This is a genomic window from Ralstonia sp. VS2407 (genome assembly GCF_052950655.1).
On sequence record NZ_JBRFVG010000001.1, the window covers coordinates 624356 to 681672 of the forward strand.

The following is a 57317-nucleotide window of genomic DNA, read 5'->3' on the forward strand; positions in this document are numbered from 1 at the left end:
CGGCGACCTTCTTGTCCTCGGACATTTCCGATGGGGCAAAACGCGTCAATTAGGCTTAGTTCGCAACAGTAAAACGAAAACCTTGGTCCATATCAAAAGAGCGTCAGAAAGATGAGTGCCGCGGCGCTTCTGAGCGTTTTCCTGATTGCATTGCTCGGCGGTGTGCATTGTCTGGCGATGTGCAGCGGTATCGCACTCGCGGCCGAACGTGGCGCTGTGGCGGTGCGGATCGTGTCCCGTCGCCGGCTCTGGTTTGAACAGGTCGTCATGCATGCCGGCCGGCTGTCCACCTATGCGTTGCTGGGCGCAATCATGGGTGCGATGGGCGCGACCGTCTGGCGCCAGCAATGGCTGCCGATTCAACGCGGCTTGTTTGCTTTCGCTAGCGCATTGCTGGTCGCCTATGGGGTTTTACTGCTTGTGCGTTCCGCTGGAGATGCGTGGCGGAGTGTGTGGCTTGAGCGCTTGCTTGGCCGCGTGGCAGGTGGCCTGTCTCGAGGGGCTGCCACGCTGGGCGGTAGGCTGCAGCGTCAGCCGCCGCTGCTGCGCCGCTATCTCACGGGTATGGCCTGGGGGCTGGTGCCGTGTGGCATGGTCTACGGCGCATTGGCTGTGGCGTTGTTGGCAGGCAACGCCGCCTCCGGCGCCGTGGTCATGCTCGCCTTTGGTGCCGGTACGTTGCCCAACCTGCTGATGATGTCTGGTCTGGCTGGGTGGCTGCGCGGGCTGTCGCGCCAGCGATGGGCGCGGGGCGCGGCCGGCATCGCCATCGCCGGGTTTGGGGTCTGGGGGCTGTCTCACGCAATCTGGTTGCCAGAGATGCTTAACGCACACGGATTCTGTCTGGTGCTGTAGGCGCTCAGGCAGCCGAAAATTGCCAATCGTCCCATGATGGAAGGCTAGGACATCTTCCCGGTTGCGGCGCCGCTGGAAATTGCCCTACAATCAACCACAATTCGATTCGCCACCCGCGCAAATCAACAATCCTAAGCGCGGCGCCAAGCGATGCCATCCAGCGGTAGAGTCCCCTGGACAGTCGATTCGGGCGGGCTGCCGTTCTTCTTGGTAGTCGTCCGGTGCAGTATCCGTCCCCATGGCGGCGGAAGAAATTGCCCTTGTGGTGCCTGACCGGCACCGGATCAACTCGCTCCTCCGGCCCTACTTTGCGGGCATAGCCACTGCGTTTCGGTGCAGGATCCAATTGAATTAATTGGTCTTCGCGCGCCGGGCCCGGGCGGGCAAAAGCATTCAGAAATGCCGCGTGCTTCGCGGTGGGACGACAAACCTCAAGCGTGACGGCGACTGGCCGCGCGCGAGCAATGACGAGCCGCTCAACCCGATGAATACCCAAGAGGCGAAGATCGTCCTCGAAACCGCGCTGATCTGCGCGCAGGACCCGTTGCGAGTCAATGACTTGCGCAAGCTCTTCGACGAAGATGTGTCCGCAGACACCATCCGTGTGCTGCTCGAAGAGCTGCGCCAGGATTGGTTGAATCGAGGTGTCGAACTGGTCGCGCTGGCCTCCGGCTGGCGCTTGCAGAGTCGCCCGGAAATGCGCGTGTACCTCGATCGCCTGCACCCGGAAAAGCCGCCCAAGTACTCGCGCGCTGTGATGGAAACGCTGGCGATCATCGCTTATCGCCAGCCGGTCACTCGCGGTGATATCGAAGACATTCGCGGCGTGACGGTCAACACGCAGGTCATCAAGCAGATTGAAGATCGTGGCTGGATCGAGGTTATCGGTCATCGCGACGTGCCGGGCCGCCCCGCGCTGTATGCGACGACCAAGCAGTTTCTCGACGACCTTGGATTGCGCTCGCTGGACGAACTGCCGCCGCTTGAAGATGCCCGCGCCCAGGCGCAGGCGAGCTTGCTGGAGCAGGGCGCCATCGAATTTGAGGGCGGTGCAATTGCTGTGGAAGAGCTGACTGCGCTCGTCAACGACGCGCCGGAAGGCGCTGAGAGCGCCGAGGTTTCGGTGCAGGAATCGGCTCGGTCGCCGGTTGCCGAGGCTTCCGTTGAGGTCATCGTTGAAACGCCGGTGCCGCCTGCTGAGGTTGCGGCGGGTGACGAGCCAGCGCTGGAAACCGAGTCGCAGGCGCTGAGTGCGACCGAGGTTCCATCCGAAGATGAGTACAAAACACCGGTCGAGCCGCCTGCGGCTCCGGCCAATGAACATTCGTAATGCCATGGCAGCCGAGCAGTCGGCGCATGGTCTGAACCCTTAGATTTGAAAGACGTTGTGAGCACCCAGCCAGATTCCATGGATACACGTATGCCGGCCGACGCCGACGCTCAGCCGCCGCGACAAGACGGCGGTGATGGGACTGAGGCCGCGCCTCGTCGCAAGGGACTGCGCCGCGGCTTGCGCAACCTCGTGGCTTCGCGCCGCCAGCAGCAGGACGGCCGCCCTGAGGGTGAAGCCGCTGAGGCGGGTGGCGCGGACGCTGGCCAGCCTGCTCAGCCGCGCAAGAGCCGCGCGCCACGGGTGCGGAAGCCGAAAGAGGCGGCGGCTGAGCCGACGGTCGTTGCCGCAGAAAGTGCTGCATCGGCCGAACAGGCGCCAGCAGACAGCCAGGGCGAGCGACGTGGTCCGCGCGGCCGTTTTGGCAAGAACCGTCGCCGTCAAGGCGAAGGCCAGCCGGCGGAGCGCGCCGAGCGCAGCGAGCGTACGGAAGGCGCAGGGGGCAAGAATGCCGGCGGTCGTGGCAAGCAGCAGAGCCGCAACGGCAAACCGCAAGGCAAAGCCGGCGGCCCGACCCAGAATCGCGGGGGCAAGGGGCTGAAGGGTGGCAAGGGCTCCGAAGACGTCTTCCAATACGTGATTTCAGGCGCGTACGACTCGGAGGTTGACGCCGGCGGCGCCTCGCAGTCTCCCAAGACGCGCGAACTGACATCCGACGATGACGCGCCCAAGCTGCACAAGATCCTGGCTGATGCCGGACTTGGCTCGCGCCGCGACATGGAAGACCTGATCCTGCAGGGTCGCGTTTCTGTGAATGGCCTGCCGGCTCATATCGGCCAACGCATTCTCGCCACCGACCAGGTGCGCGTGAATGGCAAGCTGATCCAGCGCAAGCTTCCCAACAAGCCGCCGCGCGTGCTCCTGTATCACAAGCCGGCCGGTGAAATTGTCAGCCAGTCCGATCCGGAAGGTCGTCCGACCGTGTTCGATGCATTGCCGCGCATGAAGACCGGCAAGTGGGTCGCTGTCGGTCGCCTTGACTTCAACACCGAAGGCCTGCTGATCTTCACGACCTCCGGTGACATCGCCAACCGGTTCATGCACCCGCGCTATGGCGTTGAGCGTGAATATGCGGTGCGTACGCTTGGAGAGCTGGCTGAGACCGATCGCCAAAAGCTGTTGCACGGCATCCCGCTCCAGGACGGCGAAGCCAACTTCCTGCGCTGCGTCGATGGCGGCGGCGAAGGTGTCAACCACTGGTATCACGTCGCTCTGACCGAAGGCCGGAACCGCGAAGTCCGGCGCATGTTCGAAGCGGTCAACCTGACCGTGTCGCGCCTGATCCGTACGCGCTATGGCAGCTTCGTCCTCCCGCGTGGCCTCAAGCGCGGGCGCTGGCAGGAAGTGTCGGCCGAGGATGTGCGTACGCTGATGGGCACGCTGGGCATGAAGGTGCCGACGGCCAGTTCTGGCGGTGGGCAAGACCGCCAGGGCAATCGTCGCCGTGGGCCTGCGCCGGTGCTGATGGGGCCGATGTCGTCTGGCTTTGCCGGTGAAGCAAACTTCCAGTCGCGCGGCATGGGTGTTGAGAACGGTAATCGCGCGCAGCCCGCGCAGCGCCGTCCGTCCAACCTGCGTCAGCCCGATCCGATGCAAACGTCCATGGGCTACATCAATGTGGGCGGTCCGACCACGCTGACAGCGCGCACCCGCATGGGCGAGCGCACGAATGGCCGCGGCGGTGCGGCCGGTGGCGGTGGGGTGCGTGATGGGAATCGTTCGCCCGGCGGCAAGCGCCCTGGAAAGAGCGGCGGCGGCATGCCTAACGGCAACAAGGCGCCGCGCGGTGGTGGAAAACGCGGCGGTAAGCGCTAAAAAATTGGGGGCGTTGTGTGCGGCAGCCGTCGCAACGCCCACTTTTGTGGCGGCTTCGGGGCAATTTTTGCGTTTTGCCTGGAAGCGTATTACAATGTGAGTCTAATCAAAAGTCATCCTGTAGAAGATGGGCGAATGATATGGGCGTTGCGCCCATTTTTTTTTGCTTCCGCAGGTTGGCCATACCGGGAAATTCTTCAGGAAAAACGTGCATCTGACTGATCTGATTGAGAAAACCCTCACCGCCATGGGTTACGAGCTGGTGGAAGTGGAGCGCGCGCCCGCCGGGCTGCTGCGCGTGTATATCGATCAGGCAGAGAACGGCATCGTCATTGAAGATTGCGAAAAAGTGAGCCATCAGCTCACGCGCGTGTTCGAAGTTGAAAACGTCAACTATGAACGGCTGGAAGTGTCGTCGCCGGGGCTGGATCGCCCGCTGCGCACGCTGGCCGACTTCACGCGCTTCGCCGGCCTTGAGGCCAAGGTGACGCTGCGCTTGCCGGTTGGCGGGCAAAAGAATTTCACGGGAATCATTCAGGCCCCGACGGGCGAACCAGGCCAAGAAAGAATCGGCCTTGAGTTTGAGGGCAAGGAAGGCCCCGCGCTGCTGGAATTTACGCTGTCGGAACTCGACCGCGCCCGGCTGGTGCCCGTGCTGGACTTCAAAGGAAATCGAAACAAAGGGAACAAGCAATGAGCCGCGAAGTTCTGTTGCTCGTCGATGCGCTTGCGCGCGAAAAAAACGTCGACAAGGATGTGGTGTTCGGGGCGCTGGAGGCCGCATTGGCTTCCGCGACCAAGAAGCGCTTTGAAGAAGACGTGGATGTGCGCGTGGCGATCGACCGTGAGTCGGGCGAACACGAAACCTTCCGTCGCTGGCTCGTCGTTCCCGACGATGCAGGCCTGCAGGAACCGGACAAGCAGATCCTGCTGTTCGAAGCCAAGGAGCAGAATCCTGACCTCGATGTAGACGACTTCGTGGAAGAGCAGATCGAGTCGGTCGAGTTCGGTCGCATTGGCGCGCAGGCTGCAAAGCAGGTGATCCTGCAGCGCATCCGCGATGCCGAGCGCGAGCAGATCCTGAATGATTATCTGGATCGTGGCGAGAAGGTCATGACCGGTACGATCAAGCGTGCCGACAAGAAGGGCCTGATCGTTGAAACCGGTCGCGTCGAGGCGCTGCTGGCCCGCGACCAGATGATCCCGAAGGAAAATCTGCGTACGGGCGACCGTGTCCGGGCGTACATCCTGAATGTCGACCGCACCGCACGCGGCCCGCAGATCGAGCTTTCGCGCACTTGCCCTGAGTTCCTGATCAAGCTCTTCGAAAACGAAGTGCCGGAAATGGAACAGGGCCTGCTGGAGATCAAGGCAGCCGCGCGCGATCCTGGCGTGCGTGCGAAAATCGCGGTTGTTGCACACGACAAGCGTATCGATCCGATTGGCACCTGCGTCGGCGTGCGCGGCACCCGTGTGACGGCTGTGCGTAACGAAGTTGGCGGCGAGGCCGTGGACATCGTGCTGTGGTCGGAAGACCCGGCGCAGTTTGTGATTGGTGCGCTGGCGCCGGCGCAAGTGCAGTCCATCGTCGTGGACGAGGAAAAGCACAGCATGGACGTGGTGGTCGACGAGGAAAACCTCGCCGTGGCCATCGGCCGTAGCGGCCAGAACGTTCGCTTGGCGTCGGAATTGACCGGCTGGCAGATCAACATCATGACGCCGGCAGAGTCTGCGCAAAAGCAGGCAGAAGAAAGCTCCGTCGTTCGCCAGTTGTTCATGGCGAAGCTGGACGTGGACGAAGAGGTTGCCGACATCCTGATCGAAGAGGGCTTCAGCTCGCTCGAGGAAGTGGCCTACGTGCCGCTGCAGGAAATGCTGGAAATCGAAGCGTTCGACGAAGACACCGTCAACGAGCTGCGCAACCGCGCTCGCGACGTGTTGCTGACGATGGAGTTGGCGAAGGAAGAAAAGGTCGAGAAGGTGTCGCAAGACCTGCGCGACCTCGAGGGGCTGACCCCGGAGCTGATCGGCAAGCTGGCCGAGGGGAACATCCAGACGCGTGACGACTTGGCCGAGCTGGCCGTGGACGAATTGGTCGAGATGACCGGCGTCGACGAAGAACAAGCCAAGGCGCTGATCATGAAGGCGCGTGAACACTGGTTTTCGTGAGTCGCATAAGCGTTGATCGTTTATCGCAATCCTCACTGAAACCAAGCATCGAAAGGGTTTGAATGGCAAGCACAACAGTTGCCCAACTCGCTGGCGAATTGAACCGTAGCGCATCTGCGCTGCTGGAACAATTGCAGGCCGCGGGCGTGCAAAAGGCGACGCCGGAAGACGTCATCACCGAATCGGACAAGACCCGTCTGCTCGACTATCTCAAGCGAGCACACGGCAGCGCCGAGGATGGCGCGCGCAAGAAGATCACGATCACCAAACGCGAAACCAGCGAAATCCGCCAGGCGGATGCCACCGGCAAGACGCGTACCGTGCAAGTGGAAGTCAAGAAGAAGCGCGTGCTGGTCAAGCGTGATGAGCCGAACGCGGCACAGGCCGAATCGGAGGCTGTAGAGGCCGCACCGGTGGTCGATGCCGAGGAAGTCGCGCGTCGCGAGGAAGAACAGCGCCGCCAGGCCGAATTGCTGGCTCGCCAGGAAGCCGAGCTGAAGGCACGCCAGGAAGCGATGGAGCGCGAGGAGGCTGAGCGTCGCGCCCGTCAGGAAGCCGCCGAAGCCGAGCAGAAGCGTCAGGCTGAACTCGCTGCCAAGAAGGCGGAAGAGGAAGCCGTGGCTGCCCGCGCTGCCGCTGAAGCCTCGGACGAAGCCCCGCGCCGCAAGGCCGAGGAAGACGCCGCACGTCTGGCAACCGAGCGCGAAGCGGCCCAGAAGGCTGCTGACGAAGCGCGCGTTGCTGCCGACAAGATCAAGGCCGAGGAAGATGCCGCTCGCAAGCGTCGCGAAGCTGCTGAAGCCGAAGCCCGAGCCATCCGCGAGATGATGAGCGCTCCGGCTCGCGTGCTGAAGACGCCCGCTGAGCGTAAGGCTGAAGAGGTCAAGAAGGCCGAGCAATCGGGCACGCTGCACAAGCCGGTCAAGCCGGCTGGCGAAGCACGCCCGGCTGCGGCTGCCAAGAAGCCGGCTGCCCCCGCACCTGCCGCTGCTGCACCGGGCTCGCCTACGGGTGACAAGAAGGGCGGTCGTGGCAAGGCGGGTTGGCAAGACGACAACCGTGGTGGGAAGCGCGGCGGCTTGAAGACACGCGGCGACACCGGTGGCGGTGCCGACGGCTGGCGCTCGGGCTCCAAGGGTGGCCGCAACCGCCATGGCGACGACAACCGCAATGCCTTCCAGGCACCGACCGAGCCGGTCGTACGTGAAGTGCACGTGCCGGAAACCATCTCTGTGGCCGATCTGGCGCACAAGATGTCGGTCAAGGCTGCTGAAGTCATCAAGCAGATGATGAAGCTCGGCCAGATGGTGACGATCAACCAGGTGCTGGACCAGGAGACCGCGATGATCGTGGTCGAAGAGATGGGTCACCAGGCGGTCGCAGCCAAGCTGGACGATCCGGAAGCGCTGCTGATTGGCGGCGTGGAAGAGCCGACAAACGCCGAGGCCGAAACCCGTCCGCCTGTCGTGACCGTCATGGGTCACGTCGACCACGGCAAGACCTCGCTGCTGGACTACATTCGTCGTGCCAAGGTTGCGGCAGGCGAAGCCGGCGGCATCACGCAGCACATCGGTGCGTATCACGTTGAAACCGATCGCGGCGTCATCACCTTCCTCGACACCCCGGGTCACGAGGCCTTCACGGCCATGCGTGCACGTGGTGCCAAGGCAACCGACATCGTGATTCTGGTCGTGGCTGCCGACGACGGCGTCATGCCGCAGACGAAGGAAGCCATCGCCCACGCGAAGGCGGCCGAGGTGCCCATCGTGGTGGCGATCACCAAGGTCGACAAGCCCGAAGCCAACCCCGACCGGGTCAAGCAGGAGCTGGTGGCTGAGAGCGTGATTCCGGAAGAGTACGGCGGCGATGTGCCATTCGTGCCGGTATCCGCCAAGACTGGCGAAGGTATCGACAGCCTGCTGGAAAACGTGCTGCTGCAGGCTGAAGTGCTGGAACTGAAGGCGCCGGTCAATGCGCCGGCCAAGGGTCTGGTGGTGGAAGCGCAGTTGGACAAGGGCAAGGGCCCGATCGCTACGGTGCTCGTGCAGAGCGGTACGCTCAAGCGCGGCGACGTGGTGCTCGCAGGCACGGCCTATGGCCGCGTGCGCGCCATGCTGGACGAAAACGGCAAGTCGGCCAAGGAGGCTGGTCCGTCGATCCCGGTGGAAATTCAGGGTCTGTCGGAAGTGCCGGGCGCCGGTGAAGAAGTGCTGGTACTGCCGGACGAGCGCAAGGCGCGCGAAATCGCGCTGTTCCGCCAAGGCAAGTTCCGCGACGTGAAGCTGGCGCGCCAACAGGCTGCCAAGCTGGAGAACATGCTGGAGCAGATGAGCGAAGGCGACGTGAAGTCGCTGCCGCTGATCATCAAGGCAGACGTTCAGGGCTCGCAGGAAGCGCTGGTGCATTCGCTCAAGAAGCTGTCGACCGGCGAAGTGCGTGTGCAGATCGTGCACGCTGCTGTGGGCGGCATCACTGAGTCGGACGTCAACCTGGCAACCGCGTCGAAGGCCGTCATCATCGGCTTCAACACGCGGGCCGATGCCGGTGCGCGAAAGCTGGCGGAGAACCACGGCATCGACATCCGCTACTACAACATCATCTATGACGCTGTGGATGAGGTGAAGGCGGCGATGTCGGGCATGCTGTCGCCGGAAAAGCGCGAAGAGACGACGGGCCTTGTCGAGGTGCGCCAGGTCTTCCACGTACCGAAGGTGGGTGCCGTGGCCGGCTGTATGGTGCTGGACGGCTTCGTCAAGCGCAATTCGCTGGTGCGGGTGCTGCGTGCGAACGTGGTCATCTTCTCGGGCGAACTCGATTCGCTCAAGCGCTTCAAGGACGATGTGAAGGAAGTGAAGCAAGGCTTCGAATGCGGCCTGTCGATCAAGAACTTCAACGACGTTCAGGAGGGCGATCAACTCGAGGTCTACGAGATCACCGAGGTGGCGCGTACGCTGTAATACGTTGGCCGGACGCAGCGGTGTCCGGCTCGACTTTGCGACGGTGGCCCGGGCGCGTCCCGCGCCACCGTTTTGTCTTTTGGGCCGGGCTGGCGCGTGCCGGCGGCGCCCATGTGAGGAACACACTATGCCGAAGAAATCGGGATCGGCCGCTGGCCGCAACGTGCGCATCGCCGATCAGATCCAGCGTGATCTGGCCGAATTGATCCAGCGCGAAATCAAGAACCCGGCGATGGGCCTGGTGACGCTGCAATCCGTGACGCTCACGCCTGACTACGCGCACGCCAAGATCTACTTCACGGTGCTGGGCGCCGAGCCGGAAGTCGCCGGCGCCATCCTGAACGAGAAAGCCGGCTACCTGCATTCGCTATTGTTCAAGCGCCTGCACATCCACACGGTGCCGACACTGCATTTCCACTTCGACGGTTCGGTCGAGCGTGGTATCGAGATGTCGCGATTGATCGATGAGGCCAACGCCACGCGCGCCAAAGACGACTGAAGATGGCTGAGCAACATGCGCCCAGGCCGCAGAAGCCGCCGCGCCGCGATGTGCACGGAGTGCTGCTGCTGGACAAGCCGATCGGCTGGTCGAGCAACGATGCGCTGATCCGCGCCAAGCGCCTGCTGTGGGCTAAGAAGGCGGGGCATACCGGCACGCTCGATCCGCTGGCTACCGGCTTGCTACCCCTGTGTTTTGGCGAGGCGACCAAGTTTTCACAGGATTTGCTCGATGCGGATAAGACGTATGAGACCGTCGTGCGGCTTGGCATCAAGACGAGTACCGCAGATGCGGAAGGCGAGGTGCTGAGCGAGCGTCCGGTATCGGTCACGCTGGAGCAACTGCACGTAGCCATCGCGCGCTTTGTCGGCGAGATCGACCAGGTGCCGCCGATGCACTCTGCGCTGAAGAAGGACGGCAAGCCGTTGTACGAGTACGCGCGCGCGGGTCAGACCGTGGAACGTGCTGCACGTCGAGTAACGATCCACGCGATCGATGTGCTGGCGACGGATCTGGAGTCGGCAACGCCGACGATCACGTTGCGCGTGTCATGCAGCAAGGGAACGTACATCCGCACGTTGGGTGAAGACATTGGCGAGGCGCTGGGCTGCGGCGGGCATCTGGTTGCGCTGCGTCGCACGCAGGTCGGCAATCTGACACTGAACGGCGCCGTGACGCTCGAATCGCTGGACGCAGCCCCTGACGATGCGCGCGCCGCATTGCTGGCACCAGTCGACGCGCTGTTGCAGACGCTGCCGCGTGTGGAGTTGGATGCGGACGAGAGCCGCCGCTTCCTGCATGGTCAGCGCTTGCCGTTGCGATTGGCGTTACCGAATGCAGATCAGGTGCGTGTGTACGGCGTGCGTGACGCGATTGCAGCGGATGCCACGGCGTCGCTGCTCGGTGTGGCGGCTTGGCAAGGCGGTGTGCTGCGGCCCGAGCGGCTCGTGCATCTCTAAGCCGTCCGACGGCAACAAAAAAGCCACGCTGCTACGCGTGGCTTTTTTGTTTGCGCGATCTTGGATCAGTGCGCGCCGGCTGCCGCTTCTGCACCCGCCGCCGACTTCGCCGGCTTGGTCAGCCAGATGAAGACGATCAGTACGATAAACAGCACCGCCGAAATCCAGAAGATATCGTTGGCGCCCAACATTGCGGCTTGCTGCGAGATCACGCGTTCGATCACGCCATTGGCCTGCAGGTTGGGCATGCCAAGCTGCGTGTACTGGTTGATCGACGACGCATAGGCCGGGTTGTACGGATTCACGTGTTCAACCAGTTGCGCGTGGTGCAGGGCAGAGCGGTTGTCCCACACCGTAGTCGAGATCGATGCTCCGATGCCACCGAACATGATCCGCACGAAGTTCGATAAACCCGATGCTGCCGGAATCCGCTCGGGCGACAGGCCCGACAGGATGATCGACGTGAGCGGGATGAAGAACATTGCCATGGCGGCGCCCTGGATCAGCGTCGGAATCATCAGCGTCCACGTATCCACCTGCACGGTAAAGTGCGAGCGCATCCAGAACACAAGTGCGAAAGTCATGAACGCCGTGGTCGCGACCCAGCGTGCGTCCATCTTGGGCAGGTTCTTGCCGATGACGGGCGAGAGGATGATGGCGAAGATGCCCACTGGCGCCATGATCAGGCCCGCATCCGTGGCGGTGTAGCCGACGATGGTCTGCAGCCACAGCGGCAGGATCACTAGGTTGCCGAAGAACAACCCGTATGCCACCGAGATGGCCACGACCCCGGCGCTGAAGTTGCGGCCCTTGAACAGCGTCAGGTCCACGACGGGGTGATCTTCGGTCAGCTCCCACACCAGGAAGAACGCGAAGCCCACGATTGCAACGACCGTCAGCACCACGACCTCGGTCGAGTTGAACCAGTCGAGTTCCTTGCCGCGATCGAGCATCAGCTGAAGCGAGCCCACCCACAGGATCAATAGCGCCAGGCCGATCTTGTCGATCGGGAGCGCGCGTGTCGGCGATTCACGATCCTTGTAGATGACCCATGTCGCGTACGCTGCGAGGACGCCCACCGGGATATTGATGTAGAAAATCCACGGCCAGCTCATGTTGTCAGAGATCCAGCCGCCGAAGATCGGCCCCATGATTGGCGCGACCAGCGTTGTCATGCCCCATAGGGCCAACGCCATTGAGCTTTTGGCGGGCGGATATGTCGACAGCAGCAGCGATTGCGACAGCGGAATCATCGGACCTGCGACAGCGCCCTGGATGATCCGGGCCGCGATCAGCATGCCCATATTGGGCGCCAGCCCGCACGCCCACGACGACAGCACGAACAGCAGAATGGACGTGACGAACAGGCGCACCTGCCCGAAACGCTGCGTCAGCCACCCCGTGAGCGGCACCGAGATGGCGTTGGCTACCGCAAACGAGGTGATGACCCACGTGCCCTGGTTTGGGGCCACGCCCAGGTCGCCCGAAATTGCCGGGATCGACACGTTGGCGATGGACGAATCCAGCACGTTCATGAAGGTGGCCAGCGACAGCGCGACTGTGCCGATCGCCAGTTTGGCGCCGGTCAGTGGCTGTAGCGGCTTGGGCGCGGCGGTTGCCATGCGTCAGACCTTGGGTGCGGGTTGCGAAGTGCGCGGAGCCGTTGCAGCCGGCACGTTGGTGGCGGCCGGTGCCGTAGCGCCGCCGCGGCCGGCGTTGGCCGTGATGATGCTGGCAATGACCTGATCGGCGTCTTTTCCGGCCTGGTCGTACACCGTCGTTTGCAGCGGCGAGGCTGTCGGGGCGGTGGCCAGACTCTGGCCGCCTTCATCGTGGATGTCGACCTTGGCTTCCATCGACAGGCCCACGCGCAGCGGGTGGTCCTTCAGGTCCTTCGGGTCGAGCGACACGCGTACCGGCAGGCGTTGCACCACCTTGATCCAGTTGCCCGTGGCGTTCTGTGCCGGCAGCAGCGAGAACGCCGAGCCCGTGCCCGCCGAGAAACCGACCACCTTGCCGTGATACGTCACGCTGCTGCCATATACGTCGGCCACCAGTTCAACCGGCTGGCCCACGCGCATATGGCGCACCTGGACTTCCTTGAAGTTGGCGTCCACCCAGAGCTGGTCCAGCGGCACGATGGCCATCAGGGGCGTGCCCGGGGCGACGCGCTGGCCGACCTGCACCGAACGCTTGGCCACATAGCCCGTCACCGATGCCGGCAGGCTGGTACGCGCATAGGCCAGGTAAGCCTCACGCACCTTGGCAGCAGCCTGCAATACGTTCGGGTGACGCTCCAGCGTGGTCTGCTCGGTCAGCACACGGTTGCCTTGCAACTGTTCCTTGGCGGCTTCCAGTGCGGATTGCGCAGCCTGAACAGCGGTTTGTGCGTGCGAGATTTCTTCTTGCGACACGGCACCCGTGCCGGCGATCTGCTTGCGCCGTGCCAGGTCGTCCTTCGCTTTGGCGAGATCGCTTTCGCGCATGGCCAACGTGGCGGTGAACGCGCTGGTGTTCGAATACAGCGTGCGCACTTGGCGCACCGTCTGCGCGAGCGCCGCTTCGGCCTGCTCCAGAGCGACGCGTGCATCGGCACGGTCCAGTTCGATCAGAGGCTGGCCTGAGGTGACGAGCTGCGTGTCATCGGCGCGAATGGCGACCACAGTGCCCGCCACCTGCGGCGTCACCTGGACCACGTTGCCTTGCACGTATGCATCGTCGGTCGACTCGAACCAGCGGCCGTACAGGCCCCAGTAGAGGCCGTAGCCGACGCCGGCAACCACCAGTGCGGCGGCCAGCGTGGTCAGCATGCGCTTGCGCTTTCCGTTGGCATTGCCGTTGCCGGCGGGCGTTGCCGCGGGGGCTGAGGGTGCGGGGGCAGCGGACGGTGCGGCTTGGGGCTTGTTGTCACTCATGATGTTGGCTCGAAAGAATGCGGTGGAACGGTCGGTTCAGTTCAGTTCAATTCAGTACAGCTCAGCCATGCGAGGCGGTGGCCTCGGGCTTGGCGCCCGGCAGGTCTTCTGTTGTATAGCCACCGCCGAGGGCCTTGATGAGGGCCATCTGCGCGTCGAGCCGGCGTGCCTGCAGATCGGTCGCGAGCTTGCGTTGCTGCAGCACGGTCGTCTCGGCGTTCAGCACAACCAGTTGCGTGCCAAGGCCGGCGCTGTAGCGGGTGCGGGCGAGGCTGTAGGCGCGCTCAGCTTCGCTCAAGGCGGTGCGCTGGATGGCGATCTGCGAGTCAATGCTGTGGAGCGTGGTGATCTGGTCAGCGGTGTCGTGCAGGGCTTCGGTGAGCGTCTGGTTGTAGCTCGCGACAGCGGCGTCATAGTTGGCGTACTTGCCGCGCAGGTTGGCGCGCAGCTTGCCGCCCTGGAAGATCGGCAGCTTGAGCGCCGGCCCAATACCGAGCTGGCGCGAGGCGCCGAGCAGCAGGTTTTCCGGCGCAATCGAGGCCAGCCCCAGGAATGCAGTCAGGCTGATATCCGGCAGGAACTGCGCCTTGGCGACGTCGATATCCTTCGACGCGGCTTCTACGCGCCAGCGCGCAGCCACGAGATCCGGGCGACGGCCGATCAGGTCGATGGTCAGGTTGTTCGGCAGCTTGGGCGTGGTTTGCGCGAGCAGCGTCGGGCGTGTGATTGCGAGTCCGCGGTCGGGGCCCTTGCCCAGCAGCGCGGCCAACTGGTTGCGTGCCAGCGCGATCTGCTCGTCGACTTGTTCAAGTTCCGTTTGTGCAGCGGCCACATTGGCGCGGGCCTGCGTGGTTTCAACTTGCGTATCAAGACCCGCACGCACGCGTTGGCCTGCAAGGTTGGTCAGATCCTTGCGCTGCACGATCGCACGTTCGGCCACGTCGCGCTGCGCGTAGAGCGCCGCGAGCTTGGCGTAGGTGCGTGCCACCGTGGTCGACAGCATCAGACGCGAAGCCTGGCTTTCCGCTTCCATCGATTTGTCATCGGACAGCGCAGCTTCCAGCGCGGAGCGATTCTTGCCCCAGAAATCCAGGTCGTAACTCACGCCCAGCTGGATCTTCGATTCCGTGAACCACCGGCCAGCCAGCGGCGTGCCTTCAAACATGTCGTATTCCGACAGGCGCTGGCGCGTCATGTCGGCATCGAGCCCGACGCTCGGATACAGGTTGCCGCGCACCACATCGGCCATCGCACGCGACGCGCGCACGCGGGCAAAGGCGACTTGCAGGTTCGGGTTGTCCTTGATGGCTTCATCTACCAGTGCGCGCAGTTGCGGATCGTTGAACTGATCGACCCAGTTCTGCGACGGCCACTGGCCGCCTTGCGAGGGCAACGATTGCGTGCTCGCCAACTGGCTCGGCGTGGTCAGAGTCTGTGTGCTGTGCGAATTGCCGAGGTTCGCGCAACCGGCCAGCACGGCCAGCGTCACGGCGGAAAGCGCCACACCCAGGCGTGCCGGCCATTGCGCGCGCGTACTGCCGGCGCGGCTTAGGGGCGAAAGTGCCTGAGGGGCGGAGTTCAAGGCGTTCATGTTGTTTGATGGGTCAAGCGATCAAGGGGGCGGGAAGCGTCCGGTGCTGCGGGTGCAATTCGGGCAAAGCGGCGTCAGTGACCGGCGGGGCGCACGCGATGCGCCTCCGTTGCGGCGCCGTTGTCGAGAATGCGCTTGAGAAGTCCGCGCAGCGTATCGACGTCGCCCGGCGTGAAGCCAGCAAAGAAACGGTTCAGCACGTGCGTATAGATGGCCGGCATGCGGTCGGCCAAGTCGCGGCCGGCCCGGGTCACCTCCAGATGCACGACACGGCGGTCGGACTCGCTGCGCACGCGCTCGATCAGGCCACGCTTTTCCATGCGGCTGAGCATGCGCGTGAGTGAGCCGATGTCGGTATTCAGCTCGCGGCCGAGATCGGTAGCGGTTTGACATCGGCCGTTGGCTAGCAGCACCAGGCAGCTGGCCTGCGAGTGCGTCACATCCATCGCGGCAACCTCCTGCTCGATGGCCATGGACAGCGCCGTCTTGGCGCGCCCCACGAGGTAGCCCACGCTTTCGCACATGCGGTAGTCCTCCACCCGGAAGAGGGTTCCGGCGGCAACTTCGGTGGCGGGTCTTGTTTGTTCGGACATCTTATGTATGCACAATCATTGTCCGGACAAATATACGAATCCGCGCAGCAAACAGCAAGGTACTGAATGCGCGATTCCACTTTTAGAAATAATTGGTGATCTAGTGCGCACGCAATCTGTGCTCCTTCATCGATACGTCAAGGAGTGTCATGTCTTGCGCATCGCAGCATGCTAGAATGTCAGGTTATTCCGCGAGCTGAATTTGGGTACTGTCCCGGGCTCGTGTCACGTCTTTTCGAGTTCACATCCCATGCGCGCGCTTCGCAACATCGCCATCATTGCCCACGTTGACCACGGCAAAACCACGCTGGTCGACCAGCTCCTTCGCCAAGCCGGCACGTTCCGCGAGAACGAGCAGATCGCCGAGCGCGTGATGGATTCGAACGACATCGAAAAAGAACGCGGCATCACGATCCTGGCCAAGAACTGCGCGGTCGAATACAACGGCACGCACATCAACATCGTCGACACGCCGGGGCACGCCGACTTCGGCGGTGAAGTGGAGCGTGTGCTGTCGATGGTCGATGGCGTGCTGCTGCTGGTCGATGCCGTGGAAGGCCCGATGCCGCAAACGCGTTTTGTGACGCGCAAGGCGCTGGCCCTGGGTCTGAAGCCGATCGTCGTGATCAACAAGGTGGACCGTCCGGGCGCGCGTCCGGAGTGGGTGATCAACCAGACCTTCGATTTGTTCGACAAGCTGGGCGCCAACGACGACCAGCTCGACTTCCCGGTCGTGTACGCCTCGGGCCTGAACGGTTACGCCGGCCTGACTGACGACGTGCGCGAAGGCGACATGAAGCCGCTGTTCGAGACCATTCTCGACAAGGTGCCGCAGCGTAACGACGACCCGAACGGCCCGTTCCAGCTGCAGATCATCTCGCTGGACTACTCCAGCTACGTCGGCAAGATCGGTGTGGGCCGCATCACGCGTGGCCGCGTGCGTCCGCTGCAGGACGTGGTGGTCAAGTTCGGCCCGGAAGGCAACCCGATCAAGGGCCGTATCAACCAGGTGCTGAAGTTCCGCGGCCTGGAGCGCGAGCTGGTGCAGGAAGCCGAAGCCGGCGACATCGTGCTGATCAACGGTATTGAAGAACTGGGCATCGGCTGCACCGTGTGCGCCCCGGACGCTCAGGAAGCGCTGCCGATGCTGAAGGTGGACGAGCCGACGCTGACGATGAACTTCTGCGTCAACACCTCGCCCCTGGCTGGCCGCGAAGGCAAGTTCGTGACGAGTCGCCAACTGCGCGATCGTCTGGACCGCGAGCTGAAGTCCAACGTGGCCCTGCGCGTGAAGGACACCGGCGACGACACGATCTTCGAAGTGTCGGGCCGTGGCGAATTGCATCTGACGATTCTGGTGGAAAACATGCGCCGTGAAGGCTACGAGCTGGCCGTGTCGCGCCCGCGCGTGGTGTTCAAGGAAATCGACGGCGTGAAGTGCGAGCCGTTCGAGCGCCTGACCGTGGACGTGGAAGACGGCCACCAGGGCGGCGTGATGGAAGAGCTGGGCCGCCGTAAGGGCGAACTGCTCGACATGGCGTCGGACGGCAAGGGCCGTACGCGTCTGGAATACCGCATTCCGGCCCGTGGCCTGATCGGCTTCCAAGGTGAATTCCTGACGCTGACGCGCGGCACTGGCCTGATCAGCCACATCTTCGACGACTACTCGCCGGTCAAGGAAGGCGACCTGGGCGAGCGCCACAACGGCGTGCTGATCTCGCAGGACGACGGCGCCGCCGTGGCCTACGCGCTGTGGAAACTGCAGGATCGCGGCCGCATGTTCGTGTCGCCTGGCGATGCGCTGTACGAAGGCATGATCATCGGCATCCACAGCCGCGACAACGACTTGGTCGTCAACCCGATCAAGGGCAAGCAGCTGACCAACGTGCGTGCGTCGGGCACCGATGAAGCCGTTCGCCTGGTGCCGCCGATCCAGATGTCGCTCGAATACGCGGTCGAGTTCATCGCCGACGACGAGCTGGTGGAAGTCACGCCGAAGAGCATTCGCTTGCGCAAGCGTCACCTGAAGGAACATGAGCGCAAGCGCGCCTCGCGTGAAGAAGCGGTCTGATCGCCAGTCGATCTGCCAGAAAAAAGCCCCGAGATGTCGGGGCGTTTTTTTTGCTTAGCGCTCAGGACGGATAGCCGATATGGTCGGGCTCAGCCGTCAAGGTGGAGCGCGGGCTGCGCCACTCGGGTGGCTTCCACAGGTAGCGAATATCCCGATCGCGGAACGCGTCTGCCCACATGTCGCGCCATTCGTGGAAGGTGAGGGTGATCGGGTTGTGCGTGTGGACCTGCCGCGTGATGCCAAAGACGGGCGCGTCTTTCTCGGGCACGAAGCTGCCGAACATGCGATCCCAGATGGTCAGCACGCCGGCGTAGTTTCGGTCAATGTACTGGGGGTTCTTGGCATGGTGCACGCGATGCACCGACGGCGTATTCACGTATTGCCCGAGCCACCGCCAGAAGCCGGCGTAGCGCGAATCTAGTGCACCCAGCCGCGTATGCACGAAGAACTGGAACGCCAGGTTCAGACCCACAGCCAGGATCACCCAGTCCGGCGTAAAGCCGATCCACGCAAGCGGAATCCAGAACAGCCACATGCCAGAAATCGGATAGGTCAGGCTCTGGCGGAATGCCGTCGAAAAATTCATGCCTTCCGACGAGTGGTGCGTCACATGCGAGGCCCACATCCAGCGCACGCGATGGCTGGCGCGGTGGAAGAAGTAGTACAGAAAATCCTGCAACAGCAGGAGCAGCACGAATGACCACCACGTTTCAGGCACGGCGCGCAGGCCGTGGCTGTACGTCCATGCGTACACCGTCTTGATCATCAGCCACAGGAAGAACGCGTCCGACGCCTGGTGCATGAGCGCGAGGCACGCGTTTGAAACGGTGTCCTTGAGGCTGTAGACGGACGGATCGCGCTTGCGCCAGTACCACGCCTCCGCGCCGATGGTCAGCAGGAAGACCGGCGCAAAGGCCAGCAGAATCAGGCCTGGGTCGAAACTCGACGCGCCCGGGGTGGCGTTGGCAGGGGTCATTGAATTGTTGTGATGTGTGTCGTCTCCAACCGCCAGGTATACGCCCAACACCCGCGCCGCGAAAGGGGGCAGGCTAGAGCCATTCCTCGCTTCAATACGCTGTCGTGTACAGTGCGTGCCGTTATTCCCACAACAACATCCGAGACATGCAATCCACCGTTTCCATCGCGCCGCAGGCTGAAGTTCAACCCAACGTGATCGCCGAAGTACGCGGCGGCATCGGTTGGCTGACGCTGAACCGGCCGCAGGCGCTCAACGCGCTGTCGCTGGAGATGATCCGCGCGATGTCGCATGCGCTGTTGGCCTGGCAGCACGATCCGGAAGTCCACGCCGTCATCCTGCGCGGCGAAGGCGGCAAGGCCCTGTGCGCAGGCGGCGACATCCGCTTCTTCCACCGCGCCGCCACGGCCAACGACCCGCAACTCATCACCTTTTTCACCGAGGAATACCGCCTCAATCACCTGATTTTCAGCTATGCCAAGCCCTACATCGCGGTGATGGACGGTGTGGTCATGGGCGGTGGCATGGGCATCTCGCAAGGCGCATCGCTGCGCGTGGTGACCGAGCGCACCAAGATGGCCATGCCCGAAACCAATATCGGCTTGTTCCCAGACGTGGGCGGTGGCTGGTTCCTGGCGCGCGTGCCCGGCCATGTGGGCGAATATCTGGGCGTGACGGGGCAGATGATCGCAGCGGCGGACGCGTTGTCGGTGGGCCTTGCCGATTGCCACGTCACCACCGAGGCGCTGTCGGCCATCGTCCAGCGCCTGCACGACGGCAACTGGAGCAGCGCCGAGCAGATCGCCGCGTGTTTTACCGAAGCCGCTTCGGCGCCCGATGATGCCAAGGCCATCATCGCACCGCACCGCGAGGCCATCGATGACTGCTTCAGCCAGGGGAGCGTGCAAGGCATCTTCGCCGATCTGGCCGGCAGCACGGACGCCGAATGGGCAGCACAGACCGCCGCGCACATGGCCAAGCGCTCGCCGTTGATGATGGCGGTGACACTGGAGCTGATCCGCCGTGGCCGCCATACCACCTTGGCCGACGAGCTGCGCCGCGAACTCGACATGATGACGCACGTGTTTGCCGAAGGCGACGGTATCGAAGGCATTCGCGCGCTCGCGGTCGACAAGGACCATGCGCCCAAGTGGAAGCACACCAGCATCGACGCCGTGCGTGACGATGAAGTGACTGCGTTCTTTGTCTCGCCGTGGCGCCATGAGCAGCATCCGCTGCTGGGGCTGTCGGACTAGAACCGGTAAACTGCGCGCCTGGATTTTGAATCGTTGACTTGCTGTGACCGCTGAACGCCCCACGCCGAACCCCCGCCGCTTGTCGGTCGCGCCCATGATGGATTGGACGGACCGCCATTGCCGGTTCTTCCATCGCCAGATCTCGCGCCACACGTGGCTCTACACGGAAATGGTGACCACCGGCGCGCTGCTCCACGGCGACGTCCCGCGCCACCTCGATTTCGACGAGGTCGAGCATCCGGTGGCGCTCCAGCTGGGGGGCAGCGAACCTGATGATCTGGCACAGGCCGCGCGCCTCGGCCAGCAATGGGGCTACAAAGAGATCAACCTCAACTGCGGCTGCCCGTCTGAGCGCGTGCAACGTGGAGCATTCGGCGCATGTCTCATGGCCGAGCCCAAGCTGGTGGCGCAGGGCGTCAAGGCGATGCGCGATGCGGTGTCGATTCCGGTCACGGTCAAGCACCGCATCGGCATCGACGCCATCGAGACCTACGATTTCGTGCGGGATTTCGTCGGCACCATCGCCGAGGCGGGTTGCGAGACCTTCATCGTCCACGCGCGCAACGCCATCCTGAAAGGCCTGAGCCCCAAGGAAAACCGCGAGATTCCGCCGCTACGGTACGAAGTCGTCTACCAGCTCAAGCGCGATTTTCCGCATCTGGAAATCCTCCTTAACGGCGGGGTGCAGACGCTGGAGCAGGTCGACTCGCATCTCGCGCATGTGGATGGCGTCATGATCGGCCGCGAGGCGTATCACCATCCGCACCTGATGGCTGCGTTCGATGCGCGGTACTACTGCGCAGCTACGGAGGCCCCCACGCGCGCCGCGGTGGAAGAGGCGATGATCGGCTACGTCGGCCGCTGGGTGGAGCGCGGAGGCTACGCGGGGGCGGCGGTGCGGCACATGCTCGGACTGTATCGCGGTGTGGCGGGTGCCCGCGGCTGGCGGCGCGTGCTGTCGGATTCCAAGGCGCTGGGTCGCGTCAAGACGCTGGCCGACGCCCACGCGCTCTTCGACGAGGCGCGGGCGTACCTGCGGCGCGGCGAAGAATCAGGCGAGGAGGCGGTCGCCGTATAAATTGCGCGACCCCCCTAGGCACGCTGAAAGAATGTTTGTATAATTTCGTTTTTCGCCGAGCAGTTGTCAGTTTTGCTGTTCGCACGATGGTGGCTGTAGCTCAGTTGGTAGAGTCCCAGATTGTGATTCTGGTTGTCGTGGGTTCGAATCCCATCAGTCACCCCAAGGTTTCAATAAAAAAGCCCGCTTCTGCGGGCTTTTTTACGTCTGCGCGTCGGCTACCACCGTACCCTGGTGATACACCACCTTCCAGCCATCGGCCGTCCGCCGCCATAACGTCGCCCGGCGCGTCGTCCGGTTCGATTGCACCAAGGTGTACGTCAGCAAGTAGTTGTCGGGCGCGATCTCCTGGCAGCGGAAATCGCGCGTTTGCCAGAAATCCTCGCCGATATGGCCATGCCGGGCATCGAGAACGCCGAGCACATAGCTGCGGCTATAGCGTTGACCTGACGCACCGGTTTCCCAGAAATCTTCCGTGGTCATGCGCTCGAAGTCTTCGCGGCGCGTGCCCAATTCGGGGCGATGGAAGATGGGTTCGCGCCGGCGCAGTTCTTCCAGCACGCTCAGCAGAGCTGGGGCGGTATCCAGAGACGGTTCCATGCGGCAAGCCTCCTTGGAAAACTCCAAGCATACTGCTCAGCGTGCGTAGCTTAGCGTTTTTCGCGCCGCACAATGCGGGGCTTGCGCTTCGCCCCTATGATGGCGCCTTCGCCTTTTCCGGAAACCACTTCGATGCAACGCACTGCCCGTATTGGCCTGTCTTCGCTGACGATCGCACTGTCGCTGGCTTGCGGCACCGGCGCCTTTGCCGCCACGCTTCAGAAACCCCAGCTCGATGCGTTGCTCGCCGCTGAACAATCCTCGGCGTCGGCTGACCTGAACAGCTTTCTCGCGGCAGTCGCCAAGGCAGATCCGCAAGTTGCACGCAGTGTCGCCGCATACCAGAAGAAGGCCGTGCTCACTGGCGACGACCTCGTCAACATTGGGCGTCTGCTGGGTCTGTACAACCGCCTGCACAATCAGCAGGCCGTGATCGCCTCGATCGAGAGGATGGTCGCGCTGCCGACGGTGCGTGACGACAAAATTCCGCAATACGAGAACCCCGCCATCGTGGCGTTCGGCAAGCTGGTCGAGGGCATGGCGCGCGACTTCGGCCTGAAATACCGCAACGTCGACAACCGCGTCTTCGAAGTCACGCTGCCGGGCACAGGCTCTGACGAATTCGGCATCCTGACCCACGCCGACGTTGTGCCCGCCAAGGCGGAAGAATGGGTGCTCGGCGACGGCACCAAGCTCGATCCGTTCAAGGTCACGCGCGTCGGCAATCTGCTGTACGGCCGCGGCACGATTGACGACAAGGGGTCCATTGCTGCCGCGATGTACGCCATGAAAACGGTCAAGGACAGCGGCGTGCCGCTCGCGCGCACGATCCGCCTGATGATCGAAACCACCGAAGAAACCGGTGGCGATGGCATGAAGTACTACCGTGAACACACGCAATTGCCGGCGTACAACATCGTGCTCGACAGCAAGTACCCGGCCGTCGTTGCGGAGAAAGGCACCGGCGCATTGAAGGTGTTTTTCCCTGCGCAGGCCGGTGATGCGACGCACACGGCCATCGTTTCGATGACGGGCGCGGCGTCGGCCAGCTCCATCCCACAAACGGCCACGGCTACCCTCAAGGGCGGGGATCTGGGCGTGGCGGCCGCCGCGCTCGAAGCCAAACGCGATGCGTTTGTGAGTAGCTTGGCCGCACAGGGCAAGTTTGCAATTGACATCACGCACACCGCGGACAGCATCGTCGTGAAGGTGACCGGCACCTCCGCACACGGTTCGCGCCCGGAAGAGGGCGTGAACCCGCTGCCGCGCTTGGCGCTCTTCCTGCGTGCAGCTGATCTTGGCCTGGCAGACAACGCCTACGTCCACGCCGTGCGGTATCTGGCCGAAGTTTACGGCACCGATTACCTCGGCAACACCATGGGCGTGGCCTACAAGGATGACTTCATGGGCCCGCTCACCATCTCGCCTACGGTGATCGGCGACAAGAACGGCCGCGTGGAGGTGACCGCCAACGTGCGCATGCCGCGCGGCAAAACGCCCGATGCGCTGCGTGGCGAGATCGCCGGCAAGATCAACGCATGGGCCACCGCCAACCATGTCGCCCTGGAGATCAATCATGACCAGGGCAACTGGATGGCGCGCGATCCGAAGGGCGCGTGGTTGTCGACGCTGCTCAACATCTACGGCGACACGACTGGCCTCGACGCCAAGCCCGTCCCGACGGCCGGCAGCACGACCGCCAAGCTGATGCCGAATGCCATCAACTTCGGCCCGGCGATGCCCGGCAAGAAGTACACCGCGCACAACGCCAACGAGTACAAGGAAGTGCCGGACCTGGACCTCGATATGCAGATGTTCACCGAGATGCTGGTGCGCATTGGCAATCTGCCTTACATGCAGTAACCGCCGGGAACCGCCATGAACATCATCCGCGCCAAGTCGTTTACTGCTGAGCATGCCTGGGGCGCGCTCGACATTGCCAACATGAGCGGCATTACCACGCGCTTGCATTGGACCGACCAGCCTTATCGCTGGCATGTGAACGATGGCGAGGAGGTGTTCGTGGTGCTCGACGGCACGGTCGACATGCATTACCGCGAAGCCGGCGAAGAGAAGGTCGCGGTGCTGGAGCCCGGTGACATCTTCTTCGCCGGTGTCGGCTGCGAGCACGTGGCGCACCCGCGCGGCGAGGCAAGAATTCTCGTTGTCGAGAAAGCGGGGAGCGTGTAGCGGATCGCCAGCCGGTTGCGGCGAAAAAAAAGCCCGCAATGTGCGGGCTTCGAATTCAGCGATCTCATTGCCCCTGAGGGCATTGGCAATACTACTGTCACGTACGCCAAACAACATCGGGGTAAACGTCCGTTTTGCTGAGGGAACATCGTTGAATGTGCTGCTGCAGCAACTTGCGAACAAAAAAACAGCCCGCTCAAGCGGCGGGCCGAAAATCAGTTGAAGAAAGCCCTGTCCTCAGGGCAGGGCAAGTGTATGAAATCAGTTGCGGCGGCAGCATTGGGGTATGCCCTGATCGGCTGCGGTAGCGCCATGCAAAGCCCTTCATCGTCGTCTTCCCTTAGCAGCTTTCGGCGCCAGCAGCACGTGAACCCGCCGGAATCGCATCCAGCATGCGGCAGATGGCGGCCATGCTGCCGACCATCGTACGGCGCTGCTCCCCCTGATAAATGCGCACGCCCTGGGTTTGGCGGAAGGGCACCGGCTGTACCGGACGGCGGCGGGAAGACATCGATCCGAGTCGCATGGCAGACCTCGTGAGTTCGGGTGGAAAAGCGAGTGGCAAGACTCCGCCCTGGCGGGCCGATGGCTCACCTCCAGGTTGGATCAAACGGCCAAGGTTTGGCGCTGGGATGCGCCGGAGACTTACGGAGCAGCGGGCCGGATCAGACCGACGGCCAAGCCCTCCAGGTGAAACTCATCACGATCCAGATCAACGTGGATCGGTTCGAAATCCGGATTCTCGGCAATCAGTTCGACATGGCGGCCTTTGCGCTGGAAGCGCTTGACCGTGACGTCGTCGCCCAATCGAGCAACAACGATCTTGCCGTTGGTGGCTTCGGCAGCGCGCTGCACGGCCAGCAGATCACCGTCCAGAATGCCGGCGTCGCGCATGCTCATGCCACGCACCTTCAGCAGAAAATCGGGCTGCGCAGAAAACAGCGACGGATCGACCTGATACTGGCGATCAATGTGCTCTGCAGCCAGGATCGGACTGCCGGCAGCCACACGGCCCACCAACGGCAGCGTCAATTGCATCAACCCCATCGACGGCAGCGAGAACTGATGCTGCGCCGTGTCGCCGGCCGCCCGCAGCCGAATGCCGCGCGAGGCGCCAGGCGTCAGTTCGATCACGCCCTTGCGTGCCAGCGCGCGCAGGTGTTCCTCGGCCGCATTGGGCGATGAAAAACCGAACTCTGCGGCAATCTCGGCGCGTGTGGGCGGGAAGCCCGTGCGCTGGATCGTCTGACGGATCAAGTCGTAAATCTGCTGTTGGCGAGGGGTGAGGGCGGCCATTGGCGTACTGTATATTTGAACAGGTGCTGTGATTTTATACAGTGACGCGGGAAGCGCAAGTGATTTTGTTGTGATGTGTTGCGTGAGCACCCGGCCCTTATGACCGGCGTCAAAACCTATGCGACTGGTTAGAAGCTTATGCGCAATCCATGCAGGCGCGGCCGCGGCGAATCGCATAAAATCAAGGTCTTGACCGATTTTTTGCATCGCCACATAGCCCGATTGAGCCTCGTTGGGCTGGCCCGAACGTCACCATGTCCGCCTTCAATCAAGAGACCGTTCTGAGCGTCCATCACTGGAACGACTCGCTGTTCAGCTTCAAGACCACGCGCGATCAGGCGCTGCGCTTCCATAACGGCCACTTCGTCATGATTGGGCTGGAGGTCGAGGGCAAGCCGCTGATGCGCGCCTACAGCATCGCCAGCCCGAACTATGAAGAGCACCTCGAGTTCTTCAGCATCAAGGTGCAGAACGGCCCGCTGACGTCGCGCCTGCAGCATCTGAAGGTGGGCGACAAGCTGCTGGTGAGCAAGAAGCCGGTCGGCACGCTCGTGCTGGATGATCTGCTGCCCGGCAAGAACCTGTATCTGTTCGGCACTGGCACCGGCCTCGCGCCCTTCATGAGCATCATCCAAGACCCGGACACTTACGAGCGCTTCGAGAAGGTCGTGCTGCTGCACGGCGTGCGCCAAGTGAGCGAGCTGGCCTATGCCGACTTCATCACCCGCGAATTGCCGAATAACGAGTTCTTCGGCGATCAGGTGCGCGAGAAGCTGATCTACTACCCGACCGTCACGCGCGAGCCGTTCCGCAACATGGGCCGCCTGACCGACCTCGTCGATAACGGCAAGCTTTCTGCCGACATCGGCCTGCCCCCGATGGACCCGGCTGTCGACCGGGCGATGATTTGCGGCAGCCCGGCCATGCTGGAAGACACCTGCAAGCTGCTTGATGCCCGCGGTTTCAAGATTTCGCCGCGTATGGGCGAAGCCGGGGACTACGTGATCGAGCGCGCCTTCGTCGAGAAATAATCGACACGGCTCCCGCTGCAAACGCCGGCCTGTGTGCCGGCGTTTTGTTTTCTGGGCGCACAGGGCAATCCCGCGTCGGCAAAGGCGGGGCGGGCGGATACAATGCGCGCCTTGCCCACAACGCATGTCTGCAACGATGTCCTTGCCTACCATCGCCATCCTCGCCACCGGCGGCACAATCGCCGGCTCTGCTGACGACGCTGGCTCCGCCGCACGCTATCGCGCTGGCGCCGTCCCCATCGATCAACTGCTTGCGGCCAGCAAGCTCGGTTTGGAGCGCCTTGCCAACGTGCGCGCCGAGCAGGTCGCCCAGATCGACAGCAAGGACCTGACGTTCGACGTGTGGGAAAAACTGGTGGCGCGGATCCGTCACTGGATCGACGTCGAGCGTGTGGACGGCGTGGTCATCACGCACGGCACCGACACGCTGGAAGAAACCGCGATGCTGCTGCACCTGACGCAGCAGACCGATACGCCGATTGTTCTGACGGCGGCGATGCGGCCGTCGACGTCGCTGTCGGCGGATGGGCCGTTGAATCTGCTGAATGCGGTGCGGCTGGCAGCCAGTCCATCGGCGCGCGGGCGCGGCGTTCTGGTTGCGCTCAACCAGCGTGTGCATGCCGCTCGCGATGTGCAGAAGGGACACACTTACGCGGTCGAGGCGTTTGTCTCGCCGGACACGGGCCCGCTGGGTTTTGTGCTCGACGCGCAAGTACAGTTTCAGCGTGCAGCGCAGCGTGTAGCCGCAACCGACGTGCTGCCGATGCCGCCCGCAGGCCAGTGGCCGTGGGTTGAGGTTGTGGCGAGCTATGCGCAGCCCGATACGCGCTTGGTTGATGCCCTGGTCGCCGCTGGCGTGAAGGGGCTGGTCGTTGCCGCAACCGGCGCGGGCTCCATCCATGCGAATCTTGAGGCGGCGCTGAACCGAGCGAGTCAGCAGGGCGTTTTCGTGCTGCGTTCCACGCGTACCGGTGCCGGCGTGGTGCCCGCGCAGCCGGGCGGAGAGCGCTGGGCATCGAGCGGCTCGCTGAACCCCTATAAGGCGCGTGTGCTGCTGACGTTGCTTCTGGCCTCGGGCCGCGCCCAGGCAGAAGTTGCCTCCCTGCAGCAAGTCATTGATCGATATTGAAAAAATCGCCAAGGCCTGCGTATAATGGCAGGCTAACCAACCTTGCTGCACCGGAGTGTGACGCCCGGGCGGCTTAATCCACAAGGAGCGTCAATGCGTCATTACGAAATCGTATTCATCGTCCATCCGGACCAGAGCGAGCAAGTGCCCGCGATGATCGAGCGCTACAAGAGCACGGTCACCACGCAAGGCGGCCAAGTGCACCGCGTCGAGGACTGGGGCCGTCGTCAACTGGCCTACATGATCCAGAAGCTCGCGAAGGCTCACTACGTGTGCCTGAACATCGAGTGCGGCAAGGAAACCCTGGCTGAGCTCGAGCACGCGTTCAAGTTCAACGACGCCGTGCTGCGTCACCTCATCGTTCAGACCAAGAAGGCTGAAACGGCGCCGTCGCCGATGATGAAGGAAGTCGCACGCGAAGAGGCCAAGAAGGCCGCCGCTCAGACCGAACAGGCCGCCTGATGCCGCGTGGTGCTGCGCAAGCCTGATCGCGCATCGCCAGCATGAACGAAACCTACGGGGACAACGCCATCAACCGCCTGCAGCTCGTTGCCACTCTGGTCGAGCGCGAGGTGATGCGATACACCCCGGCCGGCGTGCCGATCGTCAACTGTCTGCTGGCATACAGCGGGCAGGCGGTCGAAGCGCAGACAGTGCGGCAGATCGAGTTTTCGATGGAAGCACTGGCAGCCGGCAAGATGGCTTCCGTTCTGGATCGCATCGCTCCGGGCACCGTCCTGGATTGCGTAGGATTCCTGGCTCGCAAGCACCGCAGCAGTAAGGCACTGGTCTTTCACATCTCCGGATGTAACGTATTCGTAAAGGATTGAATCATGGCATTCATGAACAAGAAGCAGCGCGACGCGAAGAACAAGAAGCGCTTCCAGCAGCAAAACCCGTTGTTCAAGCGCAAGAAGTTCTGCCGCTTCACCGTGGCCGGCGTTGAGCAGATCGACTACAAGGATCTGGACACGCTCAAGGACTTCATCGGCGAGAACGGTAAGATCACCCCGGCCCGCCTGACCGGCACGCGCGCGATCTATCAGCGCCAGCTGGACACGGCCATCAAGCGCGCACGTTTCCTCGCGCTGATGCCGTACACCGATCAGCACAAGCACTAATCAGCGGGATAAGGAGAACTCACAATGCAAATTATTCTGCTCGAGAAGGTCGTCAACCTGGGTAACCTGGGCGACGTGGTGCGTGTGAAGGACGGTTACGCTCGTAACTTCCTGATCCCGAACAAGCAAGCCCGCCGCGCCACGGATTCCGCCATCAAGGAATTCGAAGCCCGCCGCGCTGAGCTGGAAAAGCTGGCAGCTGAAAAGCTGGCTGCTGCGCAAGCCGAAGGCGAGAAGCTGAATGGCCTGACGCTGCAACTGTCGCAAAAGGCTGGTGTGGACGGCCGCCTGTTTGGCTCCGTCACCAACCACGACATCGCTGATGCACTGGTTGCTCAAGGGTTCAAGGTCGAGAAGGCGCAAGTGCGTCTGCCGAACGGCCCGCTGAAGACCGTGGGCGACCACCCGGTCGTCGTGTCGCTTCACACCGATGTGGCAGTTGACGTGAACGTGTCGGTGCTGGGCGAATCGGCCTAAGCGCGCATGCAGTACCTCGCGGCGCACGGGTCACCGAGCGACGCGAGTCAAGAAGGCAGGGACGAAAGTCTCTGCCTTTTTTTGTTGTCCTTTGTGTCAGGGGTTCAGATTGAAGACCGAGCAGCGCCGCTATAATCCCGCCATGAACGCGCCCTCCGATCCCCAGCTCGATTCCCTCAAGGTACCCCCGCATTCCATCGAGGCCGAACAGTCGGTGCTCGGCGGGTTGCTACTGGATAACGCCGCTTGGGATCGCATTGCCGATTTCATCAACGAGCACGATTTCTATCGCTACGACCACCGGCTGATCTTCCACAACATCGGCAAGCTGATCTCGCAGGCCAAGCCTGCTGACGTGATCACGGTGTACGAGCAGTTGCAGGCCGCCGGCAAGGCGGAAGAGGTGGGTGGCCTGGCCTACCTGAACGCGCTGGCGCAGAACACGCCGAGCGCTGCCAACATCCGTCGCTATGCGGAAATCGTGCGCGACCGCGGCGTGCTGCGCCAACTCGTGACGATCGCCGACGAGATTTCCGCCGGAGCCTTCAACCCGCAGGGCCGCGATGTGCGCCAACTGCTGGATGAGGCTGAATCCAAGGTGTTCGCGATTGCCGAAGAAGGCTCGCGCGGGCAGAAGGGCTTTCTGGAAATCCAGCCGCTGCTGACGCAGGTGGTCGAGCGCATCGACGAGCTGTACCACCGCGACAACCAGAGCGACATTACGGGCGTACCGACCGGCTTCGTCGATCTCGACCGCATGACGAGCGGTATGCAGGGCGGTGATCTGATCATCGTGGCCGGCCGCCCATCGATGGGTAAGACGGCATTCTCGCTGAACATCGGCGAACACGTAGCGGTGGAACAGGGCCTGCCGGTGGCCGTATTCTCGATGGAAATGGCGGGCACGCAGCTCGCCATGCGTATGCTGGGTTCGGTTGGGCGATTGGATCAGCACCGGCTGCGTACCGGCCGTCTGCTCGACGAGGACTGGCCGCGCCTGACGCACGCCATCCAGAAGATGAATGACGCGCAGCTCTTCATTGACGAAACGCCCGCGCTGAACCCGATGGAGCTGCGTGCGCGTTCGCGCCGGCTTGCACGGCAGTGCGGGCAGCTCGGTCTGATCGTCATCGATTACCTGCAGCTGATGTCGGGCTCGGGCGGCGGTGAGAACCGCGCGACCGAAATTTCGGAAATCTCGCGATCGCTGAAGGGCTTGGCGAAAGAACTCAACTGCCCGGTGATTGCGTTGTCGCAGTTGAACCGAAGCCTGGAACAGCGCCCGAACAAGCGTCCTGTGATGTCGGACTTGCGTGAATCCGGCGCTATCGAACAGGATGCCGACGTGATCCTGTTCATCTATCGCGATCAGGTCTACAACCCCGATTCTCCGGACAAGGGTACGGCCGAAATTATCATCGGTAAGCAGCGTAACGGCCCGATTGGTACGGTTCGTCTCACGTTCCTGGGTGAATACACGAAGTTCGACAACTTCACCGGAGGCAATGCCTTCTTCGACAACGACACGTAACGTGTAATTCGTGTCGGCCCGCCACAACGTGCCACGTATGTCGCGAGGCGGGTTCCGGTAAAATATTGCGTTTTAATGACAGCGCCGGCGGTGATCCCGTCCGGCGTTGTTTTTACGACTCCTGCTTTTTTCCGTTCCCAAGGATCATCATGTTCGGTCGCTTCATGCCCACCGAAGGCAAGTTTTTTGAGTACTTCAACCAGCACGCCGAGTGCGCCGTCAAGGCGGCCCATGCACTCAAGGAGCTGGTCAATGACTTGCCCAATGCCGAAATGCATGCACGCAACGTGCAGAACTTTGAAAAGAAGGCCGATCGCATCACGCATGACACGATCGAGCTGCTGCACAAGACCTTCATCACCCCGCTCGATCGCGACGAGATCCACAAGCTGATCACGACGATGGACGACATCCTCGACCTGATGGAAGACGTGTCGCTCACCATCTCGTTGTATGACGTGACCAACCTGACGGACGAATCGCGCCAGCTTGCGATGATCTGCGTGGCTTGCTGCGAGGAAGTCCGCAAGGCTGTAGCGCTGCTCAACGACATGAACAACGGCCGCCAGATCCTCACCATCGCCCAGGAAATCGACCGACTTGAGTCGGAAGCCGATCGCGTGATGCGCGCGGCCATGGCCAAGCTGTTCCGCACCGAGAACGATATCAAGCTGCTGATCAAGCTCAAGGCGATCTACGAGCAACTGGAGAGCGTCACCGACCGTTGCGAGGATGTTGCCAACATCATCGAAGGCATCGTGCTCGAAAACGCCTGACGAGACGACGCCTCATGCATACGCTTCAGATCAGTCTCTGGGTGGTCGTTCTGCTGGTGGCACTGGCCATCGTGTTCGACTTCATGAATGGCTTCCACGACGCGGCCAACTCCATTGCGACGGTGGTGTCGACGGGCGTGCTCAAGCCGCAGCAGGCAGTGGCGATGGCCGCAGCCTGCAACGTGATCGCCATTTTCATCTTCCACCTCAAGGTGGCGACCACGGTGGGACGGGACACGATCGATCCGTCCATCGTCGATCACTACGTCATCTTCGGGGCGTTGGTCGGCGCCATCGCGTGGAACATCATCACTTGGTACTACGGCATTCCGTCGAGCTCTTCGCATGCGCTGATCGGTGGTTTGGTGGGCGCAGCTGTGGCCAAGTCTGGCACGGGCTCGCTGGTGGCGAGTGGCTTGCTCAAGACCGTGGCGTTCATTCTGATTTCGCCGTTGCTTGGCTTTATCCTCGGCTCGCTGCTGATGGTGGCGGTGTCCTGGCTGTTCTTCCGAACGCCGCCATCCAAGGTGGACCGATGGTTCCGGCGCCTGCAGTTGCTATCGGCCTCGCTGTACAGTCTGGGCCACGGCGGCAACGATGCGCAGAAGACCATCGGCATCATCTGGATGCTGCTGATCGCGGGCGGCTACGCGTCGGCCACGTCAACTGAACCGCCGATCTGGGTCATCGTCTGCTGCTATGTGGCGATCGGTCTGGGTACGCTGCTGGGCGGCTGGCGGATCGTGCGGACGATGGGTCAGAAGATCACCAAGCTCAAGCCGGTTGGCGGTTTCTGCGCTGAAACCGGTGGGGCCATGACGCTGTTCTTGGCGTCGGCGTTGGGTGTGCCGGTCTCGACCACGCATACCATCACGGGCGCCATCGTCGGAGTGGGGTCTGCGCAGAAGGCTTCCGCAGTGCGTTGGGGTGTGGCTGGCAACATCGTTTGGGCGTGGGTTCTGACGATTCCCGCGTCGGCGTTCATGGCAGCGATTGCCTGGTGGATTGGCCGACACGTGCTGTAAGTCGACGGCAGGTCGACTCCGAAAAAACGAAACGCCCACCAAATCGGTGGGCGTTTCGCATTGGGGTGAGCGCCGCGTTAGTTATTGCGTGGCGAAGCGCGCGATGGGGTCATCGTCCGCAGGAGTCGTCGCAGCGGCAGGCCCGCGCGTCGACATCAGGCTGTCGGCTTGAGCGTCGCGTGAGCGGGCGAGGGTTCCCAGTGGATCATCGTCGATCGGATGGGCTGGGCTGGCGGGTGCCGGAGCCGTCGGTGCAATGGTCGGCGCTGGCGTATCGGGCAGATTGCTCACGGCCACCACGCGGCGCGCGCCCATGTAGCGGCTTGTCCAATAAGACTTGGTCATGTCTTCCAGGCGCACGGTGCCACCCGTGGCGGGTGCATGGACAAACCGGTTCTGGCCCACATAGATGCCGACGTGCGAATTCGGCTGGCCGGTCGTGTTGAAGAAGACGAGGTCGCCCGATGCAACGTCGCGGCGATCCAATGACGTGCCACGGCGGCCCATTTCGGCGGCGGTGCGTGGCAGGTTCACAGATGCAGCGCGCTGCACGACGTAGCGCACAAGCCCGCTGCAATCGAAGCCACTATCGGGAGTATTGCCGCCGTAGCGGTAGGGCGTGCCGACCAGCGCCATCGCCTCGATGGAGATTTCTTCCAGACCCGCGCTCGGATCGTGGATCGGGGCGCCGCGCGTGCGCAGGCCCGCGTCGCGCGAGGCGGTGGAGCGGGTGGGTGTCGACGAGCAGGCAGATAGCAAGCACACTAGCGCCAACAGGCCGGCGCCTGCCAGTCGCGTATTTCCGTGGAGGAAGCTGTGCTGCGCGAGCATGCGCCATTAGGAGAGTCCAGATAGCAAGCATGCTATGCGCGCCGCGTCAGAAAGCCAAACTGCGTGTTGGCGAGGCGCAACGCCAAGCGGGGCGCGGGTCTGCGGATTTTGCCCAGATGGCGTCGCGCTTTGCGGGCAGTTTTACCAGCGCAGTTGGACGCTGCGTGTGCTGCCGGTCTGCACCGTCGCGCGCTTGGTGGTGCCCTGGTACGTGGCGATGACGTTATAGCTTGCCGGCGGGGCTTTGATCAGACAGCGCGGGCCGTCAGCGCGAAAGCTTGCGACCTCCTTGCCGTGCCGTGTGAGTTGTACGTCGACGTCGGCCAGATATTCGCCACGTGCGCCTTGGGTGAATAGCAAAGACAGGTTGTAGTTGCGTGCCTCGCTGTTCAGCGCCTGCTGCTCGTCTTGTGCAACGCCGCCGCAGACGTAGCTGATTTGGCCGGCGGTCTTCGGCGTGAGGTTGTCGGCGAGCGCAATGGAGGCGCTGGCGGACAGCATCATCGCCAGCGCAGCCGACGTCAGGGTCAAGCGCGATCGGGTCTGCAGGTTCTGCTGCATGGGCATCATTGGCCTCCATCAAGGAAAAAGAGAGGTGCCCGACAAGCAGCAAAAAAAAGGCCACGCAACTGCGTGGCCTGATCGAACAACGGTTTGCGGCAGACAAATATGTTGCTGCGTGATTTCTACAGCACGTCTGACGCGTGATCTGCGAGCCGCGAGCGCTCGCCGCGCGCCAGCGTGATGTGCCCGCTGTGGCTCCATCCCTTGAATCGATCCACCACATAAGTCAGGCCCGACGAGCCTTCCGTCAGGTACGGCGTGTCGATCTGCGCGATGTTCCCCAGACAGACGATCTTGGTGCCCGGGCCCGCCCGCGTGACGAGCGTCTTCATCTGCTTGGGCGTCAGGTTCTGCGCCTCGTCGATGATCAGGAACTTGTTGACGAACGTGCGGCCGCGCATGAAGTTCATGCTCTTGACCTTGATGCGCGAACGGATCAGCTCCTGCGTGGCAGCGCGGCCCCATTCACCGGCATTGTCGTCGGACTTTTGCAGCACTTCGAGATTGTCGTCGAAGGCGCCCATCCACGGCTGCATCTTTTCTTCCTCCGTGCCGGGCAGGAAGCCGATGTCTTCACCCACGGGCACCGTGGCCCGCGTGATGATGATCTCGTTGTAGAGCTTCTGATCCAGCACTTGCTCCAGGCCTGCCGCCAGTGCCAGCAGCGTCTTGCCCGTGCCGGCCTGACCGAGCAGCGACACGAAATCGACTTCCGGATGCATCAGCAGGTTCAGCGCGAAGTTCTGCTCGCGGTTGCGCGCGGTCACGCCCCAGACGTTGTTCTTCTGGTGCGTGTAGTCCTTGAGCGTCTGCAGCACGGCAGTCTTGCCATTCAGCTCCTTGACCTGCGCATACAGCGGCAAGCTACCGTCATTCGGCTCCAGGAAGACAAACTGGTTGACGAGGAACGATGGCACCAGCGGGCCGGACAGGCGGTAGAACGTCGTGCCCGTCTTGGGGTCCTGCCAACTCTCGATGTTCTTGCCGTGCTTCTGCCAGAAGTCTGCCGGCAGGGCCATGATGCCGCTGTAGAGCAGGTCGGTGTCTTCCAGCACGCGATCGTTGAAGTAGTCCTCCGCCGGCAGGCCGAGGGCGCGCGCCTTGATCCGCATGTTGATGTCCTTGGACACCAGCACGACCGATCGGTCTGGACGCTGCTGCTGCAATGCGGCCACCACGCCAAGGATCTGATTGTCAGCCTTGCCCTGCGGCAGCCCATCAGGCAGCTTGATGTCGTTCAGACGCGTCTGGAAGAATAGGCGCCCCTGCGCATCGCGGTTGCCGAGCTTGGCAAGCGGCAGGCCGTCATCCATTGCTCCATCGGTGCCTGCCACAAGTTGGTCGAGCGTGCGGCTGACCGTGCGCGCATTGCGCGCGACTTCGCTCATGCCCTTCTTGTGGTTGTCCAGCTCTTCCAACGTCATCATCGGCAGATAGACGTCGTGTTCTTCAAAACGGAAGAGCGATGTCGGATCGTGCATCAGCACGTTGGTGTCGAGCACGAACAGCTTGGCGGGGCCTTCGTCGCGGCGGGTGCGGCGGCGGGCGGCAGTTTCGGTCGATTTGCCCGTCGCGCTTACTTTGTCGACGGCCTTGGCCAGAATGCCCGCATGTTCGCGCGAACTGTCTTTCGCCATGGGAGACGCTTCGCCCGAGCGGGCGCGGGCCGTGCTGGCTGCATTGCGTTTGGGTTGTGCACGGCCGGTTTCTGACAACGCCTCGCGCTCGAGCGCTGGCACCGGTTTTCGAGGTTCCTGACCCGCCTTCGGCTTTCCGGCTTTGCCGAAAGGCTTGAATTCAGCCGGGTCAAGCAATTGGGCTGGCTGGGTGGGCATGGTCGGCAGCGGCATGCTTCGATTACCTCTCTGGGTGGAACAACGACGAAACACCGTCCGCGCATATGGCGAGGCGGTGCTGGCGGGAAACGCTGGAAAACGGACGGGCGCGTCGCAGCAGTTGATGCATGGACGACGGCCACAAAAAAGCCGCCATGACCTGCGAGAGGTGGGGCGGCCTAGGTGAACGCCACGACAAGCTGCACGTTTCGGACGTTCTGCCCGGCCTGCTTGCCGGGAAAAACGCAGAAGCGGTATCAGGCCAACTTGGCCGCCGGTACCGTCGTGGGCTATCGGAATGGCATCCGGATTTCGTACTCATCGGTTCCGACTGTATCGGAAGCTTTTGTGATTTGCAATCGCTCACATGTGACCTGTGGTGCGTCGCAAACTGGGCACGACAGACGATGCGAAATCGACGGGAGAATCAGCCGCCAGGATGTCCTGCACGGCTCTTTCCCGACCGCTGGCTCCCCGTGCGGTTACAGCGCGCGTACCGCCGCGAGGACATCATCCACATGGTTGGGCACTTTCACGCCGCGCCATTCCTTGCGCAGCACGCCCTTGCTGTCGATCAGGAATGTGCTGCGCTCGATGCCACGCACGTCCTTGCCGTACATCTTCTTCATCTTGATCGTGTCAAAGATGTTGCACACGGCTTCGTCGGCGTCGGAAATCAGCTCGAACGGCATCTCCAGTTTCGCCTTGAAGTTTTCGTGCGATTTCAAGCTGTCGCGCGAGATGCCGAACACCACGGCGCCGGCGGCTTCAAAGGCCTCGTACTGGTCGCGGAAGTTCATCGCCTCCGTGGTGCAGCCAGGGGTGTTGTCCTTCGGATAGAAATACAGCACGACGATCTTGCCGCGCTGCGATGCCGGCGAGAACGTGATACCGCTGGTTGCCGGTGCGGAGAAATCGGGAAGAGGCTGGTCGATCGTGACGGGCATGGTGTGTTCCGGAAAACCGCGAGGAGAGAGATGGGGAAGCTCGTGGACGGGCAAATCTGAGATACCGCGCCCGACGCCAACCGGAGATCGGAAAGATCAGGCCGGCTGAACGATCAGGCTGCCGCTGCGGCCGGCAACTTCGCCCCATGTGACGGGCTGCACGGGCAGGGTACTGCGATCGAGCGTCGCGTAGTAATCGCCCATCGACCCTAGCCGATGGCCTTGGGCGCGCCAGCCTCGCAGCAACTCGCGGAAGATCGGGGCGAGTTTCTGCCCTTCAAGTTCTGCATGCAAGGTAAATACCTGGTCGCGGTCGGACTCCGTCATCTTCAGGATATGCCGGGCGACGTTATCGAGAGTGATGTCTTCCACGCCGATCAGTTCGTCCAGCGTGGGCAGCGTCGTCGGCAATTGCACGTGGTTCAGCGCTTTGCCATCAATGCTCGGGATGTACGGATGCGTGCCCCGGCCGTCGGAGGCGTAGGCCATGCCCCAGTTGTCGATCTGGCGGAACGCGTGGTCGTTCATTTGCCAGCCGGCCGCGCCGTGCGTCACGGGTGGCTGGCCGAACACCTGGATGAAACGTGCGTGCGCGGCGGTCATCTGGCGGGCCGTCCAGCCGGCATCGCGCTGGCGGACATTGTCTTGCCAGAGCACGTGGTCCCACGTGTGGATGCCGGTCTCGAAACCTGCCTCGGCGATGGCGCGCATTTCGGCAGCGGCTTTGCGGCCGATGTCGGGGCCTGGCAGCAACACGCCGTACATCAGCGTGCGAAGGCCGTAATGCTCGACGACTGACGTGCGGGAAACCTTTTTGAGGAAGCCGGGGCGAAAGGCCCGACGCAGCGCCCAGCCGGTGTGATCGGGGCCGAGGCTGAAGAGGAAGGTCGCGCCAGCCTCGTGCTCGCGCAACATACGCGCGAGATTGGGCACGCCTTCGCGGGTACCGCGCAGGGTGTCGACGTCGATCTTGAGGACGATGAGAGCCATGAACCTGCGCGGAAGGTGCGACTGAGATGCAGCTTTTACTTGTTGCCGTTGCCGTCTTCGACCAAGCTGCGGGCTTCAGCCACGTGCGTGCGATACGCTTCGAAGATGTTCGCCAGCGCGTCCTTCATCACCGTGGTCGGCTTCCAGCCGAGGTCTTCCATGGTGTTGGCGATCTTCGGTACGCGGTTCTGCACGTCCTGGTAGCCGGTGCCGTAGTAGGCGCCGGAGGTCGTTTCCACCAGTTGGACCTGCTTGGCAGTGTCTTTGTACTCGTCGATCTGGGCGGCCTGTTCCAACATCATGTTGGCCAGTTCACGCACCGAGTAGTTGTTCGACGGGTTACCGATGTTGTAGATCTTGCCCGAGGCCACGCCGTCCTTGTTGGCAATGATGCGTACCAGCGCGTCGATGCCGTCATCGATATACGTGAAGGCGCGCTTCTGGCTGCCGCCGTCGACGAGCTTGATGTTCTCGCCGCGCACGATATGGCCGAGGAACTGCGTCACAACGCGCGACGAACCTTCCTTCGGGGTGTAGATCGAGTCGAGGCCCGGGCCGATCCAGTTGAACGGACGGAACAGCGTGAAGTTCAGGCCTTCCATGCCGTAACCCCAGATCACGCGGTCCATCAACTGCTTCGAGCATGCGTAGATCCAGCGCGGCTTGTTGATCGGGCCGTAGATCAGCGGCGAGGCTTCCGGATCGAATTCCGAATCGCTGCACATGCCGTAGACCTCGGAGGTCGACGGGAAGACCAGGTGCTTGCCGTACTTGGCAGCCGAGCGAACGATCGGCAGGTTGGCTTCAAAGTCCAGCTCGAACACACGCAGCGGGTCTTTGACGTAGGTCGACGGCGTGGCAATGGCCACCAGCGGCAGGATCACGTCGCACTTCTTCACGTGATACTCGACCCACTCCTTGTTGATGGTGATGTCACCCTCGAAGAAGTGCATGCGCGGGTGGTTGACCAGGTCGCCCAGACGCTCGGTCTGCATGTCCATGCCATAGACCTCCCAATCGGTGGTCTCCAGGATGCGCTTGGACAGGTGGTGGCCGATGAAGCCGTTGACGCCGAGGATCAGTACTTTTTTCATGAAGGCAAACTCAAGATCAGGAGAGGGCGAGCTGGCTGGCGAGCTGCTGCGCGGTCACGACAGATGTTCCGCTGGCAGCTTGGGGCTCGACGCGCCAGAGCTCGTGAATGGCGATGGCTCCCCCATCGCCGCACACGCCGAACATCGCATTATCCACGACGTGCAAGCCCGGCGGCAAATTCGTAAAGGTTTGGTGCGCCAGACGGGCCCGCGCGACAACGTAGCGTTCGCTGCCCGCGTCCGTAAAAGCACCGGGGTAGGGCGGCGCCACTGCACGGATCAGGTTATAGACCTGCTGGGCCGGTTTGGACCAGTCGATGCGGCCGTCTTCGGGTTTGCGGCCGCCGAAATAGCTACCGTTGGCCAGCACGTTCGGGTGCTGCGGAATGTGCCCGGCAATCATCGCGGGAAGCGCACGCCACAGGGTTTGCTCTGCCGCAACAGTGGCCTTTTCGAACACTTCGTGCGAGGTGTCGTCCGGCAGGATCGGCACGATGGTCTGGTCGACGATGTAACCGGCATCCGGCTTTTCGACCATTTCGTGCAGGGTGGCGCCGGTTTCGGTCTCGCCGTGCAGCACCGCCCAGTTGATGGGCACGCGGCCGCGGTACTTGGGGAGCAGCGAACCGTGCATGTTGAACGCGCCGAATTTGGCGAGGCTCAACAGGCGCATCGGGATCATGTGCCGGTAATAGAACGAAAAGATGAAGTCCGGAGCGATGGCGGCGATCCGGGCGTGCAGATCTTCGCCGTTTGCGTTGTCCGGCGTGATGTACGGGATACCCAGTTCCTGTGCGGTGGCGCGCACGCTGCCGAACCAGATGTTCTCGGCGGCGTTGTCCTCGTGCGTGACAACGAGTTCAACCTGAATGCCACGCGCTGCCAGCACGCGCAGGCAGCGTACGCCGACGTTGTGATACGCGAAAACGACGGCTCGCCGCTTGAGCTGCGAACTCATGCAACACCCCGCTGCGAGCCAGTCTTCATATCGGCGGCGCCGGCTTCATGCAGGTGGGGCGTTTCTTCCAGCACACCCTGCACCAGATAGCGCGGGCGCTCGCGCACCTGTTGATAGATGCGGCCGATGTATTCGCCCAGCAAGCCGATGCCGAACAACAGCACGCCCATCAGGAAGAACGTGATGGCGAACAGCGTGAACACGCCCTGGACTTCCGCGCCCAGGATGAAGCGCCGCACCACCAGCAGGATGAACAAAACCGCCGACGCCAGCGACAGCAGCATCCCGATCGCCGAGAACCATTGCAGCGGCACCACCGAGAAGCCCGTCACCAGGTCGAAGTTCAAGCGCACGAGCTTGTACAGCGAGTACTTCGACTCGCCGGCGAAGCGCTCTTCGTGGTCGACTTCGATTTCGGTCGGGTTCTTGCTGAACGTGTAGGCCAGTGCCGGGATGAAGGTGTTGACTTCGCGGCAGCGGTTGATGGTATCAACGATGGTCCGGCTGTAGGCCCGCAGCATGCAGCCTTGGTCGGTCATCTTGATGTGCGTGATGCGTTCGCGCAGCGAATTCATGGCACGCGACGCGGTGCGGCGGAACCAGCTGTCCTGGCGCACGCGCCGGATGGTGCCGACGTAGTCGTAGCCTTCGTCGAGCTTTTCGACCAAGCGGCCGATTTCTTCCGGCGGGTTCTGCAGGTCGGCATCGAGCGTGACGACGCGTTCGCCACGCGCATGTTCGAAGCCGGCCAGGATGGCCATGTGCTGGCCGTAGTTGCCGTTGAACAGCACGACGCGCGTGCTGTCTGGGCGCGCCCGGAATTGCTCGGCCAGCATGGCGGCGGAGCGGTCGCGGCTGCCGTCATTGACGAACACGACTTCATACGAAATGCCGAGCGCGTCGAGTGCGGGATACAGGCGCGCAAACAGCGCGGCGAGCCCGTCTTCTTCGTTGTAAACCGGAATGACGACCGAGAGAGCGGGTGTCTTCATTATTGGATTATTGGTACTGGGCGCAAAGTTGGCGGACCGCGCTGACCACGCGATCCACATCGGAATCTTCCATGCCGGCAAACATCGGCAGCGTAACGATGGCACGGCCAATGCGTTCGGCCACCGGAAACATGCCCGGCTTCCAGCCGAGTTCGCGATAGAGCTTGAACAGGTGGATGGGTGGGTAGTGCACGCCCGCGCCAATGCCTAGCGCCTTCAGGCCAGCCATGAACCCAGCGCGATCGACCTTCAGGCGATCCAGCGGCAGCACGATCTGGAACATGTGCCAGTTGGTGTGCGTGAAGTCCTCTACCGGCAGTTCAACGCCGAACGACTCGATGTCTGCGGCGCGCATGCCGGCAAAGTAACGGCGGGCCAGGGCAGCGCGGCGTGCAGTCACGGCTTCAAGCTGAGCGAACTGGCCCAGGCCAATCGCGGCATTCACGTCGGTCAGGTTGAACTTGCCGCCCACCAAGTCGACTTCCATGCCGTCGAAGCCGGTGCGCACGACGCCTTGCAGGCGATATTTCTCGGCCAGCACGGCTTCTTCTGGCGTATTGAGCACCAGCGCGCCGCCTTCGATGGTGGTGATGTTCTTGTTTGCCTGAAAGCTGAAGCTGACGAGGTCGCCGATCTCGCCGATGCGCTTGTCGCCCCAGCGCGAACCAATGGCCTGTGCGGCGTCTTCCACTACGCGCAGCTTGTGGCGGCGGGCGATGTCGTACAGACGGTCCATGTCGACGGGCAGCCCCGACAGATAGACCGGAATGATGGCCTTGGTGCGCGGCGTGATGGCGGCCTCGACCCTGTCTAGGTCGATGTTGCGCGTCACGGGGTCGATGTCGACGAAGACCGGCTTGGCGCCGACCGTCAGGACCACGTTGGATGTGGCGACCCACGAGATCGGCGTGGTGATCACCTCATCGCCGGGGCCGATGCCGGCAATGCGCAGCGCGACTTCCATCGTGGCCGTGCCGTTGGCGAATGTGCGGACGATGCGGCCACCGAAGTACTCCGACAGCGCGGCTTCGAATGCGGCAACCTTGGGGCCCGAGGTGATCCAGCCCGAGCGCAGCACGTCGGCCACGGCGGCGATGGTCGCCTCGTCAATGGTCGGGCGTACGAAGGGCAGAAACGGCAATTCGGCAGTGGCGGTGGTTTGCGTCATGACTTGAATGAAGTTGGGTGCTGGGCGCGGGCACATCGGCTCACGAGCGGGCCAGCACAAGTACGCCGACGAGGATGATGGCGATGCCGATCAGGCGCTGTACAGACAGCACTTCGCCAAACAGATACCACGCCAGGAAGGCGTTAACCACGTAGCCCAGGGAGAGCATCGGATACGCGATGGTCACATCCACGCGCGACAGGCCGAGAATCCACACCACCACCGAGATGACGTAGCACGACAGCCCGCCAATGATGGGCCACTGCGTTGCAAGCTTGATGCCGATCGGCAGAATGTTGTCGGCCGAAAACGCAAAGCGGCCGATGTTGTTGACGCCCGCCTTGAGTAGCAACTGAGCGCAGGCATTGAGCATGACGCCCGTCAGGATCAGCCCGAAAGTGACCAGATTCATGTGTTCTTTTGATGTTTTGCAGACTGCGGCGGTTTCCCCGTGCGGATGTTCTCAATCCCGCCGCCGGGGCGCATGTTACGACAATTCCGCTTGCACGCCCCTTTCGGCAATCCGTAGCGGTGAAACCTAGTTGCGCCGGACGATCACACGGCGGGCATCGCGGGCGATCACGATCATCGGTACGCCCTCGGCTGCCAGCCGGTCATAGGTGCCCGGACCCATCATGGCAACGGCCTGACCGCCGGCTTTCCAGCGCGCCACGAAGGCTTCGGTGGTCGGTACCCACTTGGCCGGCTCCTGTTTGACGCCAAATGCCAGTTCATCGGGCTCCTGCACCATGATGGTGGGCCGGCCGAGGTAAAACGGCATTGTATGGTCCAGGCGCTCCACCGCATAGAACGGCACGTCGGGCTTGAGCCACGGCCTGACCGCGGCCACGAGATCGATACCCGACATGGAGCGCCCGAAGGCTTCGTGACCCAGCGTGGCCGCTGTAAACGTCAGGAACCACGCGCAAGCAAACGCGGCCACGCTTTCGAAGCGCCTGCCTGCCAAGCGAAGTGCCAGCCACGTGAAGCCTGCTCCAGCCGCGAACGCCACGGCCAGGAACATCGCAAATCGAGAAAACACGGCGTTCGGGTACATGTCCGACGACATGGTTGCCACGTAACCGCTGGCCGCGAGACCGACCACCGCCAGCGCCAGGAAGGCCTTGAGCTGCCAGCGCCATGCGCGCTCGCTGGTGTGCTCCAGCACCAGGGCTGCCAGAATCGCCAGCGCGGGGATGATCGGGAAGATATAGCCCGGCAGCTTCGAATCCGAAATGCTGAAAAACGCGAAGATGAGGATGGCCCACAGGCCTAGCATGAGCGTGGGGCGGAAACCATTCCTGGCGGTTTCACCACGTGCAAGGGTCAGGTGTGCGGCACCGGGCAATTGAGCAAGCCACGGCAGGAAGCCGGCCACCAGCAATGGCACGAAGTACCAAAGCGGCGCATTTCGGTTATGCACGGTCGACGTGAAACGCTGGAAATGCTCGTGCACGAAGAAAAACCACGCGAATTCCGGGTTGCGTATGGAGATCAGGACGAACCACGGCGCGCCGACGGCAAAGAAGATGATCAGCCCGCTCACCAGATGCAATCGTTTCCACAGGGCCCAGTCGCGCGCGACCAACGTGTAGACCACCAGCACAAAACCCGGCAGTACCACGCCGATGAGGCCCTTGCTCAGCACTGCCAGCGCCATGGATGCCCAGCAGGCCCACATCCAGCGGCGTTGTTGAGCGCGTGTGGCATCCGGATGCTGCGCGATCAGTAGCGCACCCAACGCCATCGTCATGCAGCCGGCCACGCCCATGTCGAGCGAATTGAAGTGCGAGCCTACGTTCCACAGAGGCGCGCTCACGAGCACCAGCCCGCTGATGACGGCCGTCCGTTTGCCCCACCAACGCGCCGCCGCCAGCATCGTGAAAACAATGCCGACGATGCCGGAGAACGCCGTGAACAGCCGCGCCTGCCAGTCGCCGATGCCGAAGAGTGTGTAGGCGAGTGCGGTGCCCCACATCTGCAGTGGCGGCTTCTCAAAATATTTCAGGGCGTTGTACCGGATGGTCACCCAGTCACCGGAGACGAACATCTCGCGCGCGATTTCAGCGTAGCGGCCTTCGTCGGTGGGGATCAGGTGCCGGTAGCCCAGCGTGCCGAGCCAGACGGCCAGGAACGCAGCAGCCAGGAGCCAAAGGGAGGCGTCGCGCCAGGGCAGGGTGGGCGCTTGAGCGGTGCGGTCGATCGGCATGCGGTCAGGCGCGCTCGATCAGTAGGGCGGCGGCCACTTTACGGCCTTCCAGCATCAGGATGTTGTACGTGCGGCCGGCGGCCTGCAGGTCCATGGCGTCCACGCCGATGCGCTTTTCGGTAAGCGGCACCGTCAGCCGCGGGTGCGGGAAGCGCAGCTTGTTGCCCGTCCCGAAGATCACCACTTCGGCCCCCAGGTCAAGCACGCGCGCGAAATGCTCGGGCGTCAGATCCTCAAAGCGCGACACATCCCACGGCACCACGGCGCCCTCGGGCATCACCAGCACGGAGTGCTCGTAGCGCACCTTGTTGATTTCGATATAGCCGTCGCCATAGCCGGTAACGGTATTGAGAATGGTCGACGAATCGGATGAATGGAGCTTCAAGGCGGGAATCCCATCGGGCGCCATGGCGGCGGCGCATGGTGCGGCACGCTGGCTAGGGCGCTAGGTTTCAGACTGCGGGCAGGTTTCGCTGCGTTGCAAAAATGCCCGCCTAAGTCTGTCATAATGGGCTAAATTATATCTTTTTCTCTCCTTCGCCCGCCGCGCCACAAGCGATGTCCGGCAAGGAATAGCGTAGCGGCGCCTGCCGCTGTGTGGCGTTACCGTCGCCGCTTTGCTGCGCCACAGAATGCCCCGTAGTTCCAGCCCGTTCAACGTCGCCCATCGCCGCCTTGCCCGTGAAAACGATCCAGAAATCCGCCAAGCTCAACAACGTCTGCTATGACATTCGCGGCCCCGTGCTCGAGAAGGCCAAGCAGATGGAAGAAGAGGGCCACAAGATCATCAAGCTGAATATCGGCAACCTGGCCGTGTTTGGTTTCGATGCGCCTGAAGAGATCCAGCAGGACATGATCCGCAACCTGCCGAATTCGGCGGCGTATTCGGATTCCAAGGGCATCTTCGCGGCGCGCAAGGCGGTGATGCACTACACGCAAGAGCAGGGCATCAAGAACGTCACGCTGGAAGACATCTATCTGGGCAATGGCGCGTCGGAGCTGATTTCGCTGGCCACCAACGCGCTGCTTGACGCTGGCGACGAGCTGCTGCTGCCGGCGCCCGACTACCCGTTGTGGACCGCCGTGACCAGCCTCTCGGGCGGCACGCCGGTGCACTACATCTGCGACGAAGCCAATGGCTGGATGCCAGACCTGGACGACATCCGCGCCAAGATCACGCCCAATACCAAGGGCATCGTCGTCATCAACCCGAACAACCCGACCGGCGCGCTGTATTCGGACGAACTGCTGCTGGGCATTGTTGCCATTGCGCGCGAACACGGCCTGGTGATCTTCGCCGATGAGGTGTACGACAAGGTTCTGTTCGACGACAACAAGCACACCGCGATCGGCTCGCTGTCGGAAGACGTGCTGACCGTGACGTTCAACAGCCTGTCGAAGAGCTACCGTTCGTGCGGTTACCGCGCGGGCTGGATGGTCGTATCCGGCGACAAGCGCCCGGCCAAGGACTACATCGAAGGCCTGAACATGCTGTCTTCGATGCGCCTGTGCGCCAACGTGCCGGGGCAGTGGGCCATTCAAACCGCGCTGGGCGGCTATCAAAGCATTAAAGACCTGGTGGCGCCGGGCGGCCGCATGCGTCGCCAGCGCGACCTGGCGCATGAGTTGATCACAGCGATCCCCGGCGTGACCTGCGTCAAGCCCAAGGCTGCGCTCTATATGTTCCCGCGCCTGGACCCGGCGGTGTATCCCATCGAAGACGACCAGACCTTCATCCGCCAGCTGCTGGAAGAGGAGCGTGTGCTGCTGGTGCAGGGCACAGGCTTCAACTGGCACTCGCCGGACCATTTCCGCATCGTCTTCCTGCCCCACGAAGACGATCTTCGCGAAGCGATTGGCCGAATTTCGCGCTTCCTGGAGCGGTACCGTCAGCGTCACGGTACTGGCATCCGGGCCGCATAAACTCGGTCTTCCGCCAGATCAGTAACTGCGGGGCAGACCGAAGTGTCTGCCCTGTGTGTTTTTTGCTTCTCCGCTTTTTCGTTTCTTTACGACACGTCTCATGAATCCCATCAAGATCGGCCTGCTCGGGCTCGGTACCGTCGGTGGCGGTACCCTCAAGGTTCTGCAACGGAACCAGGAAGAAATCCGCCGTCGCGCGGGTCGCGGCATTGAAGTCGCCATGATTGCCGTGCGCAATGTCGACCGCGCCCGCGCCATCGTGCAGGAAGCCGGTGCGACCGTGCCGGTGGTGAACGACCCGTTTGCGGTTGTGGATTCGCCCGAGATCGACATCGTCGTGGAGCTGATTGGCGGTTACGACCTGACGCGCGAGCTGGTGCTGCGCGCCATCGCCAATGGCAAGCACGTGGTCACCGCCAACAAGGCGCTGCTGGCGGTGCATGGCAACGAGATCTTCAAGGCCGCGCAGGACAAGGGTGTGATGGTGGCGTTCGAGGCGGCCGTGGCTGGCGGTATCCCCATCATCAAGGCGCTGCGCGAGGGCCTGACGGCCAACCGCATCGAGTGGATCGCCGGCATCATCAACGGCACCACGAACTTCATCCTGACCGAGATGCGCGACAAGGGCCTGGACTTCGATACCGTGCTCAAGGAAGCCCAGCGCCTGGGCTACGCCGAAGCCGATCCGACCTTCGACATCGAAGGCTTTGACGCCGCGCACAAGCTCACGCTCATGAGCGCCATCGCCTTTGGCGTGCCAGTGCAGTTCGAGCGCGCCTACGTGGAAGGCATCACGAAGCTGGAAGCCGTCGACATCCGCTACGCAGAAGAACTTGGCTACCGCATCAAGCTGCTGGGCATCACGCGCCGTGTCGAAGCGGGCATTGAGCTGCGCGTGCATCCGACGCTCGTGCCGGCCAAGCGCCTGATCGCCAACGTCGAAGGCGCAATGAATGCCGTGGTCGTCAACGGCGATGCGGTGGGCCCGACGCTGTACTACGGCAAGGGCGCGGGCGCCGAGCCGACCGCTTCGGCCGTCGTGGCCGATCTGGTGGACGTGACGCGCCTGCACACGGCCGATCCGGAACACCGCGTGCCGCATCTGGCATTCCAGCCCGATGCGCTGTCCGATACGCCCGTGCTGCCGATCGACGAAGTGCGTTCGAGCTACTACCTGCGCATGCGCGTGGCCGATGAAACGGGCGTGCTGGCCGACATCACGCGCATCCTGGCCGAAGGCGGTATTTCGATCGACGCCATGCTGCAGAAGGAATCGCGCGAAGGCGAGCCGCAGACCGACATCATCATGCTGTCGCACGTGACGGTGGAAAAGCGCGTGAACGCCGCCATCGCCGCCATCGAAGCGCTGCCGACCGTGCTGTCGAAGGTCACGCGCATCCGCATGGAAGAACTGAACTAAGCGCAGGACATGAGCATGCAATACCGATCGACCCGCGGCCACGCAGAGCCGCAAAGTTTCTCCCGCATCCTGCTGGGCGGCCTGGCGCCGGACGGCGGCCTGTACCTGCCCGAGCAGTACCCACAAGTCAGCGTTGAAGAGCTGACCCGCTGGCGCGACCTGCCTTACGCCGACCTCGCGTTCGAAATCCTGCGCAAGTTCGCCACCGACATTCCCGAAGACGACCTGCGCGCACTGACGCGCCGCACCTACACGCCCGAGGTCTACTGCAACGCGCGCGCCGGCGACAACACTGTCGACATCACCCCGCTGCACAAGCTGGGCGAGGAGGGCGGCACGTCGCTGTCGCTGCTGTGCCTGTCGAACGGCCCGACGCTGGCCTTCAAGGACATGGCGATGCAGTTGCTGGGCAACCTGTTCGAATACGCGCTCGACCGTGAACACGCCGAGCTGAACATCCTGGGCGCCACCTCCGGCGACACGGGCAGCGCCGCCGAATATGCCATGCGCGGCAAGCGTGGCGTGCGTGTGTTCATGCTGAGCCCGCACCGCAAGATGAGCGCGTTCCAGACCGCGCAGATGTTCAGCCTGCAAGACAAGAACATCTTCAACATCGCCATCGAAGGCGTGTTCGACGACGCGCAGGACATCGTCAAGGCGGTGTCGAACGATCTCGACTACAAGGCCCGCCAGAAGATCGGTACGGTCAATTCGATCAACTGGGCGCGTGTCGTCGCTCAGGTCGTCTACTATTTCAAGGGCTACCTGCTGGCGGCCCCGAAGATCGGCGACAAGGTGTCGTTCTGCGTGCCGTCGGGCAATTTCGGCAACGTCTGCGCCGGCCACATCGCGCGCATGATGGGTTTGCCGATCGACAAGCTGGTCGTGGCCACCAACGAGAACGATGTGCTGGACGAGTTCTTCCGCACCGGCACATACCGCGTGCGGTCGGCCGCGCAGACGTACCACACGTCCAGCCCCAGCATGGACATCAGCAAGGCGTCGAACTTCGAGCGCTTCGTGTTCGACCTGCTGGACCGTGATCCGGCGCGCCTCGCCCAGCTCTTCCGGGACGTGGACGAAAAGGGCGGCTTCTCGATGACGGGCAAGCCGGAGTTCGACCGTATCGCCGAGTTCGGCTTTGTCTCGGGCCGCAGCTCGCACGCAGACCGCGTCGATACCATCCGCGATGTCTTTGCCACCTACGGCACGATGATCGACACCCACACCGCCGACGGCGTGAAGGTGGCGCGCGAGAACCTGACCCCGGGCGTGCCGATGGTGGTGCTGGAAACGGCGTTGCCGGCCAAGTTCGGTGACACCATTCGCGAAGCGCTGGACCGCGAGCCGGAGCGTCCGGCTGGCTACGCTGACATCGAATCGCTGCCGCAGCGCTTCGAGGTCATGCCGGCAGACGCTGACCGCATCAAGGGCTACATCGCCCAGCACACCGGCCTTTGAACCTGCCCATGGTCCTACTGCGCGCCCCGATCTTGGCGCTGCGATGCTCGCCGTACCCATGTACGGCTGTGCTTCTCGCGCCAACCTCGGGCCGCTCGCTACGGACCATGAACAGCTTCCAAAAAGATGAAGATCCTGCCGGATGACGTCGCCGGGGCAACCTTCGAGCGCTGCCTGCACGACATCCGCGCCTGCCGCGAGTGCAAGGGCGCATTGGCGCACGAGCCGCGCCCGGTGGTCGTGGCGGACCGCCGCGCCCGTGTCCTGATCATCGGGCAGGCACCAGGTCGCATCGTCCACGAGACCGGCATCCCCTGGAACGACCGCTCGGGCGACCGCCTGCGCCAGTGGCTGCAAATCCCGTACGACGATTTCTACGCCGACCGGCGCATCGCCGTGGTGCCGATGGGTTTCTGCTTCCCAGGCACCGGCGCGAACGGCGATTTTCCGCCCCGCCCGGAATGCGCGCCCAAATGGCACCGGCCGCTGCTCACGGCGATGCCCGATGTGCGGCTCGCGCTGCTGGTGGGCACCTATGCCCAGCGCAACTACCTCGACGTGCCGCGCGACTGGTCGCTGACCGACGTGGTGCGCAACGGGCCCGTGCAGGACGCCGACGGCCGCATGCTGTTTCCCCTGCCGCATCCAAGCCCGCGCAATCTGGCCTGGTTCAAACACAATCCGTGGTTTGACGCGCACATCGTGCCGGCACTGCGTGCCGCGCTGGCCGACGCATTCGCTTGATACGCCTGGGCTGATGCATGGCATCGGTCTGGAACCGATACAATCGAAATCTCCCTTTCGATTCCGCTTTCCCATTCCCGCATGTCCGCCAACGATGCTCCCGCCGTCAAACCGTCCTTGCTGACGCTCGATGCGGCGCTGTCGCAACTGCTTGCCGCAGTGCGCGCTTTGCACGAGACCGAAACCGTGTCGACGTTGCACGCCAACGGGCGCGTCCTCGCCGAGGCCGTCCGCAGCAGCTTGAACGTGCCGCCCGCCGACAACACGCAGATGGACGGATACGCCGTGCGCGCCGCCGACATCACCGCGCCGGGCACGCGCCTGAAAGTGGCGCAGCGCATTCCCGCCGGCCATGTCGGCCAGCCGCTGAATGCGGGCGAGGCGGCGCGCATCTTTACCGGCGCGCTGATCCCGCCGGGCGCCGATGCCGTCGTCATGCAGGAGCAATGCAAGGCTGATGCGGACACGGGCACCGTCACCATCGACCACGTGCCGGAATCCGGCGAGTGGATCCGTCGCGCAGGCGAGGACATCGCCGACGGCGCCGAGATCCTGCCGCGCGGCACGCGCCTCGGCCCGCAGCAACTGGGCTTGGCAGCTTCGGTCGGCTGCGCCAATCTGCACGTCGTGCGTCGTCCGCGCGTGGCCGTGTTCTTTACCGGCGACGAACTGGCCATGCCCGGCGAGCCGCTCAAGCCCGGCGCCATCTACAACTCCAACCGCTTCACGCTGCGCGCGCTGCTGGAAAACCTGGGTTGCGACATTACCGATTTCGGCATCGTGCCCGACACGCTGCAAGCCACGCGCGACACGCTGCGCGAAGCGGCCGAGGAACACGACCTCATCATCACCTCCGGCGGCGTGTCGGTGGGCGAGGAAGACCACATCAAGCCGGCGGTGGAAGCCGAAGGGCGCCTGAACCTCTGGCAGATCGCCATCAAGCCGGGCAAGCCCCTGGCCTTTGGCGAGGTGCGCCGGCCCGAAGGCATGGTGGGCGGCCCGACCGCCTTCTTCATTGGCCTGCCGGGTAATCCGGTGTCGAGCTTCGTCACCTTCCTGCTGTTTGTGCGGCCGTTCGTCCTGCGCCTGCAGGGCGTGGCCGACGTGACACCGAAACGCATCCCGATGCGCGCCGACTTTGCGCTGCCCAAGGGCGATCGCCGCAACGAGTTCCTGCGTGCGCGCATCAACGCGGGCGGCGGGCTGGACCTGTTCCCGAATCAAAGCTCCGGCGTGCTGACCTCCACGGTGTGGGGCGATGGCCTGATCGACAACCCGCCCAACCAGCCGATCGCGCCGGGCGATGTGGTCAGCTTCCTGCCGTTTGCAGGCCTGGTTTAAGGAGCGATGGACATGCAGATCGAGCTTCGTTTCTTTGCCAGCGTGCGTGAACAACTGGGAACCTCGCAGGAGCAGGTGGTCGTGCCGGAGGCCGTGCGCACCGTGGGCGATGTGCGCCGCTGGCTTGCCCAGCGCGGTCCGGTCTGGGGCGAAACGCTGGCCGAAGGCCGTGCGCTGCGCATGGCGGTGGACCACCAGATCGTGCCGGCCGATACCGCCGTGCACGACGGCTGCGAAGTCGCTTTCTTCCCGCCCGTGACCGGTGGTTGAGCGCAGGAGACCGACCATGTCCGTCCGCGTGCAGGAAGCCGACTTTGACCTCGGCGCCGAGATTGCAGCGCTGCGTGCCGGCCGCCCGAACATTGGTGCGGTGGCCAGCTTCATCGGCACCGTGCGCGACATCAATGACGGCACCGGCGTGTCGGAGATGGAGCTGGAGCACTATCCCGGCATGACCGAAAAGGCGCTCGCCGACATCGTGAGCGCCGCCATGCAGCGCTGGGAGCTGATCGACGCGCTCGTCATCCACCGCGTTGGCAAACTCAAGCCGCAAGACCAGATCGTGCTGGTGGCGGTGGCGTCCAAGCACCGCGGCGAGTCCTTTGCCGCGTGCGAATTCATCATGGATTACCTCAAGAGCGAGGCGCCGTTCTGGAAGAAGGAACAGACGCCCGAAGGCGCGCGCTGGGTCGATGCGCGTGTCACCGACGACAAGGCGCTCGCCCGCTGGGGCATTGCCACCAACAACGCCGCGAAAAGCACGGCTGATCAGCCCGGCGCATCGGCGCAACCGAACGACTACGAATAACAAGGACGCGACCGCATGAGCGGAATGGGCTTTCTGGCAGTTGGGGTGGGTGCTGCGCTGGGAGCCTGGTTGCGCTGGGCGCTCGCCATCTTGTTGAACGCCATCAATCCGGCCTTGCCGTACGGCACGCTGGCAGCCAATCTGGTGGGGGGCTACCTGATCGGCATCGCGGTAGGTTTTTTCGACATGCATGCGGGGCTGCCGCCGGAATGGCGTTTGCTTGTCATCACCGGTTTTCTGGGCGGGCTGACGACGTTCTCCACCTTTTCAAGCGAGGTTGTCGCCAACATCCTGGCCGGCGACCACCTGATGGGCGCGCTGCACATCGTGGCGCATCTGGGCGGCTCGCTGTTCCTCACGATGCTTGGTCTCTGGACGGTGCGCACGTTCAGTTGATCGCAAGATCGGCCCTGCAAATTGAGTTGCGAATGAGAAGTTGGGTTCACATACTGGTAGTGCCTGCGGTGGCTTAGGGACGTCCAGTACGGACGTCCAGTAAGGACGTGCAGTATCGAAGGCCGCCGCGGGTTGCTTTGTGTTGTTCCATCCATAACGAGAAGGAGACGCAATGAAACCAACCCGAACGGCGCGCCTGCGACGGCACGTCTCGCCCAGCAACCTCATCGCTGCCGGTGCCGTGCTGCTGGCCGGTTGCGGCGTACTGAGCGCCTGTGGTGGCGGCAATGACGGCAACAACGTGCCGGGCAATACCAAGCCGGCCTTTGCCGGCAAGGTGACCGTCACGCGGTACGACGGCGTATCGGATGACCTGCTGACCGCCGGCCTGGGTGCAAGCGGCCTGGCTTCGGCCACCGCGCCGACCATCGCCAACCCCACGGCGCCCACGGCAGCCGAGCTGCGCCGCCTGGCGATCTACGCCAATTACCGCGCGCTGGTCGACACGGCGGCCAAGGGCGGCTACGGCACGCTCTACGGCCCGAACGTCGATGCCAGCGGCAACGTCACGCAGGGCTCCGGCATGATCGCCGGCACCGAATACGTGACGTACTCCGACGACGGCACCGGCCAGCAGAACGTGGTGCTGCTCGTGCAGATCCCAGACAGTTTCGACGTCAACAACCCCTGCATCATCACCGCCACCTCGTCGGGTTCGCGCGGCATCTACGGGGCGATTTCCACCGGCGAATGGGGCCTCAAGCGCAAGTGCGCCGTTGCCTACACCGACAAGGGCACCGGCGCCGGCCCGCACGACCTGGCCACCGACACCGTCGCCCTGCAGGACGGCACGCGCACCACGCGCAGCGCAGCCGGGTCCAACGCGCACTTTGCCGCGCCGCTCACCAGCAGCCAGCTCGCCGCCTTCAACACGGCCACGCCGAACCGGCTGGCGTTCAAGCACGCGCATTCACAGCGCAACCCCGAGAAGGATTGGGGCCTGTTCACGCTGCAGGCCGTCCAGTTCGCGTTCTGGGCGATCAACGACAAGGTGTCGGGGACGAGCGGTGCGCTCATCGGCAGCGCGCTGCCGGTGCGTCCGGACAACACTATCGTCATCGCGTCGAGCATCTCCAACGGCGGCGGGGCGGCCATCGCGGCGGCTGAGCAGGACACCGGTGGTTGGATCGATGGCGTTGCTGTTGGCGAGCCGGGCCTGAACCTGCCGCCCAATACCGGTGTGCAAGTGGTGCGCGGCGGCACCACGCTGCCGACGACCGGCAAGCCGCTGTTCGACTACGTGAGCTACGCCAACGTGTTCCGGCTGTGCGCGGCGTCGTCGGCCAGCGTTGCTACCGCACCGGCGCAGGCGTTCTTTGGCAGCCTCACGACGTTCCCGGCGGGCGCCCAGGCCAACCGCTGCGCTGCGCTGAAGGCGGCCGGGCTGCTGACGTCCAGCACGGCGGCTGCCCAGGCTGACGAAGCCCTGCAGAAGATGCACGCCTACGGTTGGGAGCCCGAGTCGGATCTCGTGCATGCGTCGATGTCGTTCTACGAGATCGATCCATCGGTGGCGACCACGTTTGGCAACGCGCTCTCGCGCGCCAGCGTGACCGACAACCTGTGCGGGCTGAGCTTCGCGGCAACCGACGCATCGTTCCATCCGACGGCCGTGAACGCCACGGCGCTCGCGCAGATGGCGGCGGTTGGCAACGGCATTCCGCCCACCTCCGGCGTGCAACTGGTCAACAACAACGCCCAGGGCGGGCCGACGCGCAGCAACCAGTCGGTCGATTCAACCGGCACGCAGGCCGCCAACCTTGATGGCGCGCTGTGCCTGCGCAACCTGCTGACAGGCGCCGATGCCGCTTCGCAATCGTTGCAGACCGGCATCAGCCAGACGCTGCGCACCGGCAACCTGCAAGGCAAGCCGGCGCTGATCGTGCAGGGCCGCAACGACGCGCTGCTGCCGGTCAACCATGGCTCGCGGCCGTACCTGGGGTTGAACGCCAAGGTGGAGGGCGGCTCGAGCAAGCTGTCGTACATCGAGGTGATGAACGCGCAGCATTTCGACGGCTTCATCGACCTCGTGCCCGGCTATGACTCCCTCTTCGTACCGCTGGTGCTCTATGAACAGCGCGCGCTGGACGCCATGTACGCCAACCTGAAGAACGGCACGCCGCTGCCGCCTTCGCAGGTGGTGCGCACCACCCCGCGCGGTGGCACGCCCGGTGCTGCACCGGCCATCAACGCGGCCAACGTGCCGAACTTCACGAGCACACCGGCGGCGGGCGACCGCATCTCGGTGAGCGTGTCGGGCGGCGTGGCGACGGTATCGGTGCCCAACTGATGCGATAGCCGGGACGGTTTTGACGCACTTGGGACGGCGGCGCGGCCGGCAGGCACGCCGCCGTTTGTTCTGGCGCAAATCTGCATCAAAACCCGCGTTTCCACGCTTGAAATGCCACCGAAGCTCCCTATCTTTCGGAGCAGTGAAACATTTTCCGCAAGGGGTTTTTAATGCGTTTGGACAAACTGACCACCCGCTTCCAGGAAGCGCTGGCCGACGCGCAGAGCCTGGCGCTGGGCAACGACAATCCGTACATCGAACCGGTCCACCTGCTGCTGGCCATGCTGCGCCAGCCGGATGGCGCGACCAAGAACCTGCTGGCGCGCGCGGGCGTGAACACGGGGGCGCTGGACACGGCGCTGGACCGCGCCATCAAGCACCTGCCGCAGGTGCAGGGTGGTGAGCAGGTACAGGTCGGCCGTGATCTGGGCAACCTGCTGCAGCAAACCGAGAAGGAAGGCATCAAGCGTGGCGACCAGTTCATCGCCAGCGAGCTGTTCCTGCTGGCCGCCGCTGACGACAAGGGCGAGGCCGGCCGCATTGCGCGCGAGCACGGCCTGTCGCGCAAGCCGCTGGAGGCCGCCATCGACGCCGTGCGCGGCGGCCAGACCGTCGGCAGCGCCGAGGCCGAAAGCCAGCGTGAAGCGCTCAAGAAGTACACCATCGACCTGACCGAGATGGCCCGGATCGGCAAGCTTGACCCCGTCATCGGCCGCGATGATGAAATCCGCCGTGCCATCCAGATCCTGCAGCGCCGCACCAAGAACAACCCGGTGCTGATCGGCGAGCCGGGCGTAGGCAAGACGGCCATCGTCGAAGGCTTGGCGCAGCGCATCATCAACGGCGAAGTGCCTGAGAGCCTGAAGAACAAGCGCGTGCTGGTGCTCGACATGGCAGGCCTGCTGGCCGGTGCCAAGTACCGCGGCGAGTTCGAAGAGCGCCTGAAGGCCGTGCTGAACGACATCGCCAAGGAAGAAGGCCAGACCATCCTCTTCATCGACGAGATCCACACCATGGTGGGCGCGGGCAAGGCCGAAGGCGCGATGGACGCCGGCAACATGCTCAAGCCGGCGCTGGCGCGCGGCGAGCTGCATTGCATCGGCGCGACCACGCTGGATGAGTACCGCAAGTACATCGAGAAGGACGCCGCGCTGGAGCGCCGGTTCCAGAAGGTGCTCGTGGGCGAGCCGAGCGTGGAGGCGACCATCGCCATCCTGCGCGGCCTGCAGGAGAAGTACGAACTGCACCACGGCGTGGAGATCACCGATCCGGCGATCGTGGCCGCGGCTGAACTCAGCCACCGCTACATCACCGACCGCTTCCTGCCGGACAAGGCCATCGACCTGATCGACGAGGCTGCGGCGCGCATCAAGATGGAAATCGACTCGAAGCCCGAGGCGATGGACAAGCTCGACCGCCGCCTGATCCAGCTCAAGATCGAACGCGAGGCGGTGAAGAAGGAAACTGACGAAGCGTCGCAGAAGCGGCTGGAGCTGATCGAGCAGGAGATCGAACGCCTGCAGAAGGAATACGCCGATCTGGACGAGATCTGGAAGGCCGAGAAGGGTGCCGCGCAAGGTGCGGCTACGCTCAAGGAAGAGATCGAGAAGATCAAGCTTGAGATCACCAAGCTGCAGCGCGAAGGCAAGCTCGAGAAAGTGGCCGAACTGCAATACGGCAAGCTGCCCGAGCTGGAAGGCAAGCTGAAGGCCGCCACCGCCGCGGAGTCTGCCGGCCAGAAGCAGCCGAACAAGCTGCTGCGCACGCAGGTGGGCGCCGAAGAGATTGCCGAAGTCGTCAGCCGCGCCACGGGCATCCCCGTGTCGAAGATGATGACCGGCGAGCGCGAGAAGCTGCTGAAGATGGAAGACCGCCTGCACGAGCGCGTGGTCGGCCAGGACGAGGCCGTGCGTCTGGTGTCGGATGCCATCCGCCGCTCACGCGCCGGCATTGCGGACGAGAACAAGCCTTATGGCTCGTTCCTGTTCCTCGGGCCCACGGGCGTCGGCAAGACCGAGCTGTGCAAGGCGCTGGCCGGCTTCCTGTTCGATTCGGAAGAGCACCTCATCCGCATCGACATGAGCGAGTTCATGGAGAAGCATTCTGTGAGCCGCCTGATTGGCGCGCCGCCGGGCTATGTCGGCTACGAGGAAGGCGGCTACCTGACCGAAGCCGTGCGCCGCAAGCCGTACAGCGTGGTGCTGCTCGATGAAGTGGAGAAGGCCCACCCGGACGTCTTCAACGTGCTGCTGCAGGTGCTGGACGATGGTCGCCTGACCGACGGCCAGGGCCGCACGGTCGACTTCAAGAACACGGTGATCGTGATGACGTCGAACCTCGGCTCGCAGCTCATCCAGCAGATGGCGACCGAACCGGCGGACGTGATCAAGGGTGCCGTGTGGCAGGAAGTGAAGACGCATTTCCGCCCCGAGTTCCTGAACCGGATCGACGAAGTGGTGGTGTTCCACGCGCTGGACCAACGCAACATCGAATCGATCGCGCGGATTCAGCTCAAGCGTCTGTCGGCACGTCTGGCGCAGATGGACCTGGCGCTGGAGATCAGCGACGAGGCGGTGGCCAAGCTGGCCTCTGCGGGTTACGACCCGGTGTTCGGGGCACGGCCGTTGAAGCGGGCAATCCAGCAGCAGCTTGAGAATCCGGTGGCCCGGATGATTCTGGAGGGCAAGTTCGCGCCCAAGGATGTGGTGCCGGTGGATTATCGGGATGGGCAGTTCTCGTTTGATCGGGTTGTGCACTGAGGCTGTGTTGTCGTGCGTTAAAAAGCCGCTCCGGAGGGTTCCGGAGCGGCTTTTTTGTTTTTGGCTTTTTGTTTTTGTTGGTGGTGCATCTCTGTTTCACTGAATCGCCCCGACTTTCCTAGACACCCCCGAGCCGTTGGGAATGACGTTGTTCGAACTCTACCGGTGATAGTCCGTTGGCGCTCGAATGGCGCCGTGTTGGGTTGTAGAACATCTCGATGTAGTTG

At 63.2% G+C, this 57317-nt stretch carries 53 protein-coding genes and 1 tRNA gene; 33 read left to right on the top strand and 21 right to left on the bottom strand.

What is annotated here, in order from left to right:
- Positions 1-111: 111 nt before the first annotated feature.
- The 8 genes from ACU8YE_RS02955 to truB all read left to right on the top strand — a co-directional run bounded on the left by ACU8YE_RS02955 (position 112) and on the right by truB (position 10644).
- Positions 112-855 (top strand): sulfite exporter TauE/SafE family protein, encoded by a 744-nt coding sequence (locus ACU8YE_RS02955; RefSeq protein ID WP_446928055.1) that lies wholly within the window; start codon positions 112-114, stop codon positions 853-855.
- Positions 856-1339: 484 nt separating this feature from the next.
- A complete protein-coding gene (scpB, locus tag ACU8YE_RS02960; RefSeq protein ID WP_446928056.1) occupies positions 1340-2185 on the top strand; it encodes an SMC-Scp complex subunit ScpB in 846 nt (281 codons plus the stop codon).
- 90 nt (positions 2186-2275) lie between these two features.
- Positions 2276-4060, top strand: coding sequence for a pseudouridine synthase (locus ACU8YE_RS02965; protein WP_446928076.1), 1785 nt, complete (start codon positions 2276-2278; stop codon positions 4058-4060).
- A gap of 208 nt (positions 4061-4268) precedes the next feature.
- On the top strand, positions 4269-4757 hold the full coding sequence (gene rimP, locus ACU8YE_RS02970) for a ribosome maturation factor RimP (protein ID WP_232042552.1): 489 nt from the start codon (positions 4269-4271) through the stop codon (positions 4755-4757).
- Positions 4754-6229, top strand: a complete 1476-nt coding sequence (gene nusA / locus ACU8YE_RS02975; RefSeq protein ID WP_027677577.1) for a transcription termination factor NusA — start codon at positions 4754-4756, stop codon at positions 6227-6229. The genes rimP and nusA overlap by 4 nt, the downstream gene beginning before the upstream one ends.
- Before the next feature lie 62 nt (positions 6230-6291).
- Positions 6292-9186, top strand: a complete 2895-nt coding sequence (infB, locus tag ACU8YE_RS02980) for a translation initiation factor IF-2 (RefSeq protein WP_440076990.1) — start codon at positions 6292-6294, stop codon at positions 9184-9186.
- A 127-nt stretch (positions 9187-9313) separates the two neighbouring features.
- Positions 9314-9685, top strand: coding sequence for a 30S ribosome-binding factor RbfA (gene rbfA, locus ACU8YE_RS02985; RefSeq protein ID WP_004626422.1), 372 nt, complete (start codon positions 9314-9316; stop codon positions 9683-9685).
- A gap of 2 nt (positions 9686-9687) precedes the next feature.
- Entirely contained in the window at positions 9688-10644 is a 957-nt protein-coding gene (gene truB, locus ACU8YE_RS02990) for a tRNA pseudouridine(55) synthase TruB (protein ID WP_446928057.1), read from the top strand.
- 65 nt (positions 10645-10709) lie between these two features.
- Here truB and ACU8YE_RS02995 read toward each other — a convergent pair whose 3' ends face one another.
- From ACU8YE_RS02995 to ACU8YE_RS03010, 4 genes are all read right to left on the bottom strand, one after another.
- Positions 10710-12266, bottom strand: coding sequence for a DHA2 family efflux MFS transporter permease subunit (locus tag ACU8YE_RS02995; protein ID WP_260802614.1), 1557 nt, complete (start codon positions 12264-12266; stop codon positions 10710-10712).
- A gap of 3 nt (positions 12267-12269) precedes the next feature.
- Entirely contained in the window at positions 12270-13559 is a 1290-nt protein-coding gene (locus tag ACU8YE_RS03000; RefSeq protein ID WP_232042557.1) for an HlyD family secretion protein, read from the bottom strand.
- Positions 13560-13620: 61 nt separating this feature from the next.
- Positions 13621-15150: an AdeC/AdeK/OprM family multidrug efflux complex outer membrane factor gene (locus ACU8YE_RS03005; RefSeq protein ID WP_260802612.1), complete on the bottom strand. Its 1530-nt coding sequence runs from the start codon at positions 15148-15150 to the stop codon at positions 13621-13623.
- A gap of 74 nt (positions 15151-15224) precedes the next feature.
- Entirely contained in the window at positions 15225-15743 is a 519-nt protein-coding gene (locus tag ACU8YE_RS03010) for a MarR family winged helix-turn-helix transcriptional regulator (protein ID WP_446928058.1), read from the bottom strand.
- Positions 15744-15993: 250 nt separating this feature from the next.
- Here ACU8YE_RS03010 and typA point away from each other — a divergent pair, with 250 nt between their 5' ends.
- Positions 15994-17814, top strand: coding sequence for a translational GTPase TypA (gene typA / locus ACU8YE_RS03015; protein WP_004626434.1), 1821 nt, complete (start codon positions 15994-15996; stop codon positions 17812-17814).
- Between the two features lie 61 nt (positions 17815-17875).
- Here the strand turns inward: typA and ACU8YE_RS03020 are convergent, their stop codons facing one another.
- Positions 17876-18790, bottom strand: coding sequence for a sterol desaturase family protein (locus tag ACU8YE_RS03020; protein WP_446928059.1), 915 nt, complete (start codon positions 18788-18790; stop codon positions 17876-17878).
- Positions 18791-18936: 146 nt separating this feature from the next.
- Between ACU8YE_RS03020 and ACU8YE_RS03025 the strand changes: the two genes are divergently transcribed.
- The 3 genes from ACU8YE_RS03025 (at position 18937) to ACU8YE_RS03035 (ending at position 21289) form a co-directional block, all read left to right on the top strand.
- Positions 18937-20046: an enoyl-CoA hydratase/isomerase family protein gene (locus ACU8YE_RS03025; protein ID WP_232042561.1), complete on the top strand. Its 1110-nt coding sequence runs from the start codon at positions 18937-18939 to the stop codon at positions 20044-20046.
- A gap of 43 nt (positions 20047-20089) precedes the next feature.
- A complete protein-coding gene (dusA, locus tag ACU8YE_RS03030; protein WP_343619188.1) occupies positions 20090-21124 on the top strand; it encodes a tRNA dihydrouridine(20/20a) synthase DusA in 1035 nt (344 codons plus the stop codon).
- 89 nt (positions 21125-21213) lie between these two features.
- Positions 21214-21289: transfer RNA gene (locus ACU8YE_RS03035), tRNA-His, on the top strand.
- Positions 21290-21325: 36 nt separating this feature from the next.
- Here the strand turns inward: ACU8YE_RS03035 and ACU8YE_RS03040 are convergent.
- Positions 21326-21724 (bottom strand): nuclear transport factor 2 family protein, encoded by a 399-nt coding sequence (locus tag ACU8YE_RS03040; protein ID WP_232042627.1) that lies wholly within the window; start codon positions 21722-21724, stop codon positions 21326-21328.
- A 132-nt stretch (positions 21725-21856) separates the two neighbouring features.
- Here ACU8YE_RS03040 and ACU8YE_RS03045 point away from each other — a divergent pair, with 132 nt between their 5' ends.
- Positions 21857-23587 carry a dipeptidase gene (locus ACU8YE_RS03045; protein WP_446928060.1) on the top strand — a complete coding sequence of 577 codons (1731 nt, stop codon included), beginning with the start codon at positions 21857-21859 and terminating at the stop codon, positions 23585-23587.
- A gap of 15 nt (positions 23588-23602) precedes the next feature.
- Positions 23603-23914, top strand: a complete 312-nt coding sequence (locus ACU8YE_RS03050; RefSeq protein ID WP_232042629.1) for a cupin — start codon at positions 23603-23605, stop codon at positions 23912-23914.
- A 340-nt stretch (positions 23915-24254) separates the two neighbouring features.
- On the opposite strand, the gene ACU8YE_RS03055 is transcribed toward ACU8YE_RS03050, so the two are convergent.
- Positions 24255-24440 (bottom strand): hypothetical protein, encoded by a 186-nt coding sequence (locus ACU8YE_RS03055; RefSeq protein ID WP_232042630.1) that lies wholly within the window; start codon positions 24438-24440, stop codon positions 24255-24257.
- A gap of 119 nt (positions 24441-24559) precedes the next feature.
- Positions 24560-25210, bottom strand: a complete 651-nt coding sequence (gene lexA / locus ACU8YE_RS03060) for a transcriptional repressor LexA (RefSeq protein ID WP_316868855.1) — start codon at positions 25208-25210, stop codon at positions 24560-24562.
- A 254-nt stretch (positions 25211-25464) separates the two neighbouring features.
- Here lexA and ACU8YE_RS03065 point away from each other — a divergent pair, with 254 nt between their 5' ends.
- From ACU8YE_RS03065 to ACU8YE_RS03105, 9 genes are all read left to right on the top strand, one after another.
- Positions 25465-26241: a ferredoxin--NADP reductase gene (locus tag ACU8YE_RS03065; RefSeq protein ID WP_045204191.1), complete on the top strand. Its 777-nt coding sequence runs from the start codon at positions 25465-25467 to the stop codon at positions 26239-26241.
- A 136-nt stretch (positions 26242-26377) separates the two neighbouring features.
- Positions 26378-27370 (top strand): asparaginase, encoded by a 993-nt coding sequence (locus ACU8YE_RS03070; protein WP_446928061.1) that lies wholly within the window; start codon positions 26378-26380, stop codon positions 27368-27370.
- A 93-nt stretch (positions 27371-27463) separates the two neighbouring features.
- On the top strand, positions 27464-27832 hold the full coding sequence (gene rpsF, locus ACU8YE_RS03075) for a 30S ribosomal protein S6 (protein ID WP_027677553.1): 369 nt from the start codon (positions 27464-27466) through the stop codon (positions 27830-27832).
- 41 nt (positions 27833-27873) lie between these two features.
- Positions 27874-28200 carry a primosomal replication protein N gene (gene priB / locus ACU8YE_RS03080; RefSeq protein WP_260802598.1) on the top strand — a complete coding sequence of 109 codons (327 nt, stop codon included), beginning with the start codon at positions 27874-27876 and terminating at the stop codon, positions 28198-28200.
- Between the two features lie 12 nt (positions 28201-28212).
- Positions 28213-28491, top strand: coding sequence for a 30S ribosomal protein S18 (rpsR, locus tag ACU8YE_RS03085; protein WP_037022304.1), 279 nt, complete (start codon positions 28213-28215; stop codon positions 28489-28491).
- A gap of 24 nt (positions 28492-28515) precedes the next feature.
- A complete protein-coding gene (gene rplI / locus ACU8YE_RS03090; RefSeq protein WP_232042635.1) occupies positions 28516-28968 on the top strand; it encodes a 50S ribosomal protein L9 in 453 nt (150 codons plus the stop codon).
- A gap of 142 nt (positions 28969-29110) precedes the next feature.
- Positions 29111-30499 carry a replicative DNA helicase gene (locus ACU8YE_RS03095; protein WP_027677550.1) on the top strand — a complete coding sequence of 463 codons (1389 nt, stop codon included), beginning with the start codon at positions 29111-29113 and terminating at the stop codon, positions 30497-30499.
- Positions 30500-30648: 149 nt separating this feature from the next.
- Positions 30649-31275, top strand: coding sequence for a DUF47 domain-containing protein (locus ACU8YE_RS03100; protein ID WP_232042636.1), 627 nt, complete (start codon positions 30649-30651; stop codon positions 31273-31275).
- Between the two features lie 14 nt (positions 31276-31289).
- Positions 31290-32300 (top strand): inorganic phosphate transporter, encoded by a 1011-nt coding sequence (locus ACU8YE_RS03105; RefSeq protein ID WP_232042637.1) that lies wholly within the window; start codon positions 31290-31292, stop codon positions 32298-32300.
- A gap of 81 nt (positions 32301-32381) precedes the next feature.
- Here ACU8YE_RS03105 and ACU8YE_RS03110 read toward each other — a convergent pair whose 3' ends face one another.
- The 12 genes from ACU8YE_RS03110 to ACU8YE_RS03165 all read right to left on the bottom strand — a co-directional run bounded on the left by ACU8YE_RS03110 (position 32382) and on the right by ACU8YE_RS03165 (position 44273).
- Positions 32382-33131, bottom strand: coding sequence for a C40 family peptidase (locus tag ACU8YE_RS03110; protein ID WP_446928062.1), 750 nt, complete (start codon positions 33129-33131; stop codon positions 32382-32384).
- 141 nt (positions 33132-33272) lie between these two features.
- Entirely contained in the window at positions 33273-33698 is a 426-nt protein-coding gene (locus ACU8YE_RS03115) for a hypothetical protein (protein WP_045204664.1), read from the bottom strand.
- Positions 33699-33817: 119 nt separating this feature from the next.
- The gene (locus ACU8YE_RS03120) at positions 33818-35545 is read right to left on the bottom strand and encodes a PhoH family protein (RefSeq protein ID WP_232042639.1); all 1728 of its coding nucleotides are present in this window, start codon (positions 35543-35545) and stop codon (positions 33818-33820) included.
- Positions 35546-36012: 467 nt separating this feature from the next.
- Positions 36013-36477, bottom strand: a complete 465-nt coding sequence (locus ACU8YE_RS03125) for a peroxiredoxin (RefSeq protein ID WP_232042640.1) — start codon at positions 36475-36477, stop codon at positions 36013-36015.
- Positions 36478-36573: 96 nt separating this feature from the next.
- On the bottom strand, positions 36574-37467 hold the full coding sequence (locus tag ACU8YE_RS03130) for a 4-deoxy-4-formamido-L-arabinose-phosphoundecaprenol deformylase (protein WP_446928063.1): 894 nt from the start codon (positions 37465-37467) through the stop codon (positions 36574-36576).
- 35 nt (positions 37468-37502) lie between these two features.
- Positions 37503-38561: a bifunctional UDP-4-keto-pentose/UDP-xylose synthase gene (locus ACU8YE_RS03135; RefSeq protein WP_102067067.1), complete on the bottom strand. Its 1059-nt coding sequence runs from the start codon at positions 38559-38561 to the stop codon at positions 37503-37505.
- 16 nt (positions 38562-38577) lie between these two features.
- Positions 38578-39519, bottom strand: a complete 942-nt coding sequence (locus ACU8YE_RS03140; protein ID WP_232042642.1) for a formyltransferase — start codon at positions 39517-39519, stop codon at positions 38578-38580.
- On the bottom strand, positions 39516-40511 hold the full coding sequence (locus ACU8YE_RS03145; protein WP_232042643.1) for a glycosyltransferase: 996 nt from the start codon (positions 40509-40511) through the stop codon (positions 39516-39518). The genes ACU8YE_RS03140 and ACU8YE_RS03145 overlap by 4 nt, the downstream gene beginning before the upstream one ends.
- Before the next feature lie 7 nt (positions 40512-40518).
- The gene (locus ACU8YE_RS03150) at positions 40519-41679 is read right to left on the bottom strand and encodes a DegT/DnrJ/EryC1/StrS family aminotransferase (RefSeq protein ID WP_260802592.1); all 1161 of its coding nucleotides are present in this window, start codon (positions 41677-41679) and stop codon (positions 40519-40521) included.
- 40 nt (positions 41680-41719) lie between these two features.
- Positions 41720-42091 (bottom strand): SMR family transporter, encoded by a 372-nt coding sequence (locus ACU8YE_RS03155; protein ID WP_004626520.1) that lies wholly within the window; start codon positions 42089-42091, stop codon positions 41720-41722.
- Positions 42092-42217: 126 nt separating this feature from the next.
- Entirely contained in the window at positions 42218-43888 is a 1671-nt protein-coding gene (locus ACU8YE_RS03160) for a glycosyltransferase family 39 protein (protein ID WP_446928064.1), read from the bottom strand.
- Positions 43889-43892: 4 nt separating this feature from the next.
- Positions 43893-44273 carry an Mth938-like domain-containing protein gene (locus ACU8YE_RS03165; RefSeq protein WP_414560557.1) on the bottom strand — a complete coding sequence of 127 codons (381 nt, stop codon included), beginning with the start codon at positions 44271-44273 and terminating at the stop codon, positions 43893-43895.
- Positions 44274-44569: 296 nt separating this feature from the next.
- Between ACU8YE_RS03165 and ACU8YE_RS03170 the strand changes: the two genes are divergently transcribed.
- The 10 genes from ACU8YE_RS03170 (at position 44570) to clpB (ending at position 57090) form a co-directional block, all read left to right on the top strand.
- Complete coding sequence (locus ACU8YE_RS03170) at positions 44570-45811, top strand: pyridoxal phosphate-dependent aminotransferase (RefSeq protein WP_045204177.1); 1242 nt, start codon at positions 44570-44572, stop codon at positions 45809-45811.
- 100 nt (positions 45812-45911) lie between these two features.
- Positions 45912-47231, top strand: a complete 1320-nt coding sequence (locus tag ACU8YE_RS03175; protein WP_316868870.1) for a homoserine dehydrogenase — start codon at positions 45912-45914, stop codon at positions 47229-47231.
- A gap of 15 nt (positions 47232-47246) precedes the next feature.
- A complete protein-coding gene (gene thrC, locus ACU8YE_RS03180; protein WP_232042649.1) occupies positions 47247-48692 on the top strand; it encodes a threonine synthase in 1446 nt (481 codons plus the stop codon).
- Positions 48693-48818: 126 nt separating this feature from the next.
- Positions 48819-49436, top strand: a complete 618-nt coding sequence (locus ACU8YE_RS03185) for a uracil-DNA glycosylase family protein (RefSeq protein ID WP_433867154.1) — start codon at positions 48819-48821, stop codon at positions 49434-49436.
- An 81-nt stretch (positions 49437-49517) separates the two neighbouring features.
- Complete coding sequence (locus ACU8YE_RS03190) at positions 49518-50777, top strand: molybdopterin molybdotransferase MoeA (protein WP_446928065.1); 1260 nt, start codon at positions 49518-49520, stop codon at positions 50775-50777.
- A gap of 12 nt (positions 50778-50789) precedes the next feature.
- Complete coding sequence (moaD, locus tag ACU8YE_RS03195; protein WP_009238308.1) at positions 50790-51047, top strand: molybdopterin converting factor subunit 1; 258 nt, start codon at positions 50790-50792, stop codon at positions 51045-51047.
- Between the two features lie 16 nt (positions 51048-51063).
- Positions 51064-51585: a molybdenum cofactor biosynthesis protein MoaE gene (locus ACU8YE_RS03200; RefSeq protein WP_232042653.1), complete on the top strand. Its 522-nt coding sequence runs from the start codon at positions 51064-51066 to the stop codon at positions 51583-51585.
- 15 nt (positions 51586-51600) lie between these two features.
- Entirely contained in the window at positions 51601-51981 is a 381-nt protein-coding gene (gene crcB / locus ACU8YE_RS03205) for a fluoride efflux transporter CrcB (protein ID WP_446928066.1), read from the top strand.
- 172 nt (positions 51982-52153) lie between these two features.
- Entirely contained in the window at positions 52154-54331 is a 2178-nt protein-coding gene (locus tag ACU8YE_RS03210; protein WP_316868880.1) for a 3-hydroxybutyrate oligomer hydrolase family protein, read from the top strand.
- A 170-nt stretch (positions 54332-54501) separates the two neighbouring features.
- Positions 54502-57090 (top strand): ATP-dependent chaperone ClpB, encoded by a 2589-nt coding sequence (gene clpB, locus ACU8YE_RS03215; RefSeq protein WP_343619030.1) that lies wholly within the window; start codon positions 54502-54504, stop codon positions 57088-57090.
- Between the two features lie 118 nt (positions 57091-57208).
- Here clpB and ACU8YE_RS03220 read toward each other — a convergent pair.
- The coding region (locus tag ACU8YE_RS03220) for an IS3 family transposase (protein ID WP_322018241.1) at positions 57209-57317 on the bottom strand (109 nt) is incomplete at its 5' end.

What these genes read in the sequence shown, in the direction of transcription:
- ACU8YE_RS03190 (WP_446928065.1), top strand. Translation starts at nt 49,518, where the DNA reads ATGTCCGCCAACGATGCTCCCGCCGTCAAACCGTCCTTGCTGACGCTC.
- ACU8YE_RS03005 (WP_260802612.1), bottom strand. Translation starts at nt 15,150, where the DNA reads ATGAACGCCTTGAACTCCGCCCCTCAGGCACTTTCGCCCCTAAGCCGC.
- ACU8YE_RS03150 (WP_260802592.1), bottom strand. Translation starts at nt 41,679, where the DNA reads ATGACGCAAACCACCGCCACTGCCGAATTGCCGTTTCTGCCCTTCGTA.
- ACU8YE_RS03025 (WP_232042561.1), top strand. Translation starts at nt 18,937, where the DNA reads ATGCAATCCACCGTTTCCATCGCGCCGCAGGCTGAAGTTCAACCCAAC.
- truB (WP_446928057.1), top strand. Translation starts at nt 9,688, where the DNA reads ATGGCTGAGCAACATGCGCCCAGGCCGCAGAAGCCGCCGCGCCGCGAT.
- thrC (WP_232042649.1), top strand. Translation starts at nt 47,247, where the DNA reads ATGCAATACCGATCGACCCGCGGCCACGCAGAGCCGCAAAGTTTCTCC.
- rpsR (WP_037022304.1), top strand. Translation starts at nt 28,213, where the DNA reads ATGAACAAGAAGCAGCGCGACGCGAAGAACAAGAAGCGCTTCCAGCAG.
- ACU8YE_RS03200 (WP_232042653.1), top strand. Translation starts at nt 51,064, where the DNA reads ATGTCCGTCCGCGTGCAGGAAGCCGACTTTGACCTCGGCGCCGAGATT.
- rplI (WP_232042635.1), top strand. Translation starts at nt 28,516, where the DNA reads ATGCAAATTATTCTGCTCGAGAAGGTCGTCAACCTGGGTAACCTGGGC.
- ACU8YE_RS03155 (WP_004626520.1), bottom strand. Translation starts at nt 42,091, where the DNA reads ATGAATCTGGTCACTTTCGGGCTGATCCTGACGGGCGTCATGCTCAAT.
- ACU8YE_RS02965 (WP_446928076.1), top strand. Translation starts at nt 2,276, where the DNA reads ATGCCGGCCGACGCCGACGCTCAGCCGCCGCGACAAGACGGCGGTGAT.
- ACU8YE_RS03120 (WP_232042639.1), bottom strand. Translation starts at nt 35,545, where the DNA reads ATGCCGCTGCCGACCATGCCCACCCAGCCAGCCCAATTGCTTGACCCG.
- ACU8YE_RS03110 (WP_446928062.1), bottom strand. Translation starts at nt 33,131, where the DNA reads ATGCTCGCGCAGCACAGCTTCCTCCACGGAAATACGCGACTGGCAGGC.
- ACU8YE_RS03130 (WP_446928063.1), bottom strand. Translation starts at nt 37,467, where the DNA reads ATGGCTCTCATCGTCCTCAAGATCGACGTCGACACCCTGCGCGGTACC.
- ACU8YE_RS03065 (WP_045204191.1), top strand. Translation starts at nt 25,465, where the DNA reads ATGTCCGCCTTCAATCAAGAGACCGTTCTGAGCGTCCATCACTGGAAC.
- ACU8YE_RS03185 (WP_433867154.1), top strand. Translation starts at nt 48,819, where the DNA reads ATGAAGATCCTGCCGGATGACGTCGCCGGGGCAACCTTCGAGCGCTGC.
- typA (WP_004626434.1), top strand. Translation starts at nt 15,994, where the DNA reads ATGCGCGCGCTTCGCAACATCGCCATCATTGCCCACGTTGACCACGGC.
- ACU8YE_RS02955 (WP_446928055.1), top strand. Translation starts at nt 112, where the DNA reads ATGAGTGCCGCGGCGCTTCTGAGCGTTTTCCTGATTGCATTGCTCGGC.
- ACU8YE_RS03095 (WP_027677550.1), top strand. Translation starts at nt 29,111, where the DNA reads ATGAACGCGCCCTCCGATCCCCAGCTCGATTCCCTCAAGGTACCCCCG.
- ACU8YE_RS03175 (WP_316868870.1), top strand. Translation starts at nt 45,912, where the DNA reads ATGAATCCCATCAAGATCGGCCTGCTCGGGCTCGGTACCGTCGGTGGC.
- clpB (WP_343619030.1), top strand. Translation starts at nt 54,502, where the DNA reads ATGCGTTTGGACAAACTGACCACCCGCTTCCAGGAAGCGCTGGCCGAC.
- ACU8YE_RS03055 (WP_232042630.1), bottom strand. Translation starts at nt 24,440, where the DNA reads ATGCGACTCGGATCGATGTCTTCCCGCCGCCGTCCGGTACAGCCGGTG.
- ACU8YE_RS03040 (WP_232042627.1), bottom strand. Translation starts at nt 21,724, where the DNA reads ATGGAACCGTCTCTGGATACCGCCCCAGCTCTGCTGAGCGTGCTGGAA.
- ACU8YE_RS03125 (WP_232042640.1), bottom strand. Translation starts at nt 36,477, where the DNA reads ATGCCCGTCACGATCGACCAGCCTCTTCCCGATTTCTCCGCACCGGCA.
- ACU8YE_RS03045 (WP_446928060.1), top strand. Translation starts at nt 21,857, where the DNA reads ATGCAACGCACTGCCCGTATTGGCCTGTCTTCGCTGACGATCGCACTG.
- ACU8YE_RS03210 (WP_316868880.1), top strand. Translation starts at nt 52,154, where the DNA reads ATGAAACCAACCCGAACGGCGCGCCTGCGACGGCACGTCTCGCCCAGC.
- ACU8YE_RS03000 (WP_232042557.1), bottom strand. Translation starts at nt 13,559, where the DNA reads ATGAGTGACAACAAGCCCCAAGCCGCACCGTCCGCTGCCCCCGCACCC.
- ACU8YE_RS03140 (WP_232042642.1), bottom strand. Translation starts at nt 39,519, where the DNA reads ATGAGTTCGCAGCTCAAGCGGCGAGCCGTCGTTTTCGCGTATCACAAC.
- ACU8YE_RS03135 (WP_102067067.1), bottom strand. Translation starts at nt 38,561, where the DNA reads ATGAAAAAAGTACTGATCCTCGGCGTCAACGGCTTCATCGGCCACCAC.
- ACU8YE_RS03160 (WP_446928064.1), bottom strand. Translation starts at nt 43,888, where the DNA reads ATGCCGATCGACCGCACCGCTCAAGCGCCCACCCTGCCCTGGCGCGAC.
- ACU8YE_RS03145 (WP_232042643.1), bottom strand. Translation starts at nt 40,511, where the DNA reads ATGAAGACACCCGCTCTCTCGGTCGTCATTCCGGTTTACAACGAAGAA.
- ACU8YE_RS03100 (WP_232042636.1), top strand. Translation starts at nt 30,649, where the DNA reads ATGTTCGGTCGCTTCATGCCCACCGAAGGCAAGTTTTTTGAGTACTTC.
- ACU8YE_RS03105 (WP_232042637.1), top strand. Translation starts at nt 31,290, where the DNA reads ATGCATACGCTTCAGATCAGTCTCTGGGTGGTCGTTCTGCTGGTGGCA.
- crcB (WP_446928066.1), top strand. Translation starts at nt 51,601, where the DNA reads ATGAGCGGAATGGGCTTTCTGGCAGTTGGGGTGGGTGCTGCGCTGGGA.
- rbfA (WP_004626422.1), top strand. Translation starts at nt 9,314, where the DNA reads ATGCCGAAGAAATCGGGATCGGCCGCTGGCCGCAACGTGCGCATCGCC.
- ACU8YE_RS03010 (WP_446928058.1), bottom strand. Translation starts at nt 15,743, where the DNA reads ATGTCCGAACAAACAAGACCCGCCACCGAAGTTGCCGCCGGAACCCTC.
- moaD (WP_009238308.1), top strand. Translation starts at nt 50,790, where the DNA reads ATGCAGATCGAGCTTCGTTTCTTTGCCAGCGTGCGTGAACAACTGGGA.
- infB (WP_440076990.1), top strand. Translation starts at nt 6,292, where the DNA reads ATGGCAAGCACAACAGTTGCCCAACTCGCTGGCGAATTGAACCGTAGC.
- ACU8YE_RS03115 (WP_045204664.1), bottom strand. Translation starts at nt 33,698, where the DNA reads ATGCCCATGCAGCAGAACCTGCAGACCCGATCGCGCTTGACCCTGACG.
- scpB (WP_446928056.1), top strand. Translation starts at nt 1,340, where the DNA reads ATGAATACCCAAGAGGCGAAGATCGTCCTCGAAACCGCGCTGATCTGC.
- ACU8YE_RS03050 (WP_232042629.1), top strand. Translation starts at nt 23,603, where the DNA reads ATGAACATCATCCGCGCCAAGTCGTTTACTGCTGAGCATGCCTGGGGC.
- rpsF (WP_027677553.1), top strand. Translation starts at nt 27,464, where the DNA reads ATGCGTCATTACGAAATCGTATTCATCGTCCATCCGGACCAGAGCGAG.
- priB (WP_260802598.1), top strand. Translation starts at nt 27,874, where the DNA reads ATGAACGAAACCTACGGGGACAACGCCATCAACCGCCTGCAGCTCGTT.
- ACU8YE_RS03070 (WP_446928061.1), top strand. Translation starts at nt 26,378, where the DNA reads ATGTCCTTGCCTACCATCGCCATCCTCGCCACCGGCGGCACAATCGCC.
- ACU8YE_RS02995 (WP_260802614.1), bottom strand. Translation starts at nt 12,266, where the DNA reads ATGGCAACCGCCGCGCCCAAGCCGCTACAGCCACTGACCGGCGCCAAA.
- lexA (WP_316868855.1), bottom strand. Translation starts at nt 25,210, where the DNA reads ATGGCCGCCCTCACCCCTCGCCAACAGCAGATTTACGACTTGATCCGT.
- ACU8YE_RS03020 (WP_446928059.1), bottom strand. Translation starts at nt 18,790, where the DNA reads ATGACCCCTGCCAACGCCACCCCGGGCGCGTCGAGTTTCGACCCAGGC.
- nusA (WP_027677577.1), top strand. Translation starts at nt 4,754, where the DNA reads ATGAGCCGCGAAGTTCTGTTGCTCGTCGATGCGCTTGCGCGCGAAAAA.